Source organism: Phyllobacterium bourgognense (assembly GCF_003337575.1).
Classification (GTDB): Bacteria; Pseudomonadota; Alphaproteobacteria; order Rhizobiales; family Rhizobiaceae; genus Phyllobacterium; species Phyllobacterium bourgognense.
In genome coordinates, this window is record NZ_QPJM01000022.1 from 1 (window position 1) to 55,247 (window position 55,247).

Sequence of the window (55,247 nt, forward strand, 5' to 3'; positions counted from 1 at the left end):
GGACAATCAAGATCGATGGCACGTACTGATAGTATTGCACAAGCACGCGCGACCTGTAGATAGCAAGAAGTGTCTATGTCTCTTCTGCAATTCCAAAATTCGGCAAAAAATCATGGATTACAGGTTCCAATCGCGCCGAGGCTTCAACGACATTGGCAGCTGTGGAATCAAGCAAAGGCGCGGCGGGAGCAGTCGAGATAGAATTGCGCCGCGGGTCAGCGGTCCGGTCCAGAATGATGCCGACTGTTGGCGCCGCACCAAACAAGAAGGCGCGCCGGTAGACGGCAGACAACGAGCCGCCGCTGACGCTTTAATTCGAGACAGGAAGCACTCATGAAAGTATTGTCGTGAGGCACAACAGGAGTATGACTGCCTTGTCACAAGATCCGAAAGCAAGCCTTCGCACAGCAGCGTTGGACTTCCACCAATTTCCCAAGCCGGGTAAGCTTGAGATCACGCCAAGCAAGCCATTGGCCAACGCGCGCGACCTCGCACTAGCCTATTCGCCTGGAGTTGCAGCACCATGCGAGGAAATCGCTGTTGATCCGGAGAAGGCCTACTCCTATACGTCCAAGGGCAATCTTGTGGCCGTCATTTCCAATGGCACGGCGGTACTGGGTCTAGGTAATATCGGGGCGTTGGCCAGCAAGCCAGTCATGGAAGGCAAGGCCGTTCTCTTCAAGAAATTCGCCGGGATCGATAGCATCGATATCGAGGTGAATGAGAGCGACCCCAAGAAATTCATAGAGATAGTTGCGCCGCTGGAGCCCAGCTTCGGGGGAATTAATCTTGAAGACATCAAGGCTCCGGACTGCTTCTATATTGAAGAAAGCCTGAGGGAGCGGATGAATATTCCCGTGTTCCACGATGATCAGCACGGCACGGCTATCATTGTTGCTGCAGCTGTTCTCAACGCCATGAAGCTTGTTGGAAAAAATATCGCCGATGTGAAGATCTGCACATCGGGCGCGGGTGCCGCGGCGATAGCATGCATGAATATGCTGTTGACGGTAGGTGCACGGCGGGAGAACATCTACCTGGCCGACCGGCAGGGCCTTGTTACCAAAAAGCGCGCAAATTCCGTGGACCCTTGGCGCGGCGCGTTTGCTCAGGACATACACGCCACCGAACTAGCAGAAGTCATGGCCGGGGCCGACATCTATGTTGGATTGTCGTCAGCCGGCGCTCTGAAACCTGAAATGATCCGTCAGATGGCGCGTGATCCCTTGATCCTGGCATTGTCGAACCCGATACCGGAAATCATGCCGGAACTGGCAATCGCCGAACGGCCCGATGCAATGATCTGTACGGGAAGATCCGACTATCCCAATCAGGTCAACAACGTCTTGTGTTTCCCTTTTATCTTTCGCGGTGCCTTGGATGCAGGCGCGACAACCATAAACGATGAGATGAAGCGGGCAGCGGCTTACGCTATTGCGCAATTGGCTCACGAACCGGTTCTCGAATCCCTTGGAGCTGAGGCGTCGGCTATTTTCGGGAGTGGCTATCTCATTCCGTCCCCGTTTGATCAGCGTCTGATTTTGCGAATTGCTCCAGCGGTTGCACAAGCCGCCATGGACAGCGGTGTATCACGCCGTCCGATCCAGGACATGCGCGCCTATCAGGACAGCCTGAAACGTTTCGTCTTCCGTTCGGGACTGGTTATGAAACCAATGATTGAGAGGGCCCAGGGACAAGGAAAACGAATTGCCTTTGCGGACGGGGAGGATGAGCGTGTGTTGCGCGCCACCCAGGTGATACTGGAGGAGGCCATCGGCCGCCCTATTCTCATTGGCCGACCCTCCGTCATCGAACAACGGATAGAACGTTTCGGCCTTACGATTAAATCCGATCGTGATTTCGACATCATCAACCCTGAAGACGATCCGCGGTATCGCGACTATGTCAGCCTCTTTCACAATTTGGTCGGACGCAAGGGCGTATCGCTCGACACAGCCCGTACGCTTGTGCGCACCAATACCACCGTGATCGGAGCATTGGCTGTCCATCGTGGAGAGGCTGATGCTCTGATATGCGGATTGCAGGGAAGCTTCATCAAACATGCGCGTGATATTCGCTCGATCATCGGGCTGGCCGATGATTCAGCACAGCTGTCCGCGCTGTCGATGTTGATCATGTCCAAGGGCGTGTTTTTCCTTGCTGACACCTACATGAACATCGACCCAAGTGCCGAAGAGATCGTCCAGATCGCCTTGCAGGCCCGCGATCATCTCAAACGCTTCAAGATCGACGCCAAGGCGGCGCTGCTGAGCTATTCCAATTTCGGCTCGCGTGACGGGGCGTCCCCGGAAAAAATGCGCGCGGTCTATTCGCTGCTGAAGCAAGCCGCGCCCGACCTGCTTGTTGAGGGCGAAATGCAGGGAGACCTTGCGATCAACGGTGTGTTGCGCGAGCGTCACTTGTCTCAGACGGCCTTTCAGGGCGAGGCAAACCTGTTGATCTTTCCGTCGCTGGAAGCTGCGAACGTCTCGATGACTTTGCTCGCGGAACTGAACAATGCACTTGCGGTAGGACCCATACTGATGGGAACCAAGCGCCCGGCACACATTCTTGCTCCATCGGTAACCAGCCGGGGCATCGTGAATATGTCGGCAATTGCAGCAGCCGAAGCTCTGGCAGTCTGACAAGTTTAATTGAATGCTGCGGGGAGTGGTAGGTAGCAGCGGCTCCCTAATTTCCGGTTTTTCTCTCGGAAAGGGACCCACGATTGGGAAGAGGCCCCACTCATTCCCACAGCACCGGAACGAGTGAAAGCACGAGCAGTCCCGCCATCGCCCAATTGAACACGGCGCGCGCTCGCGGCGTGGCGATGAAACGCCCGATAGCCGTGCCGAACCCCGTCCAGACGACGCACGACAGCAGGCAGACGACGGCAAGCACACCGGAGATCAGCGAAGTCTGCCACAGGCCTGCGTCTTTGATGCCTACGGTACGCTGCTCGACTTTAATTCTGCCGCCAGGCGCACCAAGGACACCCTTGGTGAAAACGCAGATGCTTTGTCCAGTCTCTGGCACAAAAAGCAGCTTGAGTACACGTGGCTGCGGTCGCTGATGGGAGCCTATGCGCCATTTTGGCAATTCACGGGCGAAGCTCTGGACTATGCCATGGATACGCTTGCCATCGCCGACGATGAACTGCGTCAGCGACTGATGCAGCTCTACCTGACGCTCGACCCGACGTCTTCCTCGATGCTGTTTTGTCGGTTGATGAAGTCCAAATCTATAAGCACCACCCGTCCGTCTACCAGCTTGCTGTTGACAGGCTCGGCGTCGCCAAGGAGCCTTTCAGTCATCGAACTCCTGGGATGCCGTTGGCGCTTCGCGTTTCGGATACAAGGTCGCGTGGTGCAATCGCTACGATCAGCGGTTTGATCGCCTGCCGGCAGCGCCGGACGCTGTCATCAAGAGTTTAGCTGATCTGCCGCCCCTCATTGGCATAGTGTGAGCACAGATTTCTGCCGACGTTTACACACCTTTATCACCTTGTGAGCTCTTTCTTCATCCGTAGGAAGTGGAGGCTGAGCCAGTTGAGCGGGCAGCCGTCAATCTCCTCAAATCCTGCAGCCGATAGTGGCTCGCGCAGGCCATGAAGATCGAAGCGGCGATGCGGACGCAGACAAGTCGAGATCGCCGGCATAATCAATCAGCAGCAGCCGTCCCAACGGCTTTACCGTCCGCGGGAACCGAATTGCCCGTTCAACAGGCCAAGACGGGATCAATACTCGTTGTCGCGCTTGTTCATCACCGACACGCGCCGAGATCGCGTGCTATTGGGGCATCATTGTCTTAATACACCGTCGGAATGACCGGACTGCTTCATCCGATCTTTGACGCTGGCCGGAATCTGAAACGGATTTGACGTCGAGTTCTAAAGGAAGTCGGATGTCCTGATCTCCCCCATCGCGGTTAAATGCGATGGTAATTTTACCCCTTCCTATTCCATTCATGATGATCCCGAACGATGGATGAAATTGAAACAGCGATACCAGGGCACCGGGTGTGTCAGAAGGTACAGTCGAAATGAGACTGGATAAATTTGTTTGAAAGTCCTGACCGACGAGATAAGCCCGGGATGGCGCAGACGGTTTCAGCACAAAAGACGACTTTGATGAGTCTATGTCAAAGACGACGACCTTGAGGTCGATGCCGAAGTTGTTATTTGCTCTCCTTACACCAACATTGCCCGAGACCCCGATGTAGCCTCCCTGACGATAGATCAAATCCTGAGCAACAGCAGTAAACATAAAATGACAACCGGTCACGCTAGCGCTGCTCATCTCCGTTTCGGCATCAACACTCATAGTTCCAGCCATGGCTGAAAGCGATTGTCTTGCACGCTCGGAATTTTGGGCATTCGAACCAGTGATCGATAGCCAGAGCAGAATTGGTACTGCGGCCGCCGCGAGTTTCAAGTTCAACGACAACATGTTTTCCCGATGCCCATGTTAGGCAGCCCGCCGACATCGTCAGCGGATTGGCAAATCACCATCAACCTGGTCCAATATTTTGCCCATTGAACCCGCCGCAAATTTACGACGATTTGAAGCATCGTGCAAAAAGAGCATTGTAGGTTACAAAGCTCGCGCTATGTCCGCGTGCTCGTCATGGTTGTTGGCGTACCGCTCGCATTGGGTTCGTACTGAGGCCTATTGTTCTTGGTGCTTAATGTGCCGATCCTGATATTGCGCATCCTTGACGAAGAAAAGATCCTGCAACAGGAGCTGGAAGGCTATTCGGACTATACAGGAAAGTACGATACAGGCTTGTACCCGGTCTGTGGTGAGCGAGCCTACCTCGCATAGGATTGGGTCATATGTGGCACCACGGAACACGATGCAATTCGTCAATAGGGATTGTGGCGGCAAATTAACCCCGGCGCAGGAGCGGATGCCCGGCGATCCGGTGCGATCGGCAATAAAATTCAGCAGCGGCACTTTGAAATGACTATCCTTGGGCGCGCAATTTCGGACAAAGCGCTGGGGCGATAATTGTAGCAAAAAAACCGTTGTGGCCCTCATATAACGCCAGCCTGCCTTTTGCCGCCTGAGATGCTATAGCCTTCAGCGAAATTCATTAAGTGGAAAACGTTCCTGCTTAGCCGGGATTTCGTGGGAAACGGGAGACCGATGACAACACAGCAATTTTTGGCGTTCACGGTGATCGGTTTGATGATGGCCGCATTCGTATGGGGGCGGGTCCGCTACGATATTGTGGCGATGTGTTCCCTGCTCGGGGCCATTGCTCTTGGAGTCGTTCCTTTTCAGGCCGCATTCAGTGGGTTCAGCGACGAGATCGTCATCATCGTCGGCAGTGCACTTGTTGTCAGTGCCGGGGTGGCGCGTTCCGGTCTTGTGGAGGCGGCGGTGCAGCGCTTCGTGCCACAACTGTCATCGGTGAGGGCCCAGCTTGCCGTGCTTGTGATCGTTGTGACGGTATTGTCGGCTTTCGTGAAAAATATCGGCGCGCTGGCGATCATGATTCCCGTTGCCTTCCAGTTCGCGCGGCGGTCGAATGTGTCGGCGTCCGTGTTCCTCATGCCCATGGCATTTGGCGCCCTTATTGGCGGACTGATGACGCAAGTTGGCACCTCGCCGAACATCGTAGTTTCCCGTGTGCGCGCCGAGATGGTGGGTCAGAGTTTCTCCATGTTTGATTTCACCCCTGTCGGTGCAACGCTTGTCGTCACCGGGATCATTTATCTGGTGTTGTTTTACCGGTTGGTTCCGAACGCATGCGCGAAACGGTCTCCGCCGACGAAGCGATAGAGATTCGCAATTATGTCTCCGAGGCGGCGGTAGCGAAGGGCTCGGCTGCAGTTGGCAAGACAGTGATGGATCTCGTGCAGCCAGCGGAGGGCGGGGCGATGGTGACGTCGATCGTTCGCGCCGAGCACCGGGTTACGCCGCTTCCCGATTCGGTGTTGGCCGAAGGTGACGTGCTGGTGCTTGAGGGCAATCCTCATGCGCTAGACGCCATCGTCACTACCGGAAAGCTAAGACTGTCAAGTGACCGATCGCCCTTGGACAAGGAAAGGTCGGCCGAGATCGAAGCCATCGAAGCGGTCATCGGCGAACATTCGCCGTTGATCGATATGTCAGCACAGCGACTTGCCATGTTCGATCGCTACAACGTCAATCTGCTTGCCGTTAGCCGCCATGGTGAAAGGCTCAAGGAGCGCTTGGGTGAGATCACGTTCCGGTTCGGCGATGTCATCGTGCTGCAAGGGCAAAGCCGTGTATTGCCAACGCTGTTGCGCGAGTTCGGTTGCCTGCCTCTGGCGAAGCGCACGATCATGCTGGGCAGCGTCAGGGACTTATCCCACTGTTCATTTTGTTTGCGGCCATCGGAGCCACCGCGCTTGGTCTGCTACCCATCTCCATTGCTTTTTTGCCGGCGCGGTTGCGATGGTTGTGTTCCGCGCCATTCCGCTCGGCGAGGTTTATACGGCAATCGATGGTCCGATACTGATCATGCTTGCCACTCTTATACCTGTCAGCGACGCCCTGAGGACTACAGGAGGCACCGACCTGATCGCGCAGGGGCTCACCCACATCGCGCATCAATTGCCGCCCTTCGGGGCGCTGACCCTCATCCTTGTGGCAGCGATGGCAGTCACGCCATTCCTTAACAATGCCGCGACGGTGCTGGTAATGGCACCGATTTGCCACGAGTTTTGCGGGCACGCTCGGCTTCCGGCCAGAGGCGTTTCTGATGGCCGTCGCCATCGGCGCGGGTTGCGACTTCCTGACACCGATCGGACACCAGTGCAACACACTGGTCATGGGACCGGGCGGCTATAGGTTCAGCGACTATCCCCGGCTGGGCTTGCCGTTATCGGTGATCATCGTGCTGACGGCAGGGCCGGCACATTGCGATGCCGTCAGGGAGGGCGGCAACCATCCCATCTCCTATGGACTGCCATTGGATATTGAACTTGCCGCAGTTATCACTAAATGATAACAGGGTGGCATGAGTGCGCGTGACACGAGTCTCGATACCCTGCTCGATCTGGACGGCCAAACAATGTTTGTTGGCCAGACGTATTGGGTCAAGTTCGCCGTCAAAGCAGTCACGGTCACGCCGCAACGGCCGCACGGGTTGCGCTATTCATTGACGTTACACGGACCAGGTGGGGAGCGGCTGGTAGGCTTTGACAATGCTCACGCGATGTCAGCGGGGAGTGGGCAAGCCGCAAGTCGACGCAAAAGTACGACCATAAGCACCGTTTCCGGACATTGAGGCCGTATGAGTACAGTGACGCTGCCACATTGCTGGAAGACTTCTGGAGCGAAGTGGATGGCATTTTGAAAGAGGTAGGAGTGATCAAATGACGAAGACGCTTCATGTTGGTATCGCAAGCTATGAGACGATGAAGAGCCGGACCATGGCGATTGCTCGAGGGCAACTTAAGCCGAAAAAAGACGATCCCAAAGTATGGTTCACGTCCATCGAAAGCTTCGCAAAGGTTTTATCCGATCGAAATCGGGCCCTCCTTGAGATGATCGTTAAAGAAAAGCCAGCATCGATTGCGGAGTTGGAAACCATGTCGGGACGAGCAAAATCAAATCTAAGCCGAACATTACGAACGATGCAGCGATACGGTTTGGTTGAGTTGGAAAAGGGAGAGGGCGGCAAGCTTATCCCCCACGTCAATTACGACCGTATTGCATTGGAGATGCCTGCATACTCCTGATGTTGCGAAAATCATAGCGCTTCCGATGCTCGATAGGACCATTTGAATGCGGGCATTTCGTTCCATTTCGACAACGTCAAAGAAGAGCTCGTGGCTCGGATCACATTGAATATATTTGCGTACGAGCGACCCCGGTGGCTTGAACTTCCCGGGATCAACGCTCTAATGCAATTTTGTGGATTGTAGAACTTCAGCACCAGTCCAAATCGGCAAAAATCCGCTGCTTATCGGCATTTTCAAGGAAGGGTTTCTCGGCAAGCTTCTGATTGAACAAGACGTGCGGGTACCGTTCGATCCTGATCAATCGTCCTTTGTTGAGGAGTTCCCCACTATAGTGCGCTACATTTCCGATCGTTTCGCCGCCTGCTGCCCATCGGTGGACTTGGCGTCATAGCGCGGTTGAAGCTCGAGGGTTGATATAAAATGAATGCATCAAAGCATGTAGGTACTTGTCGCTGCGGTCGGCTTCGGGCCGAATGCGAGGGCGAGCCGGTGCGAGTTTCGGTCTGCCATTGCCTCGACTGTCAGAAGCGGAGCGGGAGCGCCTTCGCGGCGCAGGCGCGTTGGCCCGATCAAAAGGTTCGGGTGATCGGCGAAGCACAGACCTGGACGCGCGTGGCCGACAGCGGACATCGGGCAACTTATCGCTTCTGTCCGAATTGCGGTTCGACAGTCGCTTATGTGATTGAAGGCTGGCCTGGTGTCACGGCGGTGCCGCTCGGTGCGTTCGCCGATCCGCAGTTCCCGGCGCCGAAATTCTCCGTCTACGAACATCGGAAGCACAGTTGGACAGCCGTGTTAGGCGACGACGTAGAACACTCCTCAACACCGACCACCAAGCGTGCGCCTGGAAGCAAGCTGAGTGAATGAAGCCTGAACATGAACAAGGCGGGAGGATATAAGCGGCGTGTTGCGAAGGATCGAAGCAACGAGGGTTCAGTACTCTGATATTTCAGCCGTCGTTTCGCATCAGCTTCCGAGAGTATTCGGAGCCTGCCAAAACCACTACGATCGTTCGCTCAATTGCACTGTGGCGGGTCCTGCAAAAAACCGCGCCTCTGAATTTGCCGCTCCGGCCTCAATACATTGAAACGGCGATATAAATCCGCTTCGCTTCATCCGCGGAGCAGAAGTTTCATCCACATCCGGCGCTACCCTCGCGCTGCGCCTTCCGCCGCGGTTCGGGGCGCCGCCCGCGCCGCTCCGGCCTTCGCCCCTTCCGTCCGCTCCTGGTGTTTTTTGCCCCAGTCCGCCAGCGGGGCGAGCGCCAGGTCGAGCTCGGCGCCTTCCGGCGTAGCCGAATATTCGACGCGCGGCGGCACCTGGTGAAACACCTCACGGTGGATGATGCCGTCCGCCTCCATCTCGCGCAGGTGCTGGATCAGCATCTTTTCGCTGATCTCCGGTTGCAGCCTTTTCAGTTCGCCGAAGCGGCAGGGCTGCGCCTGGTGGATCTGCCAGAGCAAAAGTGCCTTCCACTTGCCGCCGATCACCGCGAGCGCGGGACCTAATCCGCAACTGTCCGGCAGTTTTCTTTGGTTTTTTTCCAAGGAACTCTCCAATTCTGAGGATTTGGTAGGTACCTTACTTTTTTGTCTGTACTTGTGCAATCGAAAGTATCTGCCTAGCTTCGGGCAAGGACGCCGGAGCATGCGGGCAGAAGGCCAGCGGCAAGGCTTCCACCGGGACAGTTTTTCGTGCGGCAAAAAAAGCGGCCGCTCCCGGCAGTTTCAAACCGACAGACCGCGGCGCCCTTCGCGCCGGGATAAGGAAAATCATGAGCAGATTTCAGGGCAAGAAGGCCGTTGTCATCGGTGGCACCCATGGAATGGGACTGGCGGTGGCGCAGGCGTTGATCGACGGCGACGCCGAGGTCCTGATCACGGGGCGCAATGAAAAGAACCTTGCGGACGCCCGTCAGGCGCTTGGCGGCAGCGTCCATGCGGTCCGGTCCGATATCGCCAGCATGGGCGACATCGCCGTGCTCAGCGTGGAAGTGGGGCAGAAGCTCGGCGAGATCGATTTCCTGCACGTCAACGCCGGCGTGTCGGAGCTGGAACCGTTCGACCAGGTCACTGAAGCGTCCTACGACCGCCAGTTCGACATCAACACCAGGGGCGCCTTTTTCACCACCCAGCGCCTCATTCCGCTGATCAAGGAGGGCGGTGCGATCGTCTTCACCTCGTCGATCGCCGAGGATTCCGGCATCGCGGGCATGGCGGTGTATTCCGCCAGCAAGGCGGCGCTGCGCGCCTTCGGCAAGGTGCTGGCATCGGAACTCCTGCCGCGAAAAATCCGCGTCAACGTGGTGAGCCCCGGCTTCATCGACACGCCGACCATGGGCGTGGCCGGCGCCTCGGTGGAAGAGCGCGCCGCCTTCATGAAGGTCGGCGACGAGGTGACGCCGATGAAGCGCCACGGCACGCCGGAGGAGGTGGCGCGCGCCGTTTTGTTCCTCGCCTTCGACGCCACCTTCACCACCGGCGAGCGGATCAAGGTCGACGGCGGCCTCGGCCAGGATCTGTCGCTGGCCATGGGGTGAATAGGAACGTCGCACGCATAGCTCGCCGCGTAACTTCACAATCGAACCGAAAAAGAAAGGAAAACAAATGTCCGACATATCCGTCATCGGTCTTGGCGCCATGGGCTCGGCCCTAGCCGGGGCGCTCCTGAAAAGCGGCCTTAGCGTCACTCTGTGGAACCGTTCGCCGGCCAAGGCTGAGGCGCTCGTAGCCAAGGGCGCTGTCGCCGCCGCGAGCGTCAAGGATGCCGTCGAGGCGAGCAAACTGGTGGTCGCCTGCCTGCTGGTCTACGATACCGTGTATGAGGCGTTCGAGCCGGCAAAGGATGCGCTTGCCGGCCGCACGCTGGTCAACCTCACCAACGGCACGCCGGCGCAGGCGCGCGAGATGGCACAATGGGCAGCCACCCGGGGCGCCGACTACCTCGACGGCGGCATCATGGCGGTTCCGCCGATGATCGGCCAAGCCGAGGCGCTGATCCTCTACAGCGGTGCGCACGCGGCGTTCGCGGCGCACGGGAAAACGCTCGGCGCGCTGGGGGCGGCCAGATATCTCGGCGACGACGCCGGGCTGGCACCGTTGCACGACATTGCCCTGCTCACGGCCATGTACGGCCTGTTCTCGGGTGTCACGCATGCCTTCGCGCTGACCGGATCGGAAAAGGTGCCGGCGGAAAAATTCCTGCCGATGCTGACCAACTGGCTCGGGGCGGTCATGACATGGCTGCCCGACATGGCACGGCGCATCGACAGCAGCGACTACCGCAGTGATGTCGTCTCGAACCTCGAGATGCAGGCGGCGGCCTTCGACAACTTTATCGCGGCCAGCGAGGGCCAGAGTGTCAGCCCCGAACTGATTGCGCCGATGCTCCAGCTCATAAAAAAAGCCGTCGCATCGGGCTATGGCGATGCCGACCAGGCGAGCCTGGTCGAGATGCTCAGGACTAGGCCGCACGCCGAGAGGCAGCGGGCGGCGGGCTGAGGGCGCGCGATCCAGCGCCTGCATCATGTGGGCCTCTATTTCCTGCCGCAACCTGGCGCGTTCCACCGCGTCGGCGGTCACGAGATAGAGATCGACGAGCGTATCAAGGGTACGCTCAGGAAATGCAGGCGGGCAATCGGAACAATCCAGCCCACGTCCCGGCAGGGACATCTCGGCGCACCACGGATGCGGTGCAAATGGTCAATGGTCATGACGATATATTGCTGTGAATGGCGGCTCCCTTGAGGCGTTGGAACGGCTGTCCGCTCTTGAGCATACTGTGCATGATGACAAGCTTTCTAGCCACCGTGATCGTTGCGCGCTTGAACATCTAGCTGGCGGACGCATCACGGTCCGGTCCGGAATCCGGACCTGCAAAAATCAAACTGGCCATGCTAATGTTGCGGCATGGCAGGTCATGGTCAGTTCTGTTCGGTGGCGCGCTCCCAAGAGGTTCTTGGCGGCCGGTGGACCATGCTCATCGTGCGCGAACTGCTTTGCGGGAGCCGGCGCTTCAACGACATCCGCCGGGGCATCCCCCGCATTTCCCGCACGATGCTCTCGGAGCGACTCCAAGAGCTGGTGCTCACAGGCGCGGTGCATCGCTCCGATGGACAACATGGGCCAGAATACGCGCTCACCACCGCGGGAATGGAGCTCGCGCCTCTGGTCGGCGCCCTGGCAGAATGGGGGCAAAAATGGCTCGCAAGACATCCCGAGGACGAGGATCTCGACCTGGAGCCGGTGCTCATCGACATGGAACGGCGCGTCTGCCTGAAAGAACTGCCCAAGGATCCGCTGGTGGTGCGGTTTGACATTCACGGGCAACAGCCCCGCTTCTTGCTTCTAAAGCAGTCGGAGACGGCGCTGTGCGGTCAGAACCCGGGCTTTCCCGAGCCACTACGGGTTGTCGGACCGCTCCATGCCCTCGTGGCGTGGTGGCGAGGCGATATCGGTTTCGGGGAAGCGCGCCGCATCGGCCTGGTGGTCGAAGGGCAAAGAGCCTTAGCGCGTGCATTCCCGCGATGGTTCGAACGATATCAGTTTGCCCATGTCGAACCGGCTGGCGATATGCATCAACCCCGCCGGCGTACCTCAGACGCCATCGCGGGAACCGGATCGTCATGAGCGTCCGGATCGTCAGCCTCGACGATCTCCGCCTGCCTGAAGAAGGTGTGCGGATTGGAGCCGTGCGCCGCCCATCGCGCGGCGTCCGCAAGGAACGGTATGCGGCGGATGACTGGTTCGACGTCTGGTATCCCGACTTGGCGCCTAGCAACGAGTTGATGTCGCAAGGCAATGCTGCCTCGACGGACGGCGAGTGGGCCGCTTTCGTCAAGGTCCGCGCCGAAATGAGCGAGCCCATGGCACGGCGCTCGCTCGATCTTCTCTCCGCGCTCTCGCATGGCAGCCGTTTCTCGATCGGCTGCTACTGTGAGGACGAATCCCGCTGCCACCGCTCGGTGCTTCGCGAACTTCTGAGTGATCGAAGAGCATCGATTGGCTGAATGCGCGCCGACGCGCCCTGGATGCGGTCCAGATTTCGTACCCCCGCTGCTTCGACCGGCCAGTAAACTCTCCTCAGTTCCCTTGTGCCGACAGGAGAGAGTCGTGGCTGCCCATCTGATTGTGCTTTATCCGAAACCCAAAGATGCCGCCGAATTCGACCGCGCGTATCGCGACGAGCATCTGCCTTACGCCGGGCCGAGGCTCGAGGGCGCCTCAGGCGTCGTCACCAAGCGCGTCGTCGGCCCGGCCTTCGCACCACCGCCTTACCATCTCATCTCGGACGTCACCTTCCCGACGATCGAGGCGTTGAAGGCCTGCGCCGGATCGGCCGGAGGCAAGGAAGCCCTGACGCACGCCGCGTCGATCAGTTCCGGCGGCCAACCCATGCTCATCGCCGCCGTCGATGACGAATAGACGACACCGAACGTGCCGGATCGCGGTCGGAAAGTTCAGGCAGACATGAAGCGACTCCTCACCAAGCCATCGCACCAGCGATCCGCCGTGGCGACGACGCTTTCATCCGTCATCTGCGAAGGGGCCCAGTCATGACCAGACCGCGAAGCAATATCCTCGGGTGCATCGGCAACACCTCGCTAATAGCTTTGCGCAATGTCGTGCCAAGCAACGGCGTGCGAATACTGATGAAGCTGGAAAGCGAAAACCCGACCGGCAGCATCAAGGATCGGCAGGCGCTTGCCATGATCGAGGCGCCTGAGGCGGACGGCCGCCTCCCGCCGGGCGGCGCGGTCGTGGAATATACCGGGGGCAGCACCGGCGTGTCGCTCTCGCTGATCTGCGCCGTCAAAGGCCATCTGCTGCATATTGTGAGCTCCGACGCCTTCTCCCGGGAGAAGCTCGATCACATGCGGATCCTGGGCGCCAGACTCCAGATCGTGCGGAGCGAGTCCGGACGCATGACCGAGAAGCTGACCCGCGACATGATCGAAGCCGCGCGCATTGTCGCTGAGGAAACAGGAGCCTTCTGGACCGATCAGTTGAACAATGAAGACCAGTTGGCGGCCTATCGCCAACTGGCCGAGGAAATCTGGCTGCAAACGGAAGGGCAGATCGACGCCTTCGTCCAGAGCGTAGGATCGGCAGGCTCCATCCGAGGTGTCGCTGAAACCCTTCGCGGGCACGATGCAAAGATTCAGATCATCGCGGTGGAGCCTGCCGAATCCGCCGTGCTCTCAGGCGGCCCGACCGGCGCACACAAGATCGACGGCGTCGGAGCGGGCTTTGTCGTGCCGCTCTGGCGGGCGGGCATCGCCGACGACATTGAGCCGGTATCGACACTAGCGGCCACGACCATGGCGCTTCGGCTCGCCCGGGAGGAGGGCCTGTTTGCCGGGACGTCGACCGGCGCCAATGTCGTGGCGGCGCTTCGGCTTGCCGAACGCCTGGAGCCACCGGCCACGATCGTCACCGTGATGTGCGACGCCGGGATGAAGTATCTCAAGACCTACGGAAGTCAGTTTGATGATGGAGGCGGCCTCCGCAATTGATGAAGCGCGGCCCGTTCGCTCAAAGATCATCCCTCTGCGCCAGGAGTCAGGTATGCAAACCCACCATGATCAAACCGACAAACGCCGAATGCGTCTCTCCGGTGGGCTAGTCACAAAGGCGGCAAGCGGGCTATAGCGGCCCGCTTGCTACTGTTGCGTCACATGGACCATGAGGACTTCGATACGCTTGTCTAAGAAACCTGAGACGCGTTTGACGGTTACAGCACGACGTGCCCTGGTTCGATGATGAACAGGTCATTCATTTTCTGGGCGATGCCTTCAGAGCGCGCTGCCAGCATATGCTCGACCATGCGCAAGCTGAGCGGAAACCGAAAATAGAGCCAAACGGCATGGGCAATCACTTCCGCTGGAAACCGGTGGCGACGATAGAATGGATCACGTGCAAATCTGGTCATCACCCCAGATCCCACATTTTCATCGATGCTCTGTTAACGTTACGGTGCCTATGCGACCGATCTAGCTCAGGTGAGCGACTGGCACATTACCGAGCCGATGATATTGCCGCTATTGTTGCTATGGTTCCAACTCTTGGATTTGAGGAGCGGCGTTACAGCCTTCATGACGTCGCCTCGTAAAGCCTCAGCCCCATCCATGTGCTGCCAGTCCGTAAACCCATGGCTCGCCGGGCTTCCGATTCAGGAACTTTTTCCCCTTCGACATCGTCGTGACCGTATCGAAAACGCCGAGCCTGCATTGCGCGAGGAAGTCTGCAAAAGCGCCGTCTTTCTCACGGGTGTCGACGCGTGCAAATTCCCCCTTGAGATGTTGAAAATGAACCGCGGTCAGATTGATTGCGTCTTGATCGCTGGCGGCGACAACTGGACCAATAACCTTGCCGCGACCGAACTCACGGCAGCAGGAGTACCCAACAAGTTGACCATTGCGTCTCAGTCCGTAAATTGTGGCTTTTTCAGTGATCAGAGCGAGCAGACTGGTGCGATCGGTCCCGAATGCCTGACAATCCAGGCTCGCGATGGCGCCTAATTCTTCTGATGGCATGGCGACCAGTTCTCCGCTCAGGGGAGGAGTGGCCGGCAGTGTCAGGGCGACGTCGCCCTGACACTGATACACGGTTGCTTCGTTCAAAAAGCCGAGCGAAACGTACAGACTGTAGGCAGCGTTGGTGGCGTTGAGGCTAAGGTTTCTGCCGGCGCAGCGCCCCAGAACCTGATCCATGAGCCAGCGGCCGTTGCCCTGTGCCTGCGTGCGCGGAGAAGTAATCACCATGCCAATAGTGGCGAAATCTACTCCGTGCGGAAACCACATTGCCGTTCCGAAAACCCGTCCGATGCCATCGACGGCAACAAGGCCCTGTCCGCTCTGCAACAGCATTTCCCAGTCATTGGGACGGTGCGGCCAGCCAACACCCAGCGATAGGGCATGAAGGAAGCTGATATCCACCTCTGCGATATCACGCGCAACCAGTTCAAACGATTTCAGTCGCACTGAATTTTGCATTTCAGCTTATCCGCTTTCTTCACCCCGTAACCGAGCCTGGGGCATGCAGTTTGTTATCCTGTCGATGAATGCCATCACGTTATAGGCATATTTTGTGCATCATCGCACGGCAATGCCGGCACGTATTGCTTCTGGGCAGGGCGAATTCGCAATCTTTGTTTGAAGCTTAGCATTATTCGGCACGGAATACGTCTCAAGGCAATTATGCTGATAACCGTTCGAAACTCTGCTCTCTCACGGCGTGACGTATATGAAGGTCGAAGAAATTCTGGCAATGCTGATACGGTTTCCCTCGGTTGTGGGCAAACCGAATGATGCGATCGTCGACTGGATCAGCACCTACGGGCAAGCTGCTGGCGCGAAAGCAACTGTGCTGCCGGGACCGGAGGGCGACAGAGCCAATCTATTCATAACTGCCGGGCCGCATAATGTGCCCGGCTATATTCTTTCAGGTCACATGGACGTTGTGCCGGCCGGCGAGGCAGGGTGGAAAACGGATCCCTTCCAACTCCGACAGGATGGAAAGAGGCTTTGCGGTCGCGGAACGACCGATATGAAGGGCTTCCTAGCCTGCGCATTGGCTGCTTTGCCAAAACTTGCCGCCAGCAATCTGCAACGTCCTGTACACCTTGCTTTTTCCTATGATGAAGAGGCTGGTTGCCGTGGGGTACCGCATTTGCTTGCAGCTTTACCCGATTTGTGCGCGAAGCCCTTGGGGGCAATCATCGGTGAGCCGAGCCGGATGCAAGCTGTACGTGCGCATAAGGGAAAAGCAGCAGCAAGGCTTGAAGTGGTGGGGCACTCAGGACATTCGTCTCGGCCCGATCTGGGATTGAATGCGGTTCATGCCATGGCGAACGTCATCGCACAGGCGGTGGTCTACGGCCGGTCTCTGGAGCAGGGCCCCTTTGATGACAGTTTCGAGCCGCCCTATTCGTCCTTACAGTTTGGTGTCGTTTCTGGTGGTCAGGCCGTCAATATCATCCCTGATCGATGTACTGCCGATATCGAAGTGCGTGCCATTTCCGGTGTCTCGCCAAGGCTGTTGCTGAAAGAGGTAAAAGAGCAGCTGTTCGCCTTGAGAGAGCGAGGTTATGAGGTGGTTTGGCACGAATTGAGCGCGTATCCGGCATTATCGCTGCCGCGGGACGCCAAGCTTGCAACGCTTTTGGTCGAACTCACCGGAAAGGAAACGCTTCCTGCCGTGAGTTATGGCACCGAAGCTGGGCTTTATCAGCAGGCTGGCATCGAAGCCATCATCTGTGGCCCCGGGGATATCAGCCGTGCGCATCGCCCAAATGAATACATCGAGATCGATGAACTCAACGCGTGCCAGAAAATGATCGAAGATCTCGGCGCACGCCTTGCAGCATGATACTCAAGCAGACGGCAACTTTCGATGGCATTTCTCTTCAATTCCGATGCAGCACGCGGTGCCGTCTTTCGCAGGGCTTTTGCGCGTGGGCTTCCAGATCTCCAGTTCTTTCAAGCTGGCGAAGATGTTGATCCTGACAAGATACGCTATTTGATTAGCTGGGTGACGCCCGATGACATCGCGCGCTATCGCAATCTGGAAATACTCTTTTCTATCGGCGCGGGGGTTGATCAGTTCAAGCTCGCCAGCGTGCCGGAGCATGTGAAGCTCGTGCGCATGATGGAAGACAACATCATCCGCATGATGCAGGAATATGTGGCTCTTGGCGTGTTGACACTTCATCGCGAGGCGATTGCCTATCGCGAACATCAGAAGAACGAGGAATGGCGAGCGCTTGCTGTTCCTCACGCAACTGCGCGGCGTGTCGGATTTCTTGGACTTGGGATGCTGGCGCAGGCGGCAATAGAACGTCTCAAGCCGTTTCAGTTTCCCCTTACTGGCTGGAGCCGCAGGCGGAAGGAGATTGAGGCCGTCGGATGCTTTTATGGTGAAGACCAGTTCGTCAGCTTCCTGGAGCAGACGGATATTCTCATTTGTCTTCTGCCGCTTACGGATGAAACGCGGGGCATACTCAATGCCCCCTTGTTTGCCCATTTGCCCAGCGGCGCCCGACTCTTGCACGTCGGTCGCGGGCCACAGCTCGATCAGGCGGCACTCATAGAGGCGTTGGATAGCGGCCATCTGGCTGGCGCGATGTTGGATGTAACTGACCCCGAACCGCTTCCGGCAGGACACCCGCTTTGGCTGCATCCCAAGGTACTTATCACGCCGCATATCGCTTCAGTAACCCAACCGGAGACGGCTGCAAAATTCGTCATCGACAATATCCAGCGTCATCGCGCAGGAAAAAAACTGATCGGCCTGATCGACCGAACGCTAGGCTATTAACGCAAGAGGCAAATGACATGTCACTCCTGACTACCATCGACACAAATCCAAGCTTTGCACCAAAAGAGGCGCTGCCGACCCCGGAACGGCTTATCTCAGGCAACCCAGCTTTCAAGACATGGGCGCTGGACGCCTCGAAGGGTGAAAAGGTCTTGACAGGCATCTGGGAAGCAACACCGGGGGAAACGCACTCCATCAAGGGCGCAACCTTTGAGTTCTGTCATATCCTATCCGGTCTTGTTGAGATCGAGGAAAAAGACGGCGAAACAAACACATATCGCGCTGGCGACAGCTTTGTGATGAAACCTGGTTTCGTGGGCATCTGGCGCACCATTGAAACCGTCCGCAAGATATACGTCTGCGTTTACGAATAGGCTATCGGCATCGATGGCGGTGCCGGTCCAGAATAATCCGCTGCATATAACCCGCCTGACGCGATTCAAAGCCGTCAGGCGGTCTACTCTCAACGAAAAATGCGGTGCGTCCAGCACTATCGTTAAGTGGACAATAGTGTGAGGTGCTCCATGACATTAAGCTTTGATCCGCAAACGCTTCAGCTTCCATTTTATCACTTCATTGGCGGGCAGCGCGTGGATTCAGCAGGAAGCATCGAAATGCGCAGACCTTCTGACGGAAAGGCCTATGGCGATTGCCCTGTTGCCGACAGTGGGCTGGTTGACCAAGCGGTGCAGGCCGCAAAAACAGCATTAAGATCGAGTGGCTGGGCTAATGTGCGCCCGCGCGAGCGGCTCAATGCAATGCACCGCTGGGCCGATCTTATTGAGCGGGAGGCATTTACTCTGGCCCGCCTCGAGGCCGTTTCCTCAACCCGTCCGATTGCGCAGCTCATTGAAGGCGATATTGCCTCTACTGCTGAGCAGATACGTTTTTTCGCTGAATTTGCCGATAAGGAAGGGAGTAGTGTCGTTCCCACGAGCGCCGGCAATTTTGGCATGACGTTGAGCGAACCTTACGGCATCATTGGTGCCATCACCCCGTGGAATTTCCCAATATCCATGGCCGGTTGGAAACTCGGGCCGGCACTAGCTGCAGGCAATGCCGTTGTTCTGAAGCCGTCTGAAATTACGCCTTTCTCCACTCTCTACATGGCTGAACTGGCCGAAAAGGCCGGTATCCCGGCGGGGCTGATCAATATCGTCCTTGGAGACGGACCAACGACTGGCAACGCCATCACCGGCCACCCGGATATTTCCAAAGTGAGCTTCACCGGCTCCACTGCGGCTGGTGCCGCGATAATGGAAAATATTGCCCGCACTGGCATCAAGCCTATGACGCTTGAACTCGGGGGCAAGAGCCCTCAGGTCGTGTTCAGCGATGCCGATCTTGACCTGGCAGCATCAGCCATCGCGCTTGGGATTCTGTCCAATGCCGGACAGGTCTGCGTGGCCGGTTCGCGCCTCATCGTGGCAGAAGACATCGCGGAAGCCTTGAGCGAAGCTATCGCGCGACACATGGCGAACATCAAGCCGGGGATGACGTGGGACGAGAACACCCAGTACTCACCCATCATCTCCGAGCGGCAACTCTACCGTATTGATAAAATCGTGAAGAAGGCTGTGAGCCTCGGCGCGGAGTGTGTTGTCGGTGGTAGTTCGATGAATGGAGATGGTTATTTCTATGAGCCAACACTGCTGCGCGGCGTTGGCAAAAATTCACCGGCTGTAACCGAGGAAATTTTTGGGCCCGTGCTGACTATCCAGACCTTCAAGGAAGAAGAGGAGGCCCTCGCGCTTGCCGATCATCCGACGTATGGACTGGCTGCAGGACTTTTCACGCGCGACCTGTCGCGGGCGATTCGAGTGACGAAAACGATGCAGGCGGGCACGGTCTGGGTGAACCGTTATGGCCGCTCGCGCGACCATATTCTGCCAACCGGCGGCTACAAGAGCTCGGGCATCGGCAAGGACCTTGGCCGGGAAGCCTATCTGGCGAACCGAAGATCAAAAAGCGTGCTCATAGAACTTTAAAGGGAACTCATCGTGAAAAGCTACTCTATCGCCTTGATTCCGGGAGACGGCATTGGCAAGAGTGTTACAGATGCGGCACTGCAGGTCTTGATGGCTGTTGCCAAGCGCAGGGGCTTTGACCTTGAGGGCACTCGTTTCCCGTGGTCCTGCGCTTACTATCATGAAACCGGCGTTATGATGCCAGCGGATGCTATCGAAACCCTGCGCAAATTCGATGCAATTTATCTAGGCGCTGTGGGCTGGCCTGCGGAAGTACCAGATTCAGTATCCCTGCACGGTTTGCTGCTGCCCATCCGCAAGGCCTTTGTGCAATATGCCAATATACGACCGCATAGGCTTCTGCCCGGTGTAACGGGGCCGCTGCGCTCCGACGTTTTTGATATCCTCTGCATCCGTGAAAATACCGAAGGCGAATATTCAGGAGCTGGCGGGCGCGTGCATTCCGGCACCAAAGATGAAGTCGCGGTTGAGACTGCAATTTTCACGCGGACCGGCGTCGAGCGCATCATACGCTACGGCTTCGAGCAAGCCCGCGCACGCCGTAACAAGCTTGCCTCGGTAACGAAGTCAAACGCACAGAAATATTCCATGGTTTTTTGGGATGAGGTCACGCGGGACGTTGCCAAGGAATATCCCGATGTGGAGATTTCGCATTACCATATCGATGCCATGGCGGCGCGCATGGTGATGGCACCCGAAAGCCTTGACGTTATCGTTGCCTCAAACCTGTTTGGCGACATACTCACCGATCTTGGTGCGGCTATTCAGGGCGGATTAGGTTATGCCGCTTCGGCCAATATCAATCCGGACCGCAGTGCACCTTCCATGTTCGAACCGGTTCATGGTTCGGCGCCTGATATTGCTCATTTAAGCATTGCCAATCCGATTGCGGCGATCTGGTCTGGTGCGATGATGCTCGACCATCTTGGCGAACATCAAGCGTCAAAAGACGTGATGGCGGCAATCGAGGCAGCAACCATGCGGGGTATCGGAACGATCGCAGGCAAGGACAAAACGGACGCGATCACGCAGGCCGTTCTTTCGGCTCTCGCCTAACGAAAAGAGGAAAACATGCACGCATTAAAGGATCCGGCTCTTTTCAGGCAACAGGGCTTTATCGCCGGTGTCTGGCAGGATGCAGCCACAGGAGCGGTCGTTGATGTCACCAATCCGGCAAGCCTCGGCACGCTGGGCACCGTCCCCGATATGGGAGTCGAGGAAACGCGCGCGGCAATTGATGCGGCGGCGAGAGCTTTCAAGAGCTGGAAAAAGAAGACAAGCGCAGAGCGCGCAGCCCTTCTTGAGCGCTGGTTTGCCCTCATGGGCGAGCACGAGCAGGATCTGGCACTCCTGCTGACATTGGAGCAAGGCAAACCCGTTGGCGAAGCTCTGGGTGAAATCCGCTACGGTGCTTCGTTCGCCAAATGGTTTGCCGAAGAAGCACGCCGTATTGACGGCGGCACCATACCTTCGCCTTCGTCGGACCGCCGCATCCTTGTTCTCAAAGAAGCGGTAGGCGTGTGCGCAATCATCACGCCATGGAATTTTCCGAATGCGATGATCACGCGCAAAGTCGCACCCGCCCTTGCAGCAGGTTGCACGGTTGTTATCAAGCCGTCGGAATTCACGCCTTTTTCCGCACTGGCACTGGGGGTTCTTGCCGAACGGGCAGGGATTCCGGCTGGCGTTATCAACATCGTGACCGGCATGCCGACAGAAATCGGCAAGGAGCTTATGACAAACGAGACAGTGCGCAAGATCTCCTTCACCGGCTCGACCCGCGTTGGCTCGCTGCTGATGAAAGGCGCTGCCGACAGCATCAAACGGCTCAGCCTTGAACTGGGCGGCAATGCGCCGTTCATTGTCTTTGACGATGCCGATTTGGGTCAGGCAGTTGAAGGCGCGATTGCATCGAAATTCCGTAATGGCGGTCAGACCTGTGTCTGCTCCAACCGTATTCTGGTGCAGTCCGGAATTTATGACGCATTTGCGGCCAGACTTGCCAGCCGCGTTTCTGCGATGAAAGTCGGCGCAGGAACCGAGGAGGGCGTCGTGATTGGCCCGATGATCAACCACGCGGCTATCGAAAAGATCGAGCGCCACGTGAGCGATGCTTTGGACCGCGGCGCCAAAATCCTCGCACAAAGCAAAAAAATGCCGGAAGGCCGTCAGTATGTCCGTCCGATTGTTCTTGGTGATGCAACAACCGACATGCTGCTTGCTTCCGAAGAAACCTTTGGGCCGGTGGCCCCGCTTTTCCGCTTTGAAACGGAAGAAGAGGCTATCGAACTTGCCAATGGCACGCCGTTCGGCCTTGCCGCCTATTTCTATACTGAGAATCTGAAGAGATCCTGGCGGATTACCGAGGCACTGGACTTTGGTATGGTTGGTCTGAACACCGGCCTGATATCAACGGAAGTTGCTCCCTTTGGCGGTGTCAAGCAGTCAGGCCTTGGCCGCGAAGGATCGAGGCTCGGCATTGATGAGTACCTGGAAGTCAAAACGCTGCATGTTGGTGGATTGTGAACAGTGAAGTGCGCGGTTTAACCGGCCTCTCATTTTTCGGATTATTGAATCGTATCAAGCATCTTGTAGTAAAGCCCGACCAGCGGCAGGAACCAGGGCTTGCCGGAATAGCCTGGAATAGCCGGCCATTCGAGATCGGCAACCGGATTGCGGTCGCCGCGCCCCAGGATGGCGTCGGCCAGATGGATGCCCATCTGCGTCGATATCTGGGCACCGTGACCGGAATAGCCCATTGCATACCACACGCCATCGGCGAAGCCCGCACGCGGATAGCGGTCCTGCGTCATATCCACGAGACCGCCCCAGCAATAATCGATTTCGACATCGGCGAGATGCGGAAAAATCCTGACGAGATTTGCGCGTAGGATTGCGCCGCTTCTGGCATCGGAACGCTGGTCGGATGTCGTTGAAAAGCGGGCACGGCCACCAAAGATCACGCGGTTGTCCGGCGCCAGCCGGAAGTAGTTGCCGATATTCATCGACGTCACATAGGTGCGGTTGCCCGGCAGGGTGGCAGCGCTTTCGCTTTCCGTCAGTGGCCGCGTCGCAATGATAAAGCTGCCGACAGGGATGATGCGTTTGCGAAAATAGGGAAAACTATCAGTGGTATAGGCGCCTGTTGCAAGGATAATATCGTCAGCCGTAGTCGTGCCGCTTGATGTTATGAGTTGATTAAGACCATTGACGTTCCTGCGTTCGATCACGGGTGTGTTTTCAAAGATCGCCGCGCCTTGGCGTACTGCTGCTGTCGCAAGTCCGGTAACGTAGCGGCCCATATGCATCATGGCGCTTTTCCTGGAAAGCATCGCACCATAGAAGTCGCTGGACCCGACTTCGCCTGCAAGCTCATCGCGGCGCAGTAAAACTGTGTCAGGATCGATTTCCGCGTGAATGGCCTCGAAATTGCGTGCCAGACCATCGAAATGGGCTGGTTTGGACGCAAGCTTCAACTTGCCCGCACGTCGGAAGGAGCAGTCGATATTCTCCTCCCGTACAATCCGTTCGATCGTATCGATCGAGTCGTCAAAAGCCTTGTAGAGTGTCTTGGCGCGCTCTGCGCCAAGGTGCTGTTTTGCCGCAATGAAGCTGTGGGCGAGGCCATTGTTGAGATGACCGCCATTGCGCCCCGATGCACCGGAACCGACGAGAGATGCTTCGAAGACCGCGACGCGCGCGCCACCCTTGGCAAGGTGCAACGCAGCAGAAAGTCCGGTGAAGCCCCCGCCGATGATGGCGATGTCGTAGTGTCCTTCCGGGGACCGCTGCTCCGCTTGTGTAAAAGGCGATGTAGTATCGTGCCAATAGGGCTTGAATTGCATTTTGCCTCGCGATGATAGCGCATTCCGAAACTGGGAACCGGTAGAAATAAATGCGCGCAAATACGAATTGTTGGAGCGCCATCTAATAAATCAGATCGAACCGCGCTCTAAAGCCCGACGGCGCCGGCCAAACCGGAAATGCCGTTGATTTCGGTATAGCCATAATAGGGATTCGCAGGCTCATGACCGCGATTGACCCAGATCTTGTTCTTGATGCCCAAATCATGAGCCGACATCAAATCATAACGAAATGACGAGGAAACATGAAGAATGTCTTCCGGATTGGCGTTGAGCTGATCCAGCATGTATTCGAAAGCCCTGAAGCGCGGTTTGTACGCTTGTGCCTGCTGCGCAGTGTAAACGGCGTGGAACGGAGCGCCGAGCTTTTCAACGTTCGAGTGGATTTGTTCATTCATTGCATTTGAAAGAATGACGAGGGGAATTTCCTTCGCGACCTTGGCAAGACCCGCTGGTACGTCCGGGTGCGGACCCCAGGTCGGAACCTTCTCATAGACCTTGCGTGCGTCTTCTTCATGGAATCCGACACGGTTTTTCTTGCAGGTCCGTTCAATCGCATTGTGAACGACTTCACTATAAGGTTTCCACTGGCCGAGGATTTCGTCGAGGCGATAGGCGGCAAAATCCTTTACAAACTGCTGCATGCGTTCTTCGTCAACCTCGTCGCAATAGAGTTCGCGCGCGGCTTCCGCCATCTGGAAATTGGTCAGCGTACCGTAGCAATCGAAAGTAATGTATTTCGGTCTAAATTGGGTCATGCTCTAATCCTCCTAAGCATTGCAGGCACGGCCGTGCCGTTCACAAGCATCATAATGAGCCGTGAACGGACTAATCACTGCATTCATATCGGCACAAAGCAGATTGTTTCGTATCCGGTCAAAGCTTTGGCAGAGAGTTTTGTCGGGCGATTGTCGCAGGCAGCTTTGCAGCTGAGTTCGGCAGTCGTTTGGCCATGGTCACGGCATAACATGCGGCGGCAGTGCAAAAGGACAGTGAAAACGCTCTGCCTAAACATACCGGTCGGGATGAACTGCTGCTTGAGGCATCTTAATCTGAGTCCATGAAGAACCATGCCGGAACCAGCTATGAACGCATCACAAATTATTTTTGAAACGATGACGCAAGACCATCTCGGTGAAGCTGTTGCCCTGTCTGCTCAAGCAGGTTGGCCGCATCGTCGCGAAGATTGGGCGCTGGTATTGGCTTTGAGCAATGGCGTGGTCGCGCTTGAGGACGGCCGTGTGGTTGGAACCGCGATGACGACACTTTTCGGCGGCGATACCGCGACCATCAATATGGTTATCGTCGATGACAGCATGCGCGGACGCGGGTTGGGCCGCAAGCTGATGCAGACCGCTCTTGAGGCTGCTGATAAACGCATCTGCCTTCTGATTGCAACGCAAGAGGGGCTACCTCTTTATGAGAAGCTCGGCTTCGTCGCGACTGGCGAGATCATTCAGCATCAGGGTGTGGTGTCAGGGGTGGACGCGCCGGACAATGTATCGTGGGCAACGCCTGAAGATTTCGCTCATTTCATTGTTCTGGATCGGCTGGCAGCGGGACATGATCGCTGTGAACTCATGCGGCTTCTGGTTGAACGGGCCCAATTTGCAGTCGTTCGTACTGATGGCGCGGTGAATGCATTTGCAGCAATCCGCGCATTTGGACGCGGGTTTGCTATTGGCCCGGTTGTTGCGAGCAACGACAGCGAGGCACGGGCGTTGATCGGGTTCCTGCTCTCACAGCACATGGGTGAGTTTGTCCGCGTCGACACGCACATCTCGACAAATCTGGCGAAATGGCTAGCTCAACGCGGGCTCGTTCATGTTGGCGGCGGAATATCCATGCGCAGAGCCGCAAACATGCAGCAAGAAAACAGAATCGCTTCGCCATATCGAACCTATGCCCTTGTAAATCAGGCCCTGGGTTGAGCCGCAAGAGACTAGTTGATTGGAGAATATTATGCTGAGCAATTCCTTGATCGAACTTGATCGCGCCCATCTGGTGCATCCGGTTTCGTCCTATCGCAGCCACGAAGCTGCGGGTGTGCGTATTCTAAAGTCGGGCAAAGGGGCTACGGTCACTGATGCCTCCGGCCACACCCTGCTCGATGGCTTCGCAGGCCTTTGGTGTGTCAATGCCGGTTATGGTCAAGACAGCATCGTCGAGGCGGCCACGAAGCAGTTGCGCGAGCTGCCCTACGCTACCGGCTATTTTGGTTTGGGATCAGAACCCGGCATTCGTCTCGCGGCTGAACTGGCTGACCGCGCACCAGGCGATCTCAATCATGTCTATTTTACGCTGGGCGGTTCTGATGCGATCGACAGCACGATCCGCTTTATTCGCTATTACTATCATGCCAGGGGCATACCGCAGAAAGACCAGTTTATCTCGCTTGAATATGGCTACCACGGTTCCTCTACAGCAGGTTCGGGCTTGACCGCCCTTGCAGCATTCCATGTGGGCTTCGGGGTGCCTTATGACTGGCAGCACAAAATCCCCTCGCATTATACTTATCGCAACCCTGTCGGCCCTGATCCCCAGGCAATTATAAATGCCTCGGTTGCGGCGCTGCGCGCGAAAATTGAAGAACTTGGCGCGGAACGTGTAGCTGCTTTCTATGTCGAACCTATTCAGGGTTCAGGCGGTGTTCTTGTGCCACCGACTGGCTGGCTAAAGGCCATGCATGCAGTGTGCAAGGAGCTTGATGTCCTTTTCATCGCCGATGAGGTCATCACCGGGTTTGGCCGTACAGGCCCGCTTTTCGCCTGTGAGGAAGACGGTGTCGTACCGGACTTCATCACCACTGCCAAAGGCTTGACGTCCGGCTATATGCCAATGGGTGCCGTCTTAATGTCGGAGCACGTCTATTCTACGATTGCGGATGGTGCGGGTAAAGCAGCAGTTGGCCACGGCTATACCTATTCCGCGCATCCGGTCAGTGCTGCGGTTGGTCTTGAATGTCTGCGCCTTTATGAAGGCGGATTGCTCGACAATGGCCGAAAGGCAGGAAAGCGTTTGCTAGCCGGGCTCCAATCGCTTGCTGATCATCCGCTGGTCGGCGACGTGCGCGGGCGTGGCATGCTGGCTGCAATCGAATTGGTGACCGACAAGGAACGCAAGACGCCGCTGCCGGCAGCTGCCGATCCAGCACGGCGTATTTTTGACCGCGCCTGGGACAATGGCCTTGTCATTCGCGCCTTTGCCAATGGTGTGCTGGGCTATGCACCGCCGCTTTGCTGCACGGATGAAGACATCGATGCCATTATTGAGCGCACGCGCCTCACGCTGGACCAGACGCTGGCGGATAATGATGTGCGCGCGGAAATGAAGGGATGAGAGAACGAAAACAGTAGGAGATGATGCGATGGATTTCGTGAATCCCCGAAATTCGCAATTTTATGCTGCCGTTCCGGACCGATTCAGCGCAATTTATGCACACCTCCGTAACACACTGCCATAGCTGTTAAAAGTCAGATCCAATGGATCGCGCTGGGATGTATCGACAATTATTCCCGCAGCTGCTGGACTCTCCTTTGATACGCACAAGCTGCGTTGGCCGACACTGCAAGAGGTATTTTTAACAACTGACTATCTGAAAGATTGGTGTAGCCGGTGACCATAAGCCGGCGCCCGACACAACCATCAACAAGGGGAACTGCAATGAGCGAGAAGATAACCAACTGGACTTCTTCCGACCACCGGATGATTGAAAATGCAATTCGCCGCGGAGCGAACCGTCGCGAACTGCTCCAAATGATGATGATGGGCGGTGTGGCAGCAGTAGCCGGCGCTTCTGTTTTCGCGCGTGCTACTTCTGCACTGGCAGCAACCCCTGTAAAAGGCGGCTTTATCAAGGCCGCGGGTTTCAGCACATCCACTGCAGATACGCTTGATCCCGCCAAGGCATCAAATGCGACGGATTACGTTCGTTGCTGCGCGTTTTACAACCGCCTGACCTTTCTTGATGGCCAAGGCCAGACCCAGATGGAACTCGCGGAGAGTATTGAGACCGCTGATGCCAAGGCCTGGACTGTCAAGCTGCGCAAGGGTGTGACTTTTCATGACGGCAAGTCACTCACTGCTGATGACGTGGTCTTTTCGCTAAAGCGCCACCTTGATCCGGCTGTCGGGTCCAAAGTCAATGCGCTGGCCAAGCAGATTACCGACGCAAAGAAGATCAATGACACGACCGTTGAGATTACGCTGGAAAGCGCAAACGCAGACCTTCCGACCATTCTTGCGATGCACCATTTCATGATCGTGGCCAACGGCACGACTGACTTCTCCAAGGGAAATGGCACGGGACCGTTCATCTGCAAGGAGTTTCAGCCCGGCGTTCGTTCGATGGCATCGCGCAATGAGAACTATTGGAAAGACAACGGTCCCTATCTTGATTCCTTCGAGTTCTTCGCAATTTCAGACGAATCCGCCCGCATGAACGCGGTCCTCTCGGGCGACATTCAACTGGCTGCCAACCTCAATCCGCGCTCGCTGCGGGTTCTTGAGAACAATCCGGCGGCAAAACTCTTCATTTCCAAGCTGGGCACCTACACCAATCTGAATGTGCGGCTTGATATGGCGCCCGGCAACAAGGCTGGCGTTGCGGAAGCTTTCAAATACCTCACCAACCGCGAAGTTATCCAGAAATCGGTGTTGCGTGGACTGGCGGAAATTGCAAACGATCATCCCGTTCCGAATACCAACAAATACTTCAACGCCGAACTCAAACAGCGCGAGTACGACCCAGAGCACGCCAAATCATTGCTTGAAAAGGCCGGCGTGCTCGGTCAGGAAATTCATATCACCGCAGCGGAAGCTGCCTCCTCATCGCTCGATTATGCGATGGTACTCCAGCAGGCAGCTTCATCCATAGGCCAGAAGGTGGTTATCGATCGCGTGCCTTCGGATGGATATTGGTCGAACCATTGGCTAAAAGACGCCGTGCATTACGGCAATATCAATGCACGTCCAACTCCCGACATCCTTTTCTCACTGCTCTATAAGTCGGATGCGCCCTGGAACGAAAGCCAGTACAAGTCTGATAAGTTCGACTCTATGCTGCTTGAGGCTCGCGGTATGTTGGACGAAGCGAAACGCAAGGAAATCTATGGCGAGATGCAGGCCTTGATCTCCAGCGAAGCAGGGACTGTCATTCCTGTGTTCATGTCGAATGTTGACGCGATTTCGCCAAAACTGCAGGGCCTTGAGCCAAATCCGCTCGGCGGCATGATGGGCTACACATTTGCCGAGCACGCCTGGCTGGAAGCCTGATTATTTCTTTGTTTGGCCCGGACAAAGCACTTTGTCCGGGCGATATTTTCCCCAAGTTGCGGACTGGTGCATGATCATGAAGTCCCCATTGCTCAATATTATCATCAAGCGCCTGATAGTCGCAGTCATGACGCTTCTCATTGTCGCGTTCACGATTTTCTTTGCGACCGAGATGCTGCCGGGTGACGTGGCAGAAATTTTGCTGGGGCAGGCGGCTACGCCAGAAGCGGTCGCCGGACTTCGTCATGCGATGAATCTTGATCAGCCCGCATTCTTTCGCTTCCTTTACTGGCTCGGACACCTGTTGAGGGGCGAACTCGGGGTATCTTATGTCAACAATGTTCCTATCGCTGATCTGATCGGCGGCAGATTGGTGAACTCGCTCAAGCTTGCTAGCGTCACAGCTGCCATTTCGGTTCCAATTGCACTGTTTCTCGGTATTACTGCCGCTATCATGCGCGGCACTTTCTATGACCGCGCTGTCTCGATCATTACAATTGCGGTCATTTCCGTGCCAGAATTCATGGTTGCAACAATCGCAGTCATTGTTTTCGCGGTGTATCTCGGCTGGCTACCCGCACTCTCCATGGCCAATGAGGTCACATCGTTTTCCGGCCTGTTGAAGGTATTCGCCATGCCAGTCATCACATTGAGTTTCGTGATTTCTGCGCAGATGATCCGCATGACGCGGGCCGCAGTTTTGGAAACGCTGGATACGTCCTATGTGGAAATGGCCTTGCTCAAAGGCGCCTCGCGGTTCCGGATGGTAATCGTCCATGCGCTGCCCAATGCGCTGGGGCCTATCGTCAACGCCGTCGCGCTTTCGCTTTCCTACCTGCTTGGCGGCGTCATCATTGTGGAAACCATCTTCAACTATCCCGGCATTGCCAAGCTGATGCTCGATGCAGTTGCAACGCGCGATCTGCCCTTGATTCAAACCTGCGCGATGATCTTTTGCTTTGGTTATCTCCTGCTTATCACGATAGCAGATGTGATTGCCATCGTCTCCAACCCGAGGCTTCGATCGTAATGTCCCCCATGACAAATCAGCAGCAAACTAAGTCTGCGTCCTTCGGATACCGGATCAATCTGGTTGGCGCCATTTCTTTCCTCGTCGTTCTGGCCTGGGCCCTTGTCGCCGTATTCGCTCCATGGATTGCGCCGCATCCGGTTGGTGAGATTGTCGATTTCGATTTCTTCGGCCCCACAAGCGCGCAGTTCCCACTCGGCACCGACTATCTTGGACGAGACATGCTCTCGCGCATTATCTACGGGGCACGTTTCACGGTCGGGATTTCACTTGCGGCTGTTTTTCTGGCCTGCTTTGCTGGCGTCTTTTTGGGGATGATGGCAGCCGTGGTCGGTGGTTGGTTCGATTCTGCTCTCAGCCGCTTTCTGGATGCGCTGACCTCAATCCCAAGCAAGATTCTGGCCTTGGTAATCGTTGCCGGCGTGGGTTCGTCCATTCCGATTTTGATCGCGACTATGGCGGTCATTTATACGCCTGGCAGTTATCGCTTTGCGCGTGCATTGGCAATCAACATCAATGCGATGGACTACATTACCGTTGCAAGAGCTCGCGGCGAAAAGATGGGCTATCTGATCCGCTCGGAAATTCTGCCCGGGATTATTCGCCCTGTGCTCGCCGATTTTGGCTTGCGTTTTGTCTTCATCGTCCTGCTTCTGTCAAGCATGTCTTTCCTGGGACTGGGCGTGCAACCGCCTTTTGCTGACTGGGGTGCTTTGGTCAAGGAAAATATCGGTGGGCTAACCTTTGCAGCACCTGCCGTGGTCTTGCCCTCTATTGCCATTGCGAGCCTTACGATCAGCGTCAATCTGCTGATCGATAATCTTCCTCAGAAGATCCGCGATCGGAGTGAGTGATGGGCAATATTGTAGAGGTTAGTCATCTGCGCGTGGATGCAAAGACCGATTCCGGGCGCAAAGTGGAAATTATCAGGGATGTAAGTTTTGAAATTGCAGAAGGCGAAATCGTAGCGCTCATCGGCGAGAGCGGTTCCGGCAAAACGACGATTGCGCTCTCCCTGATGGGTTACACGCGACCCGGCTGTCGAATCGTGAGCGGCAATATAGCCATAGGCGGACAGGATGTCGTCAATCTTTCGGAGCGGCAAAGAGCACGAAAGCGTGGCACCGAAGTCTCCTACGTTCCTCAAAGTGCGGCGGCGTCCTTCAATCCCGCGCATCGGATCATGGAACAGGTCATCGAAGTGGCGAAAATCCATCACCTTATGCCGGTGAACCAGGCGCGCAAAAAGGCGATTGCTCTATTCAAGGCGCTAGCACTGCCAAACCCTGATACGATTGGTGATCGGTATCCCCATCAGGTATCAGGCGGGCAACTGCAGAGGCTTTCAGCGGCGATGGCGCTAATCGGTGACCCGAGGCTCGTGATTTTTGACGAGCCAACGACGGCACTCGACGTGACGACCCAGATTGAGGTTCTGCGCGCGTTCAAGTCAGTCATGAAAGAGCACGGCATTTCCGGTGTATACGTATCCCACGATCTGGCGGTTGTTGCCCAGATTGCCGACCGCATTGTCGTTCTGAAAAATGGCGAAGTGCAGGAAGCCGGCAGTACGCGAGATATTCTCCACAACCCGCAGCACCCTTATACCAAGGAACTTGTGGCCGCATTTGAACCAGCTCTGTATGCACGCCCGAAAATGGTCGAGGCCGAGAAGCCAGCACCACTTCTGGTCGTCGACAATGTCGTTGCGGGCTATGGCATGGTTGGAGGTTCAGGTGATCCTGCGATGATCGCCGTCGATAATGTCAGCCTGCAACTCGCGCGAGGCAGGAACCTGGGCATTATTGGTGAATCCGGCTGCGGAAAATCTACGCTTGCACGCGTCATCGCGGGCATTTTGCCTGCTGCGCGCGGCCAGATACACTTTGACGGTGCGGAGATGCCGAGCGACTTGCGCAGGCGCAGCCGCGATCAGTTGCGCGAACTACAAATTGTTTTCCAGTCTGCGGATACGGCGCTTAATCCGTTCAAATCCACTGCTGATATCCTGGCTCGTCCGCTGTCGTTCTATCATGGGATGGACAGAAAAAGCCGTGAAGCACGAATTGATCAGCTTCTCGATATGGTGCGCTTGCCACGAACTCTGCGGTATCGGCGTCCGGGCGAATTATCGGGTGGTCAAAAGCAGCGTATCAACTTGGCGCGAGCGCTGGCGGCGGATCCCAAACTTATCCTTTGCGATGAAATCACGTCCGCTCTCGACACCGTTGTTGCCGCAGCGATCATCGATCTCCTGAAGGAATTGCAGCGTGAACTGAATTTATCCTATCTTTTTATCAGCCACGATCTTTCCACAGTCCGGGCCATTTGCGATGAAGTCGTGGTCATGTATGCGGGGAGGAAGGTCGAGCAGCTGAGCCCCGGCATGATGGGCAGCACGGCGAGCCATCCTTATTCGCGGCTCCTGTTTTCTTCAGTACCTAAGCTCGACCCGCACTGGTTGGACAGTCTGGAACAGGATCCTGACCTGGTGCGTGAGTTTACCAGAACCTGATATACCGTGGCAGATTTTGAGCAGGGGAAAGCGGTGTTGCAATAGCAGCCTTTTGACGTTTTCCATCTACTCAGTGAAGATCACATCCAAGGGAAGGTGAGCTTTCACGATAGGGGATTTGAGCACGACAAAACTGAAATATTTGTCTATGCCGATATCCATGTCGATGAGACGTTCCATGATGGTCTGATATTCAACAATCCCCGGGGTGACGAACTTCATCAAATAATCGTAGCCACCGGAAACCAGGTGACACTCGATGACCGAATCGACCTTTCCGACCGTGGTAAGAAACCGTGCAAAGTCGGTCTGGCGATGGTTCTTTAGCGTGATCTCGGTGAATACCGTCAGTGTTTGACCAAGTTTTGAAACGTCGATCTGCGCTGAATAACCTGTGATATAGCCTTCTGACTGGAGCCTCTTTACCCGCATCAGACAGGGACTGGGAGAAAGGTTGACGAGTTCGGCAAGCTCGACGTTGGTTATGCGTCCGTTCTTTTGCATCTGGGATAGAATTTTAATATCTATTTTGTCCAGCTTCATAGAGATACCAATCATTTAATACTGTGAAAAAAGAATATCGTCTTTTTCATTCTATGCTGCAATCGCTTCAGGCCGTTTTATGATATTCAGTTCAGGTGCGATGCAGACCTTGATCGGATGCAATAATCGCCTGCTAAAGGTAAGGAAAACCACAGGAAATTCTGTGCAAGATCAAACTCCGAAGCATGACTCGGCGCTCATTGCGTTAGGATGCAGAAACACTGGGAGTTTTACCCATGCCTGCGCCCCTATTGCATATTGAAACCAGCCCGACTTTACCCGCAGAGGCGGATGTTGTCGTCATAGGCGGCGGCGTTGTTGGTGTATTTACAGCCTATTACCTCGCCCGCAGCGGTGTGAAGGTTGCCCTCCTAGAAAAGGGAAGAATTGCTGCCGAGCAGTCGAGCCGCAACTGGGGATGGTGTCGTCAACAGAACCGCGATGCGCGGGAACTGCCGATGGCCACTAGAAGTCTTGAGTTGTGGGATAAGATTGCTGAGGAAACCGGCGAGGATACGGGTTTTCGCAGATGCGGGTTGCTCTATCTTTCGCAGGATGAAGCTGAAATAGCCAGCTGGGCGAAATGGCGTGATTTTGCAAAAACTGTTGGTGTCGAGACACATATGCTGAGCGCGGCAGAAGCTGCCGAACGCAGCACAACAACGGCAAACTTATGGAAAGGTGGTGTCTTCTCGCCAACTGACGGAGTCGCTGATCCGTCGAGAGCAGTTCCGGTTGTTGCAAGGGGCATCATGGCGGCTGGAGGCACAGTGCATCAGAATTGCGCGGCCCGCGGTTTGGAACTGAGTGCAGGACGGGTGACCGGAGTGGTCACAGAAGCCGGAGTGATCCGCACCAAGACGGTGGTAATGGCTGGTGGCGCGTGGGCTTCGTCCTTCTGCAACCAGGTGGGCATTCGCTTTCCACAGGCGGCCGTTCGTGCTTCTATTCTTTCTGTCGCGCCCGGGGCGATTGACTTGCCGGATGCATTACACACATCGCAAGTATCGATAACTCGCCGCATGGATGGAGGATATACTCTGGCGATCAGCGGCCGCGCGCGAGTAGATACAACACCCCAGCAACTGCGGTTCAGCCGCGAGTTCGTTCCCATGTTCATACGCCGCTGGCGCAGCCTTGCGCCTGGTGGGCTTGGCGGCTGGTGTGAGGGACATGAAACGTTGAAAAAGTGGTCGCTCGATGACATCACTCCGATGGAAAAGAATCGTATTCTTGACCCGAAGCCTGATGAAGGACAGATCCGCCTTACCTATCAAAGAGCGCAGAAACTATTACCGGAATTAGCCAAGTTTCCGATTGCCCACCGCTGGGCGGGATATATTGATAGCACACCGGATGGTGTCCCTGCGATCGGAGAAATAGAGGCTGTACCAGGCTTTATTCTTGCAGCTGGATTCAGCGGTCATGGTTTTGGGATAGGCCCTGGTGCCGGTCATATGATAGCCGACCTGATCACAGGCCGTTCACCGCTAGTCGATCCAACTCCCTACAGGCCGGAGCGCTTAAACCGCAGCGCATGGGGAAATGTCGCTGAGTTCTAGACGTGGTTCGCGATTACAACTCTCGTCCCGTCTAGATGCATCAGAGCGGATTTTCAGCGAATGAGAAGCCCAAAATCGCACGACAACATTCTTGCACCCAAACGGCGGCCGCACCGCCCTACTTATAAAGCGCGTAGTGCGGCTGCCAGCCCAGGGATCGGCGGAAGATCGAGATTAAATCAGTCCTCGTGCCGGGTGCGTTAGCCAACGCCCGCGACTGCAAGCCTGGTCTTCTGCCTGGTGAAACCGTTCCTCGATGAGCCATGATGCGAAGCCGTCGACGATCGGGCGGATCCTTTCGTGTCAGATGGCTCACTGGGCAGACCGGCTCATTGCCATGCATGTCACCGTGAGCGCATGCACATCTGTCGTTCTTCATCTTTCGTTACTCTCAGCAACTTTGTATATCTCAGCAAGGTCGCATAAGTCCCAGTTCCCTCCAGTCAACACCGCGCAAACCTTTTCGTCCGGTTTGACTTCTATGGAGCCGGCCAACAAAGCTCCAATACCAATCGAGGCGGCCGGTTCAGCGATTAATTTTGCATCGTTGGCAAGAGTACGCATACCTGCGATGATATGTTCGTCGTCAACGAGGATAATCTCATCCACATACTTTTCAATAATAGGATACGGGTTGTTACCCGGAACACTTATTCTCAAGCCATCCGCAATGGTATCTTTTAAGGGAAACGACGTACGTTCTTTATTTATCCGGCTGTGAAAATACTTCGGTGTTAAGGCAGGCTCTGCGCCTATAACGCGCACTGATGGTTTCGTTTCCTTGATAGCCGTTGCGATTCCCGAGATAAGGCCTCCGCCGCCGACTGGAATAATGACCGTATCCACATCTTCCAAGTCCTCCAATATTTCGCACCCTATTGTTCCCTGGCCAGCCATTACCATGGGATCCTCAAAACCGTGAATGGTCGCATATTTGTTTTCTTCAGCGATTTCGTAGACCCTCTTCCATCTGGCAGCAGTATCCCCATCAAAGAGAACGACTTCCGCGCCCAGGGCCTTTGTATTGGCAATCTTAATTTTTGGCGTGGTCACCGGGAGTACCAATATCACTTTTACGCCCAGCATCCTTGCCGCGTAAGAAAGCCCCTGGGCATGATTGCCCGACGATGAGGCAATGATGCCGTTTGCGATCTCTTCTCTTGGGAGCGAAAGTACCTTGTTGAGAGCGCCGCGAATTTTAAATGCGCCAGTAATTTGCAAGGTTTCAGGTTTAAGATATAGCTGACAACCAACAACTTCCTCTATTTTTTCTGCTCGCAACAACGGCGTATGCCTGATGAGAGGTGCCAGCCTTTTCTGGGCTTCGCGAATGTCCTGTATTGTTGGGTAGTTGCGCATATTAGCTGCCGCCCTTCAACTTCAAGAATCACGTTCCTCTGAACATAAGAGGACGCTTTGATCGAGGTTAATTTATTTTTTGGAACCAAGCTTCGGATTTGCTCGCAGTGTACTGAACAGGCAGGGGCCCTCTTGGTGGGAATTTTAAGAGCAACTTTACTGTGCGAAGTCTCTAAAATCGTTATTCAAAGAACTCGAAGAAAGTTCCAATGTTTCTTTCTATAGCATTTCGATAAATTTTGATCGACGTTACATTGTCTTGTATGGCCATTCCTGTGGAGTCGAAAATGGTAACTTCTTCATCATTTTCTCTTCCTGGCTTTTTGCCCAGCAATATCTCGCCGATTTCTCCATGGATATCGTCTTGGGTGATGATATTTTTATTTAATGGATGCCACGTTTCGCCCTTTTCGGTGCACTGCGCAATTGAGTCAACGACTACTTTTGCATTCCTAAAAATCTCTGGACCCAGTTCTTGTTTACCTTGCTGATCTGTACCAATTGCAACAATGTGTGTACCGGGTTTCACCCATTCTGGTTCCACAAGCGACCCTTTTCCGCGGGTCGTCGTAATCAAGATATCGGCCTGCTCAACGGCTTCTTTTTTGGAGTTTGCCATGATTACAGGAATGCCAAATTCGCTTTCAATATCCGTCTTGTATTTGGAGAGCGTTTCCGGGTTACGGTCCCATGCGTGAATTTCTTCAATTTTCATAGTGTCGTTGATCATCCGGATTTGCATTCTTGCCTGATTTCCCGTCCCGATCGACGTAATTTTTTTGGCATTTTTCCTTGCCAGCGCTTTTACGGAAACGGCTCCAGACGCTCCTGTTCTGAGACCAGTGATCAAACTTCCATCCATAACGCAAATTAACGCACAACTCCTGGCATCATGTAGCAGGATGGTCCCCATGCCACTGGGTACGCCGTGTGCTGTTGGGTTGTTGATGAACCCTCCAGAGGATGCTTTCATAGAGATCACTTCGTTGGCTTTGTAATAACCAACCTTGAAGTCAATTTCCCCACGAGGCGAGGGGAGATGTATCCCGATATAGTCAGGTTGTTCCACCTGATCGCTGTTGAAGGCTTTGTATGCCTCTTCTACCGTACCGATGACTTCGCTAATGCAGATTAATCTGCTAACTTCCTCTCTTTTAAGCAGCAGCGTTTTCATGCATCACCTCTCTATTTTTAGTTCGTACCTACGCCATACGCCCGCGGCCGAAAGCTTGACACTCTGCAGATATACTCGAGAGGCGCATGTTCAAACGTTGAGCAGGACACGTTGATCTGGGGCCGCCGGATCGACAAAACCGTGAGCACGAAGATCAAGCGGGATTTGGTGCTCATGTTCATACGTCTCCGAGAATGCATTACCCGAATACGTGTGAGCATTATTGCATCGGGTACGCAGCAGAAAATGTCGAGTATTCCCCAAATACACACTTTGCATTGGTTTCCAGATCCGTCTGCGAAAGCTTTTGCGGTCACGACCGTGCCGTACTCTGACTTGCTGACTGGTTGTGGATCAGCGCGGATCGTCATTGCAACGGCGAGGGAATCCGAAGGAGATAACGAACAGGACCATCCATAAACCGCCATCGGGTGTTCCTGTTCTGTGCGTTTAAGTTGCATAAGGGCTCGACTGGAACCGCACTTGAAACTTCAACGTGGTTCCTTATGACAGCTTTTGGAGCCAAATCGGTCAATCCGATCCCGCCAGAGTCTAAGTCTGCTAGTGGCGCGATGAAATAAGGCCTTTGGTTTGGCAATTTTAGGTGGGACGATTTACGGGTAGGTGCAGTGTAGCGCCTGCCTTTTCGGCCGCTGCTCTTAGGCGCTTGTCTCTGGTCCATAAGGTCGCTCGCTGATCCAGAAGGACGGACGCCAGCAAGTGAACATCAGTGTAGCCAATGCCGATGCTGAAAAGACTGTGGTGATCGATCATTGTCATGACTTCATCGTGCGTGGCGACGACTGCCACGCGCTGCGCCGTCAGAAAAGCGATCACGCTGCCGCGATCCTTAAGGCTGCCAAGCGCCAGCTCACCGATCACGGCTGGGTGGCAAAGTAGGAGGTCGTCTTCAATGATCCTGCGCAGCTCCGCATCAACACGACGAAAATGATCAATCCAGATCGAGGTGTCCGCGAGTATCACTTGGGCGCTGCGCTCCGGCGACGTGGAGCTGCCTCGGCATTGGGCATAGTTCCTCCGAGCGCGATGAGGCGCTTTCCTGACTCCACACGGACAAGCGTTTCCAACGCCTGGCGCACTAGGGCCGCAGTTTCATTTTTACCGGTCAAGAACCTAGCCTTCTCCATAAGCGTGTCATCGAGGTTAATAGTCGATCGCATGATGTAGCTCCCTAATTTGAAGCGCGGACAATAGCACCATTTGGTGATAAAATCTATGTCGGCTGCAGCATTTCTAGGCGGTGGGTTCTACATACTGGCCGATCTACCGTCATAAATGGTGGCTCACGGTTCGTATCCTTTCAAGGCGGTCATAACCTCTGCTTCTAGGCCAGTTGCTGACGCGGCGAACGCGTGCAGTTTGGCTAAACCGAGCTCGAGCCATTTCTGCCACCCGTCGACTGCAAGCAGATTTCAGGTGGATTTGAACCCTACTCGTAGAGGGAGTGGCATTTGCGGAAAATCTGGCGTTATCTGGTTTTGCCCCTTATCGGGTTCGCCACCTTCGTCTTCTTCAACAACACGCCTGCTTGCGCCTCAACAGTCGGTTTCTGGGCTGGCGGCGTCCTCGGGGCAAATGACATCGTTTGCCTGTCTTGCATATGGCGATCATATTTCCTGGAACAAACTCGGTCCTTGCAGGTTGGAAAGAATGTCGGCGGAGCAAAACCTGCGGGATGCGGGCTTCGTCCGTGAAGCGCAGCGTCGGTACAAATCCCAGTCAAAACACCTGTTGAAGGAAATCCCATGGTCTTGACGTTAGTGAGCCCTGCATTTGCTGATGGCGATGCTATTCCCCCAAAATATACCCGTATCCACCAAAATCTGTTTCCACCATTGAAATGGAGCGGTGTTCCTGATGGGACACGCAGTTTTGCACTAGTCGTTGAAGATGCCGATGCACCAAGTGGGATTTTCCGGCATTGTGGAATATTCAACATTCGGCCGACACTAAATGGATTGCCTGAAAGTGTGGATACTGTGCCGGGCCAGGCGCCGCGTTTTTCGGAGAACGATTTCGGCAATGCGCGTTATGACGGACCGCACCCACCCAAAGATGATGGAGTGCACCACTATCATTTTCGCTTGGCGGCACTCGATGTTCCGAATCTTTCTGTGCCCAGCTCCGCAGGTGCTGGGCTGATGTGGAATGCAGCAAAAAGATACATACTTGCGCAAGCGACACTGACCGGAACATTTGAGGTGTAAAATCCGAAGCCATAACAGGGGCGGCATTTCGGCTGAGCAAATCTCAGTTCTCTCGCGTTGCTGATTGGTTCGTCCCCGTTTGCCCTGTTGTCGCGACATTGCCGGGATTCAAACGAATCCGCGGCAATGCCTGCGGATATTCGCGCTGGATGAAGTCGATCAGCTTTTCGCGAACCTCGCAACGCAGATCAAATGTTCGGCCGGAATTCGTCGCGGATACAAGGATCCGGATTTCCATCACGTTTTCCTTAAAATCGGTGACGGCGACATTGGCGACGCGCTGATCCCATAGCTTGGAAGCGGCGAGAATCTCCTCAACTTTGCTGCGAAGCACTGCGATCGGCACACTGTAATCAAGGTAGATCATCACCGTGCCTATCAGCGAGGCGCTCTCGCGTGTCCAGTTCTGGAATGGGTTTTCGATGAAGTAGCTGAGCGGGAGAATGAGGCGCCGCCAGTCCCAGATTTTGACAACGACATAGGTTGAGGTGATCTCCTCGACATTGCCCCACTCACCTTCAACAAGCAGTGCGTCATCGATGCGTATCGGCTGGGTGATGGCAAGCTGAATGCCCGCGAAGAGATTCTTCAAGACCGGTTGAAGTGCCAGGCCCACCACAATGCCGGCTGCACCGGCAGATGCCAAAAGACTGACACCATATTGCCGGACCGCATCAAAGGTCATCAATGCAGCGGCGACCGCGATCATTATGATCAACAGGTCGATGATTCGCCCGATGATCCGCGATTGCGTCACATGCTTGCGCGCCAGCAGATTGTCTTCGGCATCAAGTTTGAAGCGCCTGAGATAAACAGTCGTCCAGATATGCGCGGCCGACTTCACCATCCAGGCAATCAGCGCGATGAAGCAGATGAGCAGACCATGACGAAGCACCGAGGCTTGCAGATCGGTCAGGGGCGCGACCGAAACCGCCAGGGCGAGTGCAGCCACCACAACCGCAAAGCGCGCAGGGCGCTCGGTCCGTGAGATCAGCGAGCGCCAGAACAAATCCCGGGCGGCAACGATACGGGTGAGCAGGTTGTAAAGAGCGCGATGCGCGGCAAGGCCTATGCCAACCGTACCGGCGATGAGGGCAAGGTTGATGATCCAGTCCGGCAACCATGCCACCTGTTCTTCGAGATGGATCATAAAATTTCTCATGCCGTCAAAGTAGAGTGCAGTGCGGGATAATGAAAGAGTATCCAAAGCGCCGTTACAAGTCACGCGCTCGCACTATCCGCGTTCGATGGACAACCAGGGCGAATAGGCAGGCTAAGTGGCTGGCTTGAAGCCGGCTGATATCGACCAGATCCATATCGGTCAGCGGGCTGAGCTGCGGTTTTCCGCTTTCAACCAACGCACGACGCCGGAGATTGCCGGATACGTCAAGACGGTTGCTGCCGACCTGCTCCACAATCCGCAACCGGTGAAAGTTGGTATTTCGCCCGTATCGAAATACCGCAAAATGAATTAGATCGGCTAAAAGACTTGGTGCTGCTGCCGGGCATGCCGGTAGAGGCGTCATTCAAACCGGTGAACGCAGCGCGCTTTCATTTCTCACCAAACCTCTGTTTGATCAAATTGCACGCGCCCTGCGCGAGGATTGACTTGCAACCGTACAAGCAACGTTCCGATCCATCGTGCTCAGGCAGCAGTTGATAGTTTAAGTCTTCATGGCACTCTGCGGCAATTGTTGTCTATAGGAAGCCCTAACCGCATAGGTCAAAATGGTAATCGCCAACCACAATCGGACATAGGAAACGCTGGCGAGGAAACCGATGTAAAGCAGGTTTCTTCCAAACGGAAGCGCGAGTGGTTCGCCTACCGCCCACACAAGCCTCCCCACGAAAAATTGAACGAAAGTGCATGCAACGAAAAGCAAACCAATAATTATAATAGCCTTCGTCAGCTGTTTCCATCTCGCTTTGAATTGACGAACGACCGAAAGGAAAGTCGGCTTACGATCAAGGCCCTTTTCAACAACCATTATGAATACAATGGCAGCAATCAGGGCACTCCAAAAAGGCAAAAAACCCCGACCCCATACAAACACGATACCATCAAAGCCGAGCCAGAACTTTGACGCCGAGTACTTATTCATCCCCAGCAACACAGCTATAATGATGGTGCAAAAGAACAGAAGTAAAAGCCGCCAAAGCACCGCCCAACTCAATGACAACTGTCGGTGGAACGAAAGGCGCTCGAGAGCGGTAAATCCTCCCGTCAACCTCACCATCTTCTGGCTCGCGAGCAGAAATGCGATGAACACGGGAACGTGCGCGACGAAGAAACCGAGTAGCGAAAGACCGCCAGGCCACGATAGGGAATAGAGGCGGATCACCGTTGCTAACAATAACCAGGGTAGGGTTTCCAGCACCAGGTAGGGGCCAAAGCCAACTTGTTCGTTGCGGTACACGCTGCCGCCGAGTGAGGATAGTATTGTTGCCGCTGGTTTCATATGACGGTTATAAAATCGTCCCACGAACGCAGCATTAATCCATTCGATCAAATGCCGTGCAACACGCGAAATTTGGAGTGATTTTTATGTGGTCGTCGCAACTACGGTCGCTATGCGAAAATCACGATCAGATTAAAGTTTCAACGCAAATGTGTCGGAATCACCGCGACCGCTTTCCGCCACAGTCAGACGGTGTACGGAGTCAAGATTTGGCCACACCAATCACTATTTTAGCCTTGTAGCTAGGTTGAATGCGGAAGCGTCGGATGTTGTCGTCCTGTGCTTTGAAAGTCGCATAATGGCTCAACCTTAACAAACTTCTGTAAGTGCTCGGGGCTTATTTAAGGGCGCTTACCTTAGCTCCTCAGCTATTTAAGCGAAGGCCGTCTTGCTTAAATAGTGGCAGGAAAGCATACTTGGTACATGTCTGATTCTGAATCAAATAAGTGGCTCGGCCGCTTTGTCGAAGCACCCGTTGCCGGCGAGATGGTGCGGGCATTCGTACCTCCGCCTTTGCCGCCCACACCGTCGATTGACGTCCTTTCACTTTTGGAACGACTTAGTTTAGCGGAACGAGCGCTGGGGCGGCTGGACGGTATCACGATGCTACTCCCTCGCCAGGAGCTATTTCTTTACATGTATGTGAGGAAGGAGGCTGTTCTGTCCTCACAGATCGAAGGAACACAATCGACGCTGTCGGATCTTCTTCGTTTTGAGATGGAAGCGCAGGCGGGCAACCCTATAGACGACATCCGCGAAGTCTCGAACTACGTTGATGCCATGATGTACGGTCTAGAGCGGCTGGAAGTCCTGCCGATGTCACTGCGTCTGATTCGTGAAATGCACGCGCGGTTGCTGCAAAGCGGGCGTGGAGGGACCAAGAGCCCTGGCGAGTTTCGACGTTCGCAGAACTGGATTGGGGGCTCGCGACCTGGCAACGCACTCTTCGTGCCGCCGCCAGTCACCGAGATGGATGTCTGCCTAGATGCGCTCGAACGTTTCATGCATGAAGATCAGTCGCGACTGCCAGCACTCATAAAAGCCGGCCTTTTGCACGTCCAGTTCGAAACCATTCATCCCTTTCTGGATGGCAACGGCCGCATCGGTCGTTTGCTGGTCACGCTATATCTTTGTGTAAATGGTGTGTTGCGTAAGCCGCTGCTCTATCTCAGTCTTTACCTTAAGACTCATCGAACGGAATATTATCGACTGCTTCAACAGGTCCGTGAGCAGGGCAATTGGGAAGCTTGGCTCGACTTCTTCCTCGCTGGCGTCGCCGACACAGCTAACCAGGCATTCGACGCAGCCACCCGCATTGTCGATTTGTTCAAAGAAGACCGGGACAGCATCACAGCCCAAAGCGACCGAGCCGGCTCGGCGCTGCGCATTCATGATCTCTTTCAGCAAAATCCGTTTCTGACAGCCAATCAACTTGTTCAGAAGACAGGGCTATCGGCGCCTACTGTCAATGCGGCACTCGCTGACCTGGAGCGTCTCGGTATAGTCGAGGAGGTGACGGGTCGGAGGCGAGGTCGTGTTTTCAAGTATAGACGATACCTTACCATCCTTAGCGAAGGCACCGATCCGCTGCCCGCAAACCTGTAATGAGAGCAAGCCCTTTGCGGGGCTGCGGGTTGGGTCGCCACTTGAAGATGCGCCCATGGTGCGAGACTTTTCGATCTTTGAGGACAATGGGATCGCGATTGAGGGGCCATTGGGATGAAGTCAAGATGTAACGGGAACTTACAAGAAAAGCGGCGAGCTGGAACTCGCCGCCATATCTTCATTCGAACCAGATCTGTTTGCGGTCAGGTTGATCAGAAATTGCGCTGGAAGCGAACGATACCGCCGAATGCGTCATCGTCGCCGCCATTGGCGATCGAGTCATCCTTACGTGCGCCATCAAATTTGGTGTAGTTGATTTCAGGCGTGATGGTGAAGCCTGGTACCAGCTCATAGGCTACATTGAGAGCGAGAGCGTATGTGCCTTCGTCTTCGTATGCGGCCTGTGCGTTGATAGTCGCCTTATCGGTAACCTTTGCAGCAACACCACCCCAGGCAGCCCAGTCACCCTGGAACTGAGCGAACCAGTTGGTTTCACCGGTGTAGAAGGAATTCTCATCGAAGTCGGACTGATAGGCGCCCAAGAGCCAGAGCGAAACCTTGTCGGTGATGTTGACGTCCACGCGCAGGTTGGCAGCGATATCTTCCTGCTTGGAATCATAAGCCACTGTGCCAGCAATCTTGCCCCAGGCCTGTTCCCATTTTGCGCCGGCAAGAACATGCGGCATATAATCGTCGATGACGTTGTCAGCGAACTCGTCGGAACCCTGCTCAGCAGCGATGATAGCCGAAAAACCGTTGCCGCCAACAAAGGTATAGCTGATCTGGTTTGTTTTGCCGGACTGATAATTGATAACGTCGTCATTGATGATATCGCCAGCGTAACCGACCCATGCGCCAAAGATTTCATCGGCGATACCAATACGGAAACCGCCCAGCTCAATGAAAGCCTCTGGCAACGAACCGCCGCTGTCTTCACCATCGTCGTACTGGAAGCGGCCGACGATATAGGAACGCAGAGTACCAAGTTCGGTTTCCGAACGGGCATCCATACGGATCTCCGCACGTGTGCGCTTGTGATAGGTCTCGTCACGGGTGCCATCTGCCTTGAGGCGGCCGAGGTTCGAACCGTCATAGGGATCATCGCCAGCCTGGGCATCGTAACGGACCATGCCGCCGATCTTCAGGCAGGTTTCGGTACCGGGAATGTAGAAAAAGCCAGCGCCATAGGCATCGCAAACGCGGACATATTCGACGGGTTCCGGTTCTGCAACAACGACTGCATCTGCAGCGCGAGCTCCCGATACTGCAACAAGTGCAGCAGCGGAGCCGAAAAGAAGACTTTTGATATTCATGTCGATCTCCAGTTAAGGATCGTTGGGTTAAGAACAAGCATCCAAGAGTGCCGAATGCCTCACCTATGTCTTACTTGGAGGCCGCCGAGGTCAAAGGACATAACTGGGGGCATCGGACGGCCGGTCACATTGTTGCCAAAATGCTACAGAAGGCCCGAACCGGCTTGGCAACAGGCAAGTGTCGTAGAGCGCCAGAACGAATGAAATTCCCCTATGGCGTTGGGAGTTATTGTGTACCTCATCTTACGGAGTGTTTGGATCTGAACCCGGCTCTGCAATGGGTGAAGTAAAGTCAGGGCCGGGGATAATTCCGGAAGAACTGGACCCAAGGGTACAAATTCCCTTCGAGGCAAGGGCAATTCACCCACAAAAAAGCGACCAATTATGTTCTTTGACTACCGTTGAAATCGGATGCAACTTGATTGGGCTCATTCTGTCCGGTGTAGGAGGACTGCTTCGTACAGGAATGAGTGTGTTGAGTTGACGTTGATCTCCAGTCAAGGCTCAAAGGCCCTGCCCCTCTCCATGGGGCGGGGTCATTGCTTCAGATCATCAAGGCGAAACTGGTTACCGCGTTTTGGCTGCGAACCAATGATCAGGCACAGCGGTCCATTGGAAGCAGGTCGTAATCTCTGTTAGCGAGATGGACATCGAATTGTACCCTTGCGACGTGGACTGCCACGATATTCGCAAAGACCTCCATGAGGGATGGCAAGACCTCGACCTTTCTGCCGCCGCCTTCAAGCAAGCGAACCAACCCCTCGGCCTCGGCTTTCTGCATAAGCCGGCGTATATGTGTTCTGGACACTCCGTAAAGACGTCCGGTCTCATCGAACGGAAAAGAGACCGTGCCGTCATCAGCGGACGACGATTTCATCCACATCAATTTGCAAAGGAGTATGGCGCCGCTCTCGCTCGTCGTAAACAGCCGTGAGGCCTGAAGGTTCGACAACAATGTTCCAATATTCAGCAGGGAGTGTAGGCTCGATGCAAAGTATCGTTCCATGAAATCACCGGAACCGCTCATCAATCGGCGATAGTGTCTCAACGGAAACATTCTATCCGCCGCTGACAGCGCAACATCGACGATAGCGCTGGCACTCGTTATCAACCGCTCTGTTGGCAATATCAGATGATTTCTGTGGTCGCGCGCATCCTGAATGCGCGTTACGAGACCGACATTCTCCAGCAGATCAATCGTTGCGGCAGTGGTATTCGGGCTGCACACGCCCAACGTCGACGTTATATGCTGTAGGGATGAAACGACTGCGCCGGGATATTTGTCGTTACGGCCGAAGTGCAGGGCAAGAACGGACATGCAGATGACCTGCCGAGCAGTGTTGGCCATCACCTTGTTGGCCATATAGCGTCCCTCAAAAATCCTGACGATACCCTCGGCGTAATCGGCTGCCGCCGATATAAAATTCGGATTGCTGCGAAGGATTGTGGTTCTCTGTAATAGCCAGCGCGAGCGCGTTTCACGGCTGATACAAGGAAGAGTCTCCAGCAAATTATCGTTCATGGTGACACCGCTGTTGATTGGAAGCCAATATCTCGTCCGATGGATCTATCTATCCAGTTGCGTCACGATTTCGGGCAGCACAACTCGGCAAGAGGAGGAAGGTTGGGTTTCAGACATTCCATGCGCCCGAAAGCAATCGAATCTTACAAGGGTCCACGTCGCGGCGGGATTTCTAGGCAGGCGGGTCGACCGTCGTCCCCCATCGGTCGTCATTTATGAGCATATCGATCGCTAAACGAATCTCGGCTGATTCCTCATTGGAGAGCGGGATCAGATTGAGAAGGTTCGACAGTACGATTCCCATGATGGCAAAAAAGGCGACCCGCTTATAAGGACCGCCCGCATAAGACATGCCTAGCTGTTCCAACAGAGCCGTCCCGAATGCCTGCAATGTCTTTGGGGGTTCCCCGTTTGCGGCGCTCAGCATCAAGGCAGCGAATCGCCTGCTTCCTTGCGACTTGTCGATCGATGTTTCCGCCAGCATTGCTGAAAGGAATGAACCGGCTGTGCGCTCCCGTTCTGAAAGCCTGCGCCCCATGCTGGCGACAAACCGATTATGAAGACTGCTTTCCAGCGCTTCTTTCGACGGGAAGTGATAGAGCAGACCGCCTTTGCTGATCCCGACTTTCTCGGCGACGGCGTTCAAGGTCAATCCGGTCACACCGTTGGCAAGCAAAACCTCCTCTGCGCCGTCGAGGATCTGGTCGGCGGTGGCCATGCCGCGTTTGTTGTGTTTCGCCGCCATTCAGTATCTCCATAATCCACGCCTGCTGTCCCCGCCAGGCCAGATGAGAGTGTTATTCCGCGGGAAGGGGGGTGGTCTCGGGCAGATCTGCCTGCTTCTTTACCGGGTTCCTCCAGGCGATGAGCCGATAGAACATTGGAATAAAAAAGGTGGCAATGAAGGTTGCCGCCAGCATACCGCCGATAACACCGGTGCCGATCGAGTGACGGCTCGCTGAACCTGCGCCCGTGCTGATCGCCAGGGGGACGACGCCGAGGATGAAGGCAAGCGAGGTCATCACAATGGGCCGGAAGCGCAGCTTTGCCGCCTCGATTGCTGCTTCAGCGGCTGACAGACCTTCGTGGCGTTTGAGAACGGCGAACTCCACGATAAGGATCGCGTTCTTTGCCGCCAGTCCGATGAGTGTCACCATGCCAATCTGGAAATAGACATCGTTGGTCAGACCGCGCAAAAGGGTTGCCGCCAATGCGCCGAAGAGAGCAAATGGCACCGCCAGGATGACGGCAAGCGGCAGGCTCCATTTCTCATATTGAGCGGCAAGGATCAGGAACACCATGATTATACCGAAGATCATTGCTTGCGATCCGGTTCCGCTTGCTGCCAGCTCCTGATAGGAGGAGCCGGTCCAGGCGATCTGGAAGCCTGTGGGCAAAGCGTCCCTGGCGACTTCCTGCATTGCCCTGATTGCGTCGCCGGATGTGTAGCCTGGGGCCGGATTGCCGGTGACTTTGGCAGCGCTGAAGGCATTGAACCTCTCGAGCTGATCCGGGCCGATGATGCGTTCGACGGTGACCAGTGCACTGAGCGGGATCATACTGCCGGAGGATGCGCGTACAAACACCTGCCGGAGATCTGAGGGATTACGGCGGAAGTCGGCTTCCGATTGCAGGTTGACCTGATAGTTGCGGCCGAAAAGCGTGAAGTCGTTGACGTAGAGACTGCCGAACGTCGCCTGCATCGCGTCGAAAACCGAATTGATCGGGACGTTCAGGGCCTTTGCCTTGTCGCGGTCGAGGTTCAACCGGTATTGCGGCACGTTCGGATCAAATGTCGTTCGCACACCCGCCAGTTCGGATCGTTTGGACGCAGCTTCGACAATCCGGTTGGTAGCATCTGTCAGTTTGGCCACATCGTTGCCCGTACGGTTTTGCACATAAAGTTCGAAGCCGCCCGTCGTGCTCAAGCCCTGGATGGGCGGAGGATTGAACGCAAGCACCATGGCATCCTTGATGCCGGCGTTCATGCCCATCAGTTGGCCGGGAAGATTGCGGGCATCGAGATCGGCTGTCTGGCGTTCGCTCCAATCCTTCAAGGTGACGAAGGTGGTTCCGACATTGGTTTTGAGACCGCCGGACAGGAGATCAAAGCCGGATACAGCGAAAACGTTCTCGACAGCGGGATGGCCCTTCATCGTTGAACCCGCCGTATCCATCACTGCTTGCGTCCTTGGCAAGGAGGCAGCTGGCGGCAGGATCGCCACCGTAAAGACCACGCCTTGATCTTCGTCGGGAAGTAGCGACCCGGGAATGGTGTAGAACATATAGGCTGTGCCGCCGACGATGCCGGCAAACAGCAGCAGGCCAATTGCAAACCGCTTCACCAGGAAGCGGACCCCGCCAGTGTAGCCGTTTGTGAGCCTGTCGAAGAATCGGTTGAAGATGCGGAAGGGCAAGACCGGTTCCCGGTGTCCCGGCTTAAGGATGAGTGCACACAATGCGGGGGTCAGTGTAAGGGCCACAATGCCGGAGATCGTCACCGACATGGCAATCGTCACAGCGAACTGCTTGTACATCTCCCCGGCCAGGCCACCCATGAAAGACACGGGCACGAACACGGCGCACAGAACCAGGACGATGGCGACGACAGGTCCGGTCACCTCGCCCATCGCCTTTATTGCTGCCTGCCGCGGTGACAGGTGTTCGGTCGTCATGATGCGTTCGACGTTTTCGAGCACGACGATCGCGTCGTCGACGACGATCCCGATTGCCAGTACAAGCCCGAACAAAGTCAGCAGATTGATCGAAAATCCGAGAAGGTACATGCCTGCAAAAGTGCCGATAATCGAGATTGGTACTGCAATGACCGGAATGAGCGTCGCCCGCCAGTTCTGCAGAAAAACGAAAACGACGATGACGACAAGGATAATGGCTTCAATGAAAGTGTGGATCACTTCCTCGATGGAAACCTTGATGAACTTCGTTGTGTCATAGGGAACGGAATAGGTCATTCCTTCAGGAAAGGCCGTCTTGAGTTCTGCCATGCGGGCTTCGACTGCCGTCATGGTATTGAGTGCATTCGCTCCGGGCTGGAGGTAGACCGCGATCGGTACTGCGGGTTGACCATTAAGGCGGCTTTCGACCGCATAGCTTTTGGCACCGAGTTCCACGCGCGCGACGTCCCTCAGACGAAGGGTTGCCGCGTTCTCATCGGAACGCAGGATGATATCCTCGAAGGCCTTGGCATCCGGCAAACGCCCGGCGGTGGTCGCGGTATAGGTGAACGCTCCGGATTGCGCATCGGGCTGAGCGCCAAAACTGCCTGCCGCAAACTGGGAATTCTGTTCCTGGATGGCGGTCGAAATATCGCTCGGCGTCAAATTGTACTGCGCAAGCTTGTCGGGCCGCAGCCAGATGCGCATGGAATAGTCGAGATTGCCGAGAAGTGTAGCATCGCCGATGCCGGGAATGCGCTTCAGATCATCGATGACGTTGAGGAGTGCATAGTTGCCGACATAGGTGTTGTCGTAACGGCCACCCTCGGACGACATGGCAATGAGACCGAGAATGGAAGAAGAGCGCTTGTTGACGGTCACGCCAAGGCGCGTCACTTCCTGAGGGAGGCTCGAGGTTGCACGCTGGACACGGTTATTGACGTTGATAGTGGCTTGATCGGCATCGGTGCCGAGTGCAAAGGTGACGGTCAACTGCATCTGGCCGCTGCTCGAATTCGTCGATTGCATGTAGAGCATGTTCTCGACGCCGTTGATCTGCTGTTCCAGTGGCGCGGCAACGGTCTGGGCAAGGGTTTCGGCGCTGGCTCCGGGATAGTTGGCGCTCACGACCACCTGCGGTGGTGTCAACTCCGGATATTGAGCGACGGGGAGAACCCGCATTGCGACGATGCCCGCCAGGACAATGACGATCGAGATGACTGCAGCGAAAACGGGACGGTCAATAAAAAAGCGGTTCATCGCGTCACCAGGGCCTGTTTCGAGGAGTCCGAACCCGTGCTTGCCGTAACCGGCTGCCCCGGACGCACCTTGATGACGCCTTGGGTGACCACTCTATCGCCTGCATTCAGGCCCGAGAGCACAATCCATCCGTTTTCGACCTGTTGCCCAAGGCTAAGCGGACGGACTTCGGCAGTGCCTTTGTCATTGACAACATAGACGAATTGCCCATTGGGGCTCTGCATCAGGGCTGCTTCCGGAATAACGATAGTGTTGTCGACAGTCACGCCCGTGACGGTTGCCCGGACGAATTGACCCGGCAGCAGACGCCGCTCCGGATTGTCAACCACAGCGCGTACGCCCAGTGTTCCGGTTTCGGTGTCGAGACTGCTCGAAGTAAAATCAATGGTGCCGAGGTGCTCATAGACCTTGCCATCCCCGAACGAGATTTTCACCGACAGCTTGTTGGCTTCCAGGCCCTTGGCCTTGCGGTCCTCGAGCACACGGCGCATTTCGGCCGCTTCTGTGTCGGTGAACGAGAAGTTGATATACACCGGATCAAGCTGGGTGATCGAGGTGAGAAGGCTCGATGCGGCGTCGGTCCCGATGAGACTGCCTTCGGAAACCTGTTCGCGGCTTGTGATTCCATCGATGGGAGCTGTGACGCTGGTATATTCCAGATTGAGTTCTGCGGTTCTCACCTGCGCCTTCGCCGCTGCCACGGCTGCCGCGTTCAGATCCCGGGTCGACAGGGCGGTATCGCGCGTGGCCGTACTCTGCACCTTTTGATCCACAAGGGCCTGAGCCCGGTCAGCATCGCGTATCGATTGCTGATACTGAGCTTCCGCCTGCTGCAGCTGCGCCCTGGCACGCGCCAGTTCGGCCTCATAGGGTGCAGGGTCGATCTCGAAGAGAAGGTCGCCTGCCTTGACGGTCGCCCCTTCGGTGAAGTTACGCCGAAGCAGAATGCCGCCGACGCGGGCCCTGACCTGAACGTCGCGATAGGCTGAGATACGGGCCGCATATTCATAAGTCAGGCCTACCTCCTGCGGCTGCACCGCAACAGCGGTGACCTGCGGTGGCGGCATTTGCCCGCCGGATGTCTGGGCATGGGCGGAATGTAGGGTGAGGGAGAGACCGGCACATAAAACCAGGCTGAAGATACAGTTTTTGGATTGCATCGTTTGCGTTCGCTTGTCGGAGGAAGGTATGGCAATATACAAACATGCATGAATGATTGTAAATATACAAAATTGTGATATTTTTCAGGAAAGCACTTGTAGGCCACAACATCTCTGTCGTGGCCCTGCGAAGCATGCGATAACGGCCAAAAAGATGACGGGAATCGGGCTTTGCCTAAAAATCCCCACAATAAGTCAAGGAGGAGACATGCGGAGAACAAAGGCGGAGGCAGAAGAGACCCGGGAAGCAATCCTGGATGCCGCTGAAATGGTTTTTCTGGAGAAAGGCGTCAACCAGTCGACCCTCAACCAGATTGCCGAACGGGCGGGGGTGACGCGCGGCGCGATCTATTTCCATTTCAAGGACAAGATCGAAGTCTATCAGGAAATCGTTGAACGCATCCGGTTACCACAAGACGACTTAGTGGCCGAGGCTTTCTATTGCGAAGACAGCAACCCATTGGATGTGGTTCTGGATGCGGGAATCTTCGTCCTGAAGAATTTCTCGAAGGACCAAAGGCAGCAGCGCGTTTTTACCATTATGAGCCAACGATGTGAATATGTTGGTGAAATGGAACGGGTACTGCACCGTCAGCGCGTCGCTGATGAAGAGGTCCACCAGATGCTGCTGCGGTTGATGACTTTGGCCAAGAAGAGAGGCGTGTTCTCCTCAGGGTGGACCCCGGAACTCGCCGCGCGTGCCCTGCAGTGCACGGTGGCAGGGCTCTTATATGAATGGTTGCGGGCGGAGAAAACCTTCGACCTAGTTAAAGCCGGTACCAAGACAATCACGGCCATTGTCAATTCCCTGCGCAAGGGTGAGGCGTCGAGCTCTACGCATGCCCCTACGGCAGTGAAACAGGTTATAGCGTCATAGCAGGATATGCCCCTGTTACCGGTCGCTTCCGGTCATGGCGGGATTGGCGTCGGCTGCGGCGCCATCAGTGCCTTCAGGTTCTCGCGATAGTAGCGATCCACATGTTGCTGAGTCGAATACTTCGTACGTCTGGCCAAGCGGACGCGGAGCCGGCAGGTCATCTCTGCGTGACAATCCCAACCTCTGCTCTTCGGGCTCGGTGTCACACCTGCGCCATCCCGCCATCGACGGCCAGTTCCGCACCGGTCGTGAAACTGCTCTCGTCGCTGGCGAGGAAAAGGACCGCAGCGGCGACCTCGTCGGGTCGGCCCATTCGCCCCAGAGGGATCATGCTGGAAAGCGAGTCTCGAATCTCTTGCGAGGCTCCGGCCATCATGGCTGTATCGGTCGGGCCGGGGCTGACGACGTTGACTCGGATGCCTCTGGCCGCGAGTTCGTTTGCCCATGTCCGTGTAAAGGATCGGACCGACGCCTTGGTGGCACCGTAAACGCCATATCCTTTGGTGCCGATGTCGCCCGCGATCGAGCCAATCAAAACGATCGTTCCGCCTGGCCGCATGAGGTCAATGGCACCGTGTGCTGCGAAAACGAGCGAGCGGACGTTCAAGCCGAACGTCCGGTCGAAATGATCCTCGGATATGTCTTCCAAGGGGGCGTATTCGGAAATTCCTGCGTTGATGACGAGAATATCTATGCGTCCCTGTTCCGATCTTATTTGTTCGAAGACGCGGTTCAGATCGGCGGTGTTGCTCGCATCCGCCTGGACAGCGCGAATATTACCGGCGCCCGTCGTTTCAGACCCGCCATCTGCTACTTTGCGGCTGGTCCCGTAAACCTGCGCCCCTTCCTTGGCGAACCGTTGCGAAACGGCGCCGCCGATACCGCCGATACCGCCGATGACGAGGGCGATCTTGTTTATTAACCTGGTCATGGGAGCTCCATCAAATATGATGGGCTCAAGATATATAGCCTATACCTACGGTCAATTACGCACTATCAGTAAAGCAGATATAGAGGAGTATACCCATGTCCGCATTGATCGACGAGTTGCCGGTAAAAATCACGGCTATCCGTAGGCCCAAACCCGTCACCGCCGAAGCATTGATCGACGTTCAAAAAGCGCGACTCGTTCTTGAGCAGATCGCCAACAAGTGGTCAGTCCTGATTCTGACGGTGTTGTGTACTCGGCCATCGCGCTTCAACGAGATCATGCGGCGCCTCGACGGCATCACGCACAAGGCGCTTGCCGACGCGCTGAAGCGTCTCGAACGCAATGGACTCATTCGCCGTGAAGTGCTGACGATGACAACGCCTGTCGGCGTCGAGTACACGATTACCCCGCTCGGTAACTCACTCCGGCAGCCATTCGAGGCGCTTTACGCCTGGTCTATGACTTATGGTCCGGAACTCGAGCGCGCGCAGGACGAATACGACCGAACTCGAGACTAAGCGCGCCGTCTTAATCGAGATAGTAGACAGTTGCGCACCAATCGATTTGCGAAAAAGTACGCTGTTATCGGCAGTTTCAAACGAACATTTATTCATAACATTTGACATTGAACGGATAGAATATTCCTAAAGGAGGAAGAACGCTTTCTGGTCCGATGCTGCAACGTGATTTTGACACCTCACAATGGGGGGATCATGCTTTTACTATCCGTATGCATGCGTGTTCAGCTCAATCGGTATACTCATACAGAAAGCTCAATATGACTGAACCTAAGCAGCATTCTTTATCACCAAGTCCTCCGCCACACGTCCAACTTATTCAGATGGGTACTGCCTACTGGGCATCCAGAGTAGTCTACGCTGCGGCCAAATTGGGACTCGCAGATCAGCTTAAGTCAGGAACTAAGAGTGCAGAGGAGCTGGCAGGCGCGGTCGGTGCGCATGCCCCACTCTGCACAGGTTGATGCGCACGCTCGCAAGTTTGGGCATCCTCGCCGAGCGGACCGAGCGACGGTTCGCCTTGACTGACTTGGGTCAGGCGCTGACGACCGGCGCTCCCGGCTCGGCAAGGGCGACCCTGCTTACCGTTGGGAGCGATTGGTTTGACGGCTCCTTCGACCACATTGTGCATTCCGTTCAGACAGGTGAAACCGGCTTTGAGAAAGTTCAGGGGATGCCAGTCTTCGAGTACCTCGCGCAGCATCCTGATGAGGCCTCGCTGTTCAGCGAGACGATGGTTGGCATTCATGGTGAAGAGCCGCCGGCAGCGCCTTGCTCGACCACACGGTAAAGCCTGGCTGCCTGCGCAGTGTTCAAATCAGCGATCTCAAGTGTATGCGCAACATCGTCCGCGATTTGCTTGGCGAATTCCGCTTGCTCCTGCAGCGTTGAAATCCAATCGATGGCCATGATCTCCCCCACAACAAATTCGCAGAGCCTATGGTCGCCGTCAATCCGCCTGTGGACCGTGAGGATTGTCACAAATCTCGAGCCGCACAGTGGATCAAGGCCCGATGAAATTAAAAGTCCTCATTGTGACGGTGCGCTTATCGCGCTATCGACGTGATAGTTGTTGATGTGGCAGGGGGGATTCATCTTGGCCAAAGGCACCGTTAAATGGTTCAATTCGACAAAGGGTTTTGGCTTTATTCAGCCTGACGACGGCGGTGCAGACGTGTTTGTACATATCTCTGCCGTTGAGCGCGCTGGATTGCGCAGCCTCAATGATGGTCAGAAAGTTAGCTTCGAGCTGGTGCAGGACCCGAGGTCCGGCAAGACATCGGCTGATCAGTTGAGTGTGCTCTGATGCGCGAGATCCTGCCGTAGGCCGGCGAGAAATCCGGCGTCCCCAAAACCTT

49 protein-coding genes and 3 pseudogenes are annotated in these 55,247 nt (G+C 55.4%); 32 read left to right on the forward strand and 20 right to left on the reverse strand.

The window, feature by feature from the left end; translation table 11 throughout:
• Positions 1-365: 365 nt before the first annotated feature.
• The gene (locus C7476_RS24265) at positions 366-2,645 is read left to right on the forward strand and encodes an NADP-dependent malic enzyme (protein ID WP_114432515.1); all 2,280 of its coding nucleotides are present in this window, start codon (positions 366-368) and stop codon (positions 2,643-2,645) included.
• A gap of 100 nt (positions 2,646-2,745) precedes the next feature.
• On the opposite strand, the gene C7476_RS27920 is transcribed toward C7476_RS24265, so the two are convergent.
• A complete protein-coding gene (locus C7476_RS27920; protein WP_147274724.1) occupies positions 2,746-3,036 on the reverse strand; it encodes a hypothetical protein in 291 nt (96 codons plus the stop codon).
• Here C7476_RS27920 and C7476_RS24270 point away from each other — a divergent pair.
• Positions 2,956-3,393 carry an HAD family hydrolase gene (locus C7476_RS24270; protein ID WP_245426544.1) on the forward strand — a complete coding sequence of 146 codons (438 nt, stop codon included), beginning with the start codon at positions 2,956-2,958 and terminating at the stop codon, positions 3,391-3,393. The genes C7476_RS27920 and C7476_RS24270 overlap by 81 nt on opposite strands.
• Before the next feature lie 395 nt (positions 3,394-3,788).
• On the opposite strand, the gene C7476_RS24275 is transcribed toward C7476_RS24270, so the two are convergent.
• Positions 3,789-4,439 carry a hypothetical protein gene (locus C7476_RS24275; protein ID WP_147274725.1) on the reverse strand — a complete coding sequence of 217 codons (651 nt, stop codon included), beginning with the start codon at positions 4,437-4,439 and terminating at the stop codon, positions 3,789-3,791.
• A 249-nt stretch (positions 4,440-4,688) separates the two neighbouring features.
• On the opposite strand from C7476_RS24275, the gene C7476_RS29180 reads away from it, so the two are divergent.
• From C7476_RS29180 to C7476_RS24300, 4 genes and pseudogenes are all read left to right on the forward strand, one after another.
• Complete coding sequence (locus C7476_RS29180; RefSeq protein WP_281032745.1) at positions 4,689-4,823, forward strand: hypothetical protein; 135 nt, start codon at positions 4,689-4,691, stop codon at positions 4,821-4,823.
• 324 nt (positions 4,824-5,147) lie between these two features.
• Positions 5,148-6,885 (forward strand): annotated as a pseudogene (locus C7476_RS24285) (SLC13 family permease); the annotation flags it as partial.
• A gap of 463 nt (positions 6,886-7,348) precedes the next feature.
• The gene (locus tag C7476_RS24295) at positions 7,349-7,714 is read left to right on the forward strand and encodes an HVO_A0114 family putative DNA-binding protein (RefSeq protein ID WP_114432517.1); all 366 of its coding nucleotides are present in this window, start codon (positions 7,349-7,351) and stop codon (positions 7,712-7,714) included.
• Positions 7,715-8,137: 423 nt separating this feature from the next.
• A complete protein-coding gene (locus C7476_RS24300) occupies positions 8,138-8,584 on the forward strand; it encodes a GFA family protein (protein WP_114432518.1) in 447 nt (148 codons plus the stop codon).
• Positions 8,585-8,865: 281 nt separating this feature from the next.
• On the opposite strand, the gene C7476_RS24305 is transcribed toward C7476_RS24300, so the two are convergent.
• Positions 8,866-9,264 (reverse strand): winged helix-turn-helix transcriptional regulator, encoded by a 399-nt coding sequence (locus tag C7476_RS24305; protein ID WP_245426536.1) that lies wholly within the window; start codon positions 9,262-9,264, stop codon positions 8,866-8,868.
• A 227-nt stretch (positions 9,265-9,491) separates the two neighbouring features.
• On the opposite strand from C7476_RS24305, the gene C7476_RS24310 reads away from it, so the two are divergent.
• From C7476_RS24310 to C7476_RS24335, 6 genes are all read left to right on the forward strand, one after another.
• Positions 9,492-10,256, forward strand: coding sequence for an SDR family oxidoreductase (locus C7476_RS24310; protein ID WP_114432520.1), 765 nt, complete (start codon positions 9,492-9,494; stop codon positions 10,254-10,256).
• Between the two features lie 67 nt (positions 10,257-10,323).
• Complete coding sequence (locus tag C7476_RS24315; protein WP_114432521.1) at positions 10,324-11,217, forward strand: NAD(P)-dependent oxidoreductase; 894 nt, start codon at positions 10,324-10,326, stop codon at positions 11,215-11,217.
• A gap of 408 nt (positions 11,218-11,625) precedes the next feature.
• Positions 11,626-12,345 carry a winged helix-turn-helix transcriptional regulator gene (locus C7476_RS24320; RefSeq protein WP_114432522.1) on the forward strand — a complete coding sequence of 240 codons (720 nt, stop codon included), beginning with the start codon at positions 11,626-11,628 and terminating at the stop codon, positions 12,343-12,345.
• On the forward strand, positions 12,342-12,725 hold the full coding sequence (locus tag C7476_RS24325; protein WP_114432523.1) for a DUF488 domain-containing protein: 384 nt from the start codon (positions 12,342-12,344) through the stop codon (positions 12,723-12,725). The genes C7476_RS24320 and C7476_RS24325 overlap by 4 nt, the downstream gene beginning before the upstream one ends.
• 103 nt (positions 12,726-12,828) lie before the next feature.
• Positions 12,829-13,140 (forward strand): EthD family reductase, encoded by a 312-nt coding sequence (locus C7476_RS24330; RefSeq protein WP_181872587.1) that lies wholly within the window; start codon positions 12,829-12,831, stop codon positions 13,138-13,140.
• Between the two features lie 131 nt (positions 13,141-13,271).
• Positions 13,272-14,231 carry a PLP-dependent cysteine synthase family protein gene (locus C7476_RS24335; RefSeq protein WP_114432525.1) on the forward strand — a complete coding sequence of 320 codons (960 nt, stop codon included), beginning with the start codon at positions 13,272-13,274 and terminating at the stop codon, positions 14,229-14,231.
• Between the two features lie 272 nt (positions 14,232-14,503).
• Here C7476_RS24335 and C7476_RS24340 read toward each other — a convergent pair.
• Both C7476_RS24340 and C7476_RS24345 read right to left on the reverse strand, forming a co-directional pair.
• Positions 14,504-14,647 (reverse strand): annotated as a pseudogene (locus C7476_RS24340) (IS6 family transposase); the annotation flags it as partial.
• A gap of 184 nt (positions 14,648-14,831) precedes the next feature.
• A complete protein-coding gene (locus tag C7476_RS24345) occupies positions 14,832-15,710 on the reverse strand; it encodes a GNAT family N-acetyltransferase (protein WP_114432526.1) in 879 nt (292 codons plus the stop codon).
• Positions 15,711-15,960: 250 nt separating this feature from the next.
• Here C7476_RS24345 and argE point away from each other — a divergent pair, with 250 nt between their 5' ends.
• The 6 genes from argE (at position 15,961) to C7476_RS24375 (ending at position 22,547) form a co-directional block, all read left to right on the forward strand.
• The gene (gene argE / locus C7476_RS24350) at positions 15,961-17,085 is read left to right on the forward strand and encodes an acetylornithine deacetylase (protein WP_114432527.1); all 1,125 of its coding nucleotides are present in this window, start codon (positions 15,961-15,963) and stop codon (positions 17,083-17,085) included.
• Between the two features lie 24 nt (positions 17,086-17,109).
• Positions 17,110-18,033 carry a 2-hydroxyacid dehydrogenase gene (locus C7476_RS24355; RefSeq protein ID WP_114432528.1) on the forward strand — a complete coding sequence of 308 codons (924 nt, stop codon included), beginning with the start codon at positions 17,110-17,112 and terminating at the stop codon, positions 18,031-18,033.
• Between the two features lie 17 nt (positions 18,034-18,050).
• A complete protein-coding gene (locus C7476_RS24360) occupies positions 18,051-18,407 on the forward strand; it encodes a cupin domain-containing protein (RefSeq protein WP_114432529.1) in 357 nt (118 codons plus the stop codon).
• Between the two features lie 150 nt (positions 18,408-18,557).
• Positions 18,558-20,021, forward strand: a complete 1,464-nt coding sequence (locus C7476_RS24365) for an aldehyde dehydrogenase family protein (RefSeq protein WP_114432530.1) — start codon at positions 18,558-18,560, stop codon at positions 20,019-20,021.
• Positions 20,022-20,033: 12 nt separating this feature from the next.
• Entirely contained in the window at positions 20,034-21,077 is a 1,044-nt protein-coding gene (locus C7476_RS24370; protein ID WP_114432531.1) for a tartrate dehydrogenase, read from the forward strand.
• 15 nt (positions 21,078-21,092) lie between these two features.
• Complete coding sequence (locus C7476_RS24375) at positions 21,093-22,547, forward strand: NAD-dependent succinate-semialdehyde dehydrogenase (protein ID WP_114432532.1); 1,455 nt, start codon at positions 21,093-21,095, stop codon at positions 22,545-22,547.
• 41 nt (positions 22,548-22,588) lie between these two features.
• On the opposite strand, the gene C7476_RS24380 is transcribed toward C7476_RS24375, so the two are convergent.
• Positions 22,589-23,866, reverse strand: a complete 1,278-nt coding sequence (locus C7476_RS24380) for an NAD(P)/FAD-dependent oxidoreductase (RefSeq protein WP_114432533.1) — start codon at positions 23,864-23,866, stop codon at positions 22,589-22,591.
• Between the two features lie 107 nt (positions 23,867-23,973).
• Positions 23,974-24,642 carry a haloacid dehalogenase type II gene (locus C7476_RS24385; RefSeq protein WP_114432534.1) on the reverse strand — a complete coding sequence of 223 codons (669 nt, stop codon included), beginning with the start codon at positions 24,640-24,642 and terminating at the stop codon, positions 23,974-23,976.
• A 327-nt stretch (positions 24,643-24,969) separates the two neighbouring features.
• Here C7476_RS24385 and C7476_RS24390 point away from each other — a divergent pair, with 327 nt between their 5' ends.
• From C7476_RS24390 to C7476_RS24415, 6 genes are all read left to right on the forward strand, one after another.
• The gene (locus C7476_RS24390) at positions 24,970-25,815 is read left to right on the forward strand and encodes a GNAT family N-acetyltransferase (protein WP_114432558.1); all 846 of its coding nucleotides are present in this window, start codon (positions 24,970-24,972) and stop codon (positions 25,813-25,815) included.
• Between the two features lie 31 nt (positions 25,816-25,846).
• The gene (locus C7476_RS24395) at positions 25,847-27,223 is read left to right on the forward strand and encodes an aspartate aminotransferase family protein (protein WP_114432535.1); all 1,377 of its coding nucleotides are present in this window, start codon (positions 25,847-25,849) and stop codon (positions 27,221-27,223) included.
• 324 nt (positions 27,224-27,547) lie between these two features.
• Positions 27,548-29,158 (forward strand): ABC transporter substrate-binding protein, encoded by a 1,611-nt coding sequence (locus C7476_RS24400; protein WP_114432536.1) that lies wholly within the window; start codon positions 27,548-27,550, stop codon positions 29,156-29,158.
• A 76-nt stretch (positions 29,159-29,234) separates the two neighbouring features.
• Complete coding sequence (locus C7476_RS24405; RefSeq protein ID WP_114432559.1) at positions 29,235-30,188, forward strand: ABC transporter permease; 954 nt, start codon at positions 29,235-29,237, stop codon at positions 30,186-30,188.
• An 8-nt stretch (positions 30,189-30,196) separates the two neighbouring features.
• Positions 30,197-31,042, forward strand: a complete 846-nt coding sequence (locus C7476_RS24410; protein WP_181872589.1) for an ABC transporter permease — start codon at positions 30,197-30,199, stop codon at positions 31,040-31,042.
• Positions 31,042-32,703 carry an ABC transporter ATP-binding protein gene (locus C7476_RS24415; RefSeq protein ID WP_114432538.1) on the forward strand — a complete coding sequence of 554 codons (1,662 nt, stop codon included), beginning with the start codon at positions 31,042-31,044 and terminating at the stop codon, positions 32,701-32,703. Before C7476_RS24410 ends, C7476_RS24415 begins: the two co-directional genes overlap by 1 nt.
• A gap of 66 nt (positions 32,704-32,769) precedes the next feature.
• Here the strand turns inward: C7476_RS24415 and C7476_RS24420 are convergent, their stop codons facing one another.
• On the reverse strand, positions 32,770-33,246 hold the full coding sequence (locus C7476_RS24420) for an Lrp/AsnC family transcriptional regulator (RefSeq protein ID WP_106713079.1): 477 nt from the start codon (positions 33,244-33,246) through the stop codon (positions 32,770-32,772).
• A gap of 236 nt (positions 33,247-33,482) precedes the next feature.
• On the opposite strand from C7476_RS24420, the gene C7476_RS24425 reads away from it, so the two are divergent.
• On the forward strand, positions 33,483-34,808 hold the full coding sequence (locus C7476_RS24425) for an NAD(P)/FAD-dependent oxidoreductase (RefSeq protein ID WP_114432539.1): 1,326 nt from the start codon (positions 33,483-33,485) through the stop codon (positions 34,806-34,808).
• Positions 34,809-35,183: 375 nt separating this feature from the next.
• Here the strand turns inward: C7476_RS24425 and C7476_RS24430 are convergent, their stop codons facing one another.
• From C7476_RS24430 to C7476_RS24450, 4 genes are all read right to left on the reverse strand, one after another.
• Positions 35,184-36,167: a threonine/serine dehydratase family protein gene (locus C7476_RS24430; RefSeq protein WP_114432540.1), complete on the reverse strand. Its 984-nt coding sequence runs from the start codon at positions 36,165-36,167 to the stop codon at positions 35,184-35,186.
• 181 nt (positions 36,168-36,348) lie between these two features.
• The gene (locus tag C7476_RS24435) at positions 36,349-37,341 is read right to left on the reverse strand and encodes an ornithine cyclodeaminase family protein (protein ID WP_114432541.1); all 993 of its coding nucleotides are present in this window, start codon (positions 37,339-37,341) and stop codon (positions 36,349-36,351) included.
• 600 nt (positions 37,342-37,941) lie between these two features.
• On the reverse strand, positions 37,942-38,325 hold the full coding sequence (locus C7476_RS28895) for a type II toxin-antitoxin system VapC family toxin (RefSeq protein ID WP_114432543.1): 384 nt from the start codon (positions 38,323-38,325) through the stop codon (positions 37,942-37,944).
• The gene (locus C7476_RS24450) at positions 38,322-38,522 is read right to left on the reverse strand and encodes a type II toxin-antitoxin system VapB family antitoxin (protein ID WP_114432544.1); all 201 of its coding nucleotides are present in this window, start codon (positions 38,520-38,522) and stop codon (positions 38,322-38,324) included. Before C7476_RS24450 ends, C7476_RS28895 begins: the two co-directional genes overlap by 4 nt.
• 585 nt (positions 38,523-39,107) lie before the next feature.
• Here C7476_RS24450 and C7476_RS24455 point away from each other — a divergent pair.
• Complete coding sequence (locus C7476_RS24455) at positions 39,108-39,569, forward strand: YbhB/YbcL family Raf kinase inhibitor-like protein (RefSeq protein ID WP_114432545.1); 462 nt, start codon at positions 39,108-39,110, stop codon at positions 39,567-39,569.
• Positions 39,570-39,612: 43 nt separating this feature from the next.
• Here the strand turns inward: C7476_RS24455 and C7476_RS24460 are convergent, their stop codons facing one another.
• Positions 39,613-40,719, reverse strand: coding sequence for a mechanosensitive ion channel family protein (locus C7476_RS24460; protein ID WP_245426538.1), 1,107 nt, complete (start codon positions 40,717-40,719; stop codon positions 39,613-39,615).
• A gap of 127 nt (positions 40,720-40,846) precedes the next feature.
• Here C7476_RS24460 and C7476_RS29610 point away from each other — a divergent pair.
• Positions 40,847-41,229 (forward strand): annotated as a pseudogene (locus C7476_RS29610) (beta-barrel domain-containing protein).
• A gap of 4 nt (positions 41,230-41,233) precedes the next feature.
• Here the strand turns inward: C7476_RS29610 and C7476_RS24470 are convergent.
• A complete protein-coding gene (locus C7476_RS24470) occupies positions 41,234-42,079 on the reverse strand; it encodes a hypothetical protein (protein ID WP_147274726.1) in 846 nt (281 codons plus the stop codon).
• A 372-nt stretch (positions 42,080-42,451) separates the two neighbouring features.
• On the opposite strand from C7476_RS24470, the gene C7476_RS24475 reads away from it, so the two are divergent.
• Positions 42,452-43,633 carry a Fic family protein gene (locus tag C7476_RS24475; protein ID WP_114432548.1) on the forward strand — a complete coding sequence of 394 codons (1,182 nt, stop codon included), beginning with the start codon at positions 42,452-42,454 and terminating at the stop codon, positions 43,631-43,633.
• Between the two features lie 212 nt (positions 43,634-43,845).
• On the opposite strand, the gene C7476_RS24480 is transcribed toward C7476_RS24475, so the two are convergent.
• The 5 genes from C7476_RS24480 to C7476_RS24500 form a co-directional block, all read right to left on the reverse strand.
• The gene (locus C7476_RS24480) at positions 43,846-44,946 is read right to left on the reverse strand and encodes a porin (RefSeq protein WP_114432549.1); all 1,101 of its coding nucleotides are present in this window, start codon (positions 44,944-44,946) and stop codon (positions 43,846-43,848) included.
• A gap of 595 nt (positions 44,947-45,541) precedes the next feature.
• A complete protein-coding gene (locus C7476_RS24485; protein WP_114432550.1) occupies positions 45,542-46,468 on the reverse strand; it encodes a helix-turn-helix domain-containing protein in 927 nt (308 codons plus the stop codon).
• 172 nt (positions 46,469-46,640) lie between these two features.
• On the reverse strand, positions 46,641-47,213 hold the full coding sequence (locus C7476_RS24490) for a TetR/AcrR family transcriptional regulator (RefSeq protein WP_114432551.1): 573 nt from the start codon (positions 47,211-47,213) through the stop codon (positions 46,641-46,643).
• A gap of 52 nt (positions 47,214-47,265) precedes the next feature.
• The gene (locus C7476_RS24495) at positions 47,266-50,403 is read right to left on the reverse strand and encodes an efflux RND transporter permease subunit (protein ID WP_114432552.1); all 3,138 of its coding nucleotides are present in this window, start codon (positions 50,401-50,403) and stop codon (positions 47,266-47,268) included.
• Entirely contained in the window at positions 50,400-51,563 is a 1,164-nt protein-coding gene (locus C7476_RS24500; protein WP_114432553.1) for an efflux RND transporter periplasmic adaptor subunit, read from the reverse strand. The genes C7476_RS24495 and C7476_RS24500 overlap by 4 nt, the downstream gene beginning before the upstream one ends.
• Before the next feature lie 208 nt (positions 51,564-51,771).
• Between C7476_RS24500 and C7476_RS24505 the strand changes: the two genes are divergently transcribed.
• Positions 51,772-52,440, forward strand: a complete 669-nt coding sequence (locus C7476_RS24505; protein WP_114432554.1) for a TetR family transcriptional regulator — start codon at positions 51,772-51,774, stop codon at positions 52,438-52,440.
• 202 nt (positions 52,441-52,642) lie between these two features.
• Here the strand turns inward: C7476_RS24505 and C7476_RS24510 are convergent, their stop codons facing one another.
• Positions 52,643-53,371, reverse strand: coding sequence for an SDR family NAD(P)-dependent oxidoreductase (locus tag C7476_RS24510; protein WP_114432555.1), 729 nt, complete (start codon positions 53,369-53,371; stop codon positions 52,643-52,645).
• Positions 53,372-53,466: 95 nt separating this feature from the next.
• Here C7476_RS24510 and C7476_RS24515 point away from each other — a divergent pair, with 95 nt between their 5' ends.
• The 3 genes from C7476_RS24515 (at position 53,467) to C7476_RS24525 (ending at position 55,195) form a co-directional block, all read left to right on the forward strand.
• A complete protein-coding gene (locus tag C7476_RS24515) occupies positions 53,467-53,889 on the forward strand; it encodes a winged helix-turn-helix transcriptional regulator (protein WP_114432556.1) in 423 nt (140 codons plus the stop codon).
• A gap of 463 nt (positions 53,890-54,352) precedes the next feature.
• Complete coding sequence (locus C7476_RS24520; protein ID WP_114432557.1) at positions 54,353-54,679, forward strand: hypothetical protein; 327 nt, start codon at positions 54,353-54,355, stop codon at positions 54,677-54,679.
• Between the two features lie 306 nt (positions 54,680-54,985).
• Positions 54,986-55,195 carry a cold-shock protein gene (locus C7476_RS24525; RefSeq protein ID WP_114432560.1) on the forward strand — a complete coding sequence of 70 codons (210 nt, stop codon included), beginning with the start codon at positions 54,986-54,988 and terminating at the stop codon, positions 55,193-55,195.
• Positions 55,196-55,247: the final 52 nt, after the last annotated feature.

What these genes read in the sequence shown, in the direction of transcription:
- C7476_RS24520 (WP_114432557.1), top strand. Translation starts at nt 54,353, where the DNA reads ATGCGCACGCTCGCAAGTTTGGGCATCCTCGCCGAGCGGACCGAGCGA.
- C7476_RS24365 (WP_114432530.1), top strand. Translation starts at nt 18,558, where the DNA reads ATGACATTAAGCTTTGATCCGCAAACGCTTCAGCTTCCATTTTATCAC.
- C7476_RS24500 (WP_114432553.1), bottom strand. Translation starts at nt 51,563, where the DNA reads ATGCAATCCAAAAACTGTATCTTCAGCCTGGTTTTATGTGCCGGTCTC.
- C7476_RS24405 (WP_114432559.1), top strand. Translation starts at nt 29,235, where the DNA reads ATGAAGTCCCCATTGCTCAATATTATCATCAAGCGCCTGATAGTCGCA.
- C7476_RS24265 (WP_114432515.1), top strand. Translation starts at nt 366, where the DNA reads ATGACTGCCTTGTCACAAGATCCGAAAGCAAGCCTTCGCACAGCAGCG.
- argE (WP_114432527.1), top strand. Translation starts at nt 15,961, where the DNA reads ATGAAGGTCGAAGAAATTCTGGCAATGCTGATACGGTTTCCCTCGGTT.
- C7476_RS24475 (WP_114432548.1), top strand. Translation starts at nt 42,452, where the DNA reads ATGTCTGATTCTGAATCAAATAAGTGGCTCGGCCGCTTTGTCGAAGCA.
- C7476_RS24360 (WP_114432529.1), top strand. Translation starts at nt 18,051, where the DNA reads ATGTCACTCCTGACTACCATCGACACAAATCCAAGCTTTGCACCAAAA.
- C7476_RS24450 (WP_114432544.1), bottom strand. Translation starts at nt 38,522, where the DNA reads ATGCGATCGACTATTAACCTCGATGACACGCTTATGGAGAAGGCTAGG.
- C7476_RS24395 (WP_114432535.1), top strand. Translation starts at nt 25,847, where the DNA reads ATGCTGAGCAATTCCTTGATCGAACTTGATCGCGCCCATCTGGTGCAT.
- C7476_RS24300 (WP_114432518.1), top strand. Translation starts at nt 8,138, where the DNA reads ATGAATGCATCAAAGCATGTAGGTACTTGTCGCTGCGGTCGGCTTCGG.
- C7476_RS24345 (WP_114432526.1), bottom strand. Translation starts at nt 15,710, where the DNA reads ATGCAAAATTCAGTGCGACTGAAATCGTTTGAACTGGTTGCGCGTGAT.
- C7476_RS24385 (WP_114432534.1), bottom strand. Translation starts at nt 24,642, where the DNA reads ATGACCCAATTTAGACCGAAATACATTACTTTCGATTGCTACGGTACG.
- C7476_RS24435 (WP_114432541.1), bottom strand. Translation starts at nt 37,341, where the DNA reads ATGAAAACGCTGCTGCTTAAAAGAGAGGAAGTTAGCAGATTAATCTGC.
- C7476_RS24375 (WP_114432532.1), top strand. Translation starts at nt 21,093, where the DNA reads ATGCACGCATTAAAGGATCCGGCTCTTTTCAGGCAACAGGGCTTTATC.
- C7476_RS24460 (WP_245426538.1), bottom strand. Translation starts at nt 40,719, where the DNA reads ATGATCCATCTCGAAGAACAGGTGGCATGGTTGCCGGACTGGATCATC.
- C7476_RS24380 (WP_114432533.1), bottom strand. Translation starts at nt 23,866, where the DNA reads ATGCAATTCAAGCCCTATTGGCACGATACTACATCGCCTTTTACACAA.
- C7476_RS24390 (WP_114432558.1), top strand. Translation starts at nt 24,970, where the DNA reads ATGAACGCATCACAAATTATTTTTGAAACGATGACGCAAGACCATCTC.
- C7476_RS24430 (WP_114432540.1), bottom strand. Translation starts at nt 36,167, where the DNA reads ATGCGCAACTACCCAACAATACAGGACATTCGCGAAGCCCAGAAAAGG.
- C7476_RS24320 (WP_114432522.1), top strand. Translation starts at nt 11,626, where the DNA reads ATGGCAGGTCATGGTCAGTTCTGTTCGGTGGCGCGCTCCCAAGAGGTT.
- C7476_RS24400 (WP_114432536.1), top strand. Translation starts at nt 27,548, where the DNA reads ATGAGCGAGAAGATAACCAACTGGACTTCTTCCGACCACCGGATGATT.
- C7476_RS24480 (WP_114432549.1), bottom strand. Translation starts at nt 44,946, where the DNA reads ATGAATATCAAAAGTCTTCTTTTCGGCTCCGCTGCTGCACTTGTTGCA.
- C7476_RS24420 (WP_106713079.1), bottom strand. Translation starts at nt 33,246, where the DNA reads ATGAAGCTGGACAAAATAGATATTAAAATTCTATCCCAGATGCAAAAG.
- C7476_RS24325 (WP_114432523.1), top strand. Translation starts at nt 12,342, where the DNA reads ATGAGCGTCCGGATCGTCAGCCTCGACGATCTCCGCCTGCCTGAAGAA.
- C7476_RS24415 (WP_114432538.1), top strand. Translation starts at nt 31,042, where the DNA reads ATGGGCAATATTGTAGAGGTTAGTCATCTGCGCGTGGATGCAAAGACC.
- C7476_RS24510 (WP_114432555.1), bottom strand. Translation starts at nt 53,371, where the DNA reads ATGACCAGGTTAATAAACAAGATCGCCCTCGTCATCGGCGGTATCGGC.
- C7476_RS24355 (WP_114432528.1), top strand. Translation starts at nt 17,110, where the DNA reads ATGGCATTTCTCTTCAATTCCGATGCAGCACGCGGTGCCGTCTTTCGC.
- C7476_RS24295 (WP_114432517.1), top strand. Translation starts at nt 7,349, where the DNA reads ATGACGAAGACGCTTCATGTTGGTATCGCAAGCTATGAGACGATGAAG.
- C7476_RS24310 (WP_114432520.1), top strand. Translation starts at nt 9,492, where the DNA reads ATGAGCAGATTTCAGGGCAAGAAGGCCGTTGTCATCGGTGGCACCCAT.
- C7476_RS24425 (WP_114432539.1), top strand. Translation starts at nt 33,483, where the DNA reads ATGCCTGCGCCCCTATTGCATATTGAAACCAGCCCGACTTTACCCGCA.
- C7476_RS24515 (WP_114432556.1), top strand. Translation starts at nt 53,467, where the DNA reads ATGTCCGCATTGATCGACGAGTTGCCGGTAAAAATCACGGCTATCCGT.
- C7476_RS24505 (WP_114432554.1), top strand. Translation starts at nt 51,772, where the DNA reads ATGCGGAGAACAAAGGCGGAGGCAGAAGAGACCCGGGAAGCAATCCTG.
- C7476_RS24315 (WP_114432521.1), top strand. Translation starts at nt 10,324, where the DNA reads ATGTCCGACATATCCGTCATCGGTCTTGGCGCCATGGGCTCGGCCCTA.
- C7476_RS24490 (WP_114432551.1), bottom strand. Translation starts at nt 47,213, where the DNA reads ATGGCGGCGAAACACAACAAACGCGGCATGGCCACCGCCGACCAGATC.
- C7476_RS24485 (WP_114432550.1), bottom strand. Translation starts at nt 46,468, where the DNA reads ATGAACGATAATTTGCTGGAGACTCTTCCTTGTATCAGCCGTGAAACG.
- C7476_RS24455 (WP_114432545.1), top strand. Translation starts at nt 39,108, where the DNA reads ATGGTCTTGACGTTAGTGAGCCCTGCATTTGCTGATGGCGATGCTATT.
- C7476_RS24410 (WP_181872589.1), top strand. Translation starts at nt 30,197, where the DNA reads ATGACAAATCAGCAGCAAACTAAGTCTGCGTCCTTCGGATACCGGATC.
- C7476_RS24495 (WP_114432552.1), bottom strand. Translation starts at nt 50,403, where the DNA reads ATGAACCGCTTTTTTATTGACCGTCCCGTTTTCGCTGCAGTCATCTCG.
- C7476_RS24335 (WP_114432525.1), top strand. Translation starts at nt 13,272, where the DNA reads ATGACCAGACCGCGAAGCAATATCCTCGGGTGCATCGGCAACACCTCG.